We start from the raw sequence: 56,854 nt of genomic DNA, 5'->3' as shown, positions 1-56,854 counted from the left end.
TTGGTCAGCGCTTCATCGTGGCCCCACCCGGAGCCTCGATAAAGCGCCAATATGCGCGCACGGTGCTGATCACGGCGACCACACTAGCACAGCAGTCTTGCCGACAATCCGGGGCCTACGGGTGACCGCGGTCGATCAGTTCGCTCAGGACGATGATCGACTCGGATTTGTCCACCGGGCCGGCCGCCCGGATGCGTTCCAGTGCCTGTTCGAGGTGGCGCACATCGCGGGCCCGCACCCGCAGGATGGCGTCGGCCTGACCCGAGATGGTCGCGGCGCTCACGACCTCGGGGATCGGTTCCCACGACGCCTTGAGTTCGTCGGGCGATATGTTGCCGCGGCAGTACACCTGGACGTAGGCCTCGGTGGTCCATTGCATGGCGTGTGGGTCGACGATGGCGGTGAAACCCCGGATCACCCCGTCGGCGAGGAGACGGTCGACACGGCGCTTGACGGCCGGAGCCGACAGGCCCACCTCGTCACCGATCTGGGCATAGGTCGCGCGGGCGTCTCTGGTGAGGGAGGCGATCACCTTTTGATCGAGATCGTCGAGAGTGCGCAACGGATACCCACTTTCCCCATGCCGTGTGATGATTTACTGCACAGATGCGCAATTCACGGCGATTGTTTGCACCATTGGCCAACGATACGCTCGATTCATGACGCTGACGAGCGCGGGTATCGGCGCGCCTCCGGTACGCGAGGCGCGGCTGCGGACCTACGCGATGACCCCGCCCGTGCACTTCACCGTGTCGTACGCGATCAATCCGTGGATGGACACCTCGGTCCCGGTGGACACCGACCTCGCGCTCTCCCAGTGGCACACCCTCCGGTCGGTGTACGAATCTCTCGGCCACACCGTGCATCTGGTGGACCCGGCGCCCGGTCTGCCCGACATGGTCTACGCCGCCAACGGCGGTCTCAGCGTCGGCGACACCGTCGTCGCCGCGCGCTTCGCCTTCCCGGAGCGGGCCGCGGAGGGCGACCTGTACGCGAAGTGGTTCGCCCGCAACGGATTCGGCTCCGTCCACCGCACCACCGGCATCCAGGAGGGCGAGGGTGACTTCCTGGTCGTCGGCGCACGGATCCTCGCCGGCACCGGTTTCCGTACCCAGACTTCCGCACACGACGAGGTTGCCGCGATCACCGGCCGGCCGGTCATCACCCTCGAGCTCGTCGACCCGCGGTTCTATCACCTCGACACCGCATTGGGCGTCCTCGACGACGCCACGATCGCCTACTACCCCGCCGCGTTCTCGGCACGCTCACGCCGCCTGATCGACGAGCTGTTCCCCGACGCCATCATCGCCACCGACGCCGACGCGGCCGTACTCGGCCTCAACCTGGTCTCCGACGGACTGCACGTCGTGATGACCGATCGCGCACCGCATCTCGAGGCCGAGCTACGCGAGGCCGGGTTCCGGCCGGTGACCGTCGATCTCTCCGAGTTGCTGAAGGGCGGCGGCGGGGTCAAGTGCTGCACATTGGAATTGAGGAGGCACGACACCATGTCCGACACACTCGTCCCCCACGATGAGGCATCTCCCGCAGGTCTCACGCTCGCCGCCGAACCGCATGTGGCGCACAACTACTCGCCGATCCCGGTCACCGCTGCGACCGCCGAGGGGGCGTGGATCACCGATGTCGACGGCAAGCGTCACCTCGACTGTCTGGGCGCGTATTCGGCGGTCAACTTCGGCCACCGCCATCCGCGGATCGTCGCCGCGGCACTCGAGCAGATCGAACGGGTCACCCTCACCAGCCGCGCGTTCCGTTCGGATCGTCTCGAACCGTTCTGCGCCGCACTCGCGGAACTGTGCGGCAAGGAGATGGTGCTGCCGATGAACACCGGCGCCGAGGCTGTCGAGTCGGCGATCAAGGTCGCCCGAAAGTGGGGCTACGACGTCAAGGGTGTCCCAGACGGCCACGCGACGATCATCGTCGCCGGCGGCAATTTCCACGGCCGCACCACGACGATCATCTCGTTCAGCGACGACCCTGATGCTCGCGCCGGATTCGGTCCGTACACACCGGGTTTCGTCCGGGTCCCCTACGGCGATGTCGAGGCGATCGCCGCCGCGATCGACGAGCGGACGGTCGGTGTCCTGCTCGAACCCGTTCAGGGCGAGGCCGGGATCATCGTCCCACCCGGCGACTACCTCCCGCGGGTGCGCTCCCTGTGCACCGACAACGACGTCCTGTTCATCGCCGACGAGATCCAGTCGGGCCTCGGTCGCACGGGACGCACCTTCGCCGTCGAACACTGGGACGTCGAACCCGACGTCTACCTGCTCGGCAAGGCCCTCGGTGGCGGGATCGTGCCGGTCAGCGCGGTGGTCGCGGATCGTGATGTCCTCGGCGTCCTGCACCCCGGACAGCACGGCTCGACCTTCGGCGGCAACCCGCTTGCCGCGGCGATCGGCCACACCGTGGTCGACATGCTCGCCGACGGCACCTGGCAGGACCGCGCCACCAACCTCGGCGACCACCTGCACACGCGCCTGAGAGAATTCGTCGGCCGCGGCGTCGTCGCGACCCGAGGCCTCGGACTGTGGGCGGGTATCGATCTCGACCCGGCACTCGGCACCGGCAAGAATTTCTGCCTGCGCCTCGCCGAGCACGGCGTCCTGGCCAAGGACACGCACGGTTCGACGCTACGGCTCGCCCCGCCGCTCGTGATCACCGCACCGGAGATCGACTGGGCGATCGATCAATTCGCCGAAGTTCTGGACGAACTCCGGTCCCGGTCAGCGTGATACGCGGTCGCGGTTGAGCCACCACGTCGACGTCGACAGGACCGTGGCGAAGGCGCACCATGCCGGGTAGGCGGCGAGCGCGGCCCCCGCCTTCGGATTCACGGCCGCGGTCCGCCGTGTCAGGTCGGCACTGCTGACCGTGAGGACGGCCGATGCCACCGACGCGGTGCCCAGCGCCCCTCTACCGAAGTAGATCCAGCTCCATGCCCCGTTGAGTGCGAGATTGGCACCGAGCGCGGCGATGTACGCCTGCTTCTCGTCTGCGGCCGGCCACTCGCCCAGGCCGTCGATCGTGGTGGCGGAGGTGACCGCGATGTCGGCGTAGAGGGCGGTCCAGGCCACCGGGAACACCCAGGCCGGCGGGACGAAGGACGGCTTCTTCAGCCGCGGGTACCAGGTCTCGACCGCGGGTTTGGTCACCACGCTGCCGATGGCGCCGGCTGCGGCGGTGGCGAGCGAGGTCCCGATCAGAGTGGAGATGCGCATTCCCATCAATACCCGTTCCGGCGAATCCGACACCTGCGCTGTCGAGCTGTCCTCAGCCGATCTGGGCGGCCAGCTTCTCCTCGTCCGTGACCGGCAGCCCGCAGACCGTTCCCCGGCACACATAGGCGGCGTCGCGTCCGTCGACCGGACCGCGTGCGACGAGCAGCGGATGCGAATCCTGTTCGCCGGCAACGACGACCGCCCCGCCGGGGACGTGAGCCCAGGCCGCCCGGGTCAGGGAATGATCCGACGCGGGGCCTTCGGCCACGGCTACCTGGATCGGCCCGGCGACCCGCGCCGACATCACCGACATCCAGTGCCCGGCCGATCGCGGCAGCTTGGCGACGATCACCGACGCGCGGGACAGGCTGTGCTCCAGTAGTTCTGCGTAACCGACCGCCTTGGCCGAATCGGCGAGCATCGATGCGGTGAGCAGCGCCTCGGCCATGAGCGACGCCCCCGATGGGGTGGCCCCGTCGATCGGATCCCGGGGCCGGGCGATGAGCCCTTCGCCGGTGGCGTCGAACCAGGCGCCGGGCGCCTCCGGATCGGCGAAACGCTCGACCGCGGAGTCGAGCAACCCCAATCCAGCGCCCAGCCATCGGGTTTCACCGGTGACCTGGAACAGCGTCAAGAGGGCCGTGCTCAGCGCCGCGTGGTCGTCGAGCCCGCCGTCGGACTCCCCCACGTCTCCGCCGAGCGACGAACGTCGGAGCCGCCCACCGACCAGGTGGTTGGTCAGCAACTCGTCGGCGCATCGAATGGCCTCGTCGACGTAGCTGACGTCACCCAGCCCGGCACCGGCCTCGGCGAGGGCGGTGATGGTCATGGCGTTCCACACGGTGACGACCTTGTCGTCGCGGGCGGGTTGGACGCGCCTGTCCCGCGCCTCGAGGAGCGCGGCGCGTACGGTGTCGAAGCGCTCGCGGTCGTCCGGGTCGGCCGGCAGCTGCAGTGTCGAGCGACCGTGTTCGAAGGTGCCCTGCTCGGTCACGACGAACAGTTCGGCGGCCCAGCGCCCGGTCTCGGGTCCGAGCACCTCGGCGAGCTCCGCAGGCGTCCACACGTAGGTGGACCCCTCCACCTCGTCCGCATCGGCGTCGAGCGACGAGGCGAACCCGCCGGGCACCCGCAGGTCCCGCCGGATGAAGGCGATGGTCTCCTCGACGACGCGGCGCGCCAACGGATCTCCGGTCCGCCGGGCGAGATGCGCATAGGCCCGCAGCAGCTGCGCGTTGTCGTAGAGCATCTTCTCGAAGTGGGGTACCACCCAGCCGGCGTCGACCGAGTACCGGGCGAAACCGCCGGCGAGCTGGTCGTAGATCCCGCCCCGGCCCATCGCATGCATGGTCCGGCCGGCGGCCTCGATCGCAGCGGCATCGCCGGTGCGTTCGGTGTGCCGGATCAGCGCTTCGAGGAGGGCCGAGGGCGGGAACTTGGGTGCGCCGCCGAAACCGCCGAGCTCGGTGTCCTCCTCATCGAGGACGGTCCGGACGCCGTGTGCGAGGAGCCGGTCGTCGACGGCGACGGTCCCCTCCGGCAACGGAGAGGTGTTCGCCACGATGTGTTCGCGCACCTTCGCGGCGGTGTCGTCCAGGTCGGCGCGACGCTGCGTCCAGGCCTCTCTGACCGCGGTCAGAACTTGTCGAAAAGAAGGGATCTGACCGTGCGGCCGCGGCGGGTAGTAGGTGCCGGCGTAGAACGGGTCGCCGTCTGGCGTGAGGAAGCAGGTCATCGGCCAGCCGCCCTGCCCGGTCATCGCGACGGTGGCACTCATGTAGATGGCGTCGATGTCGGGACGTTCCTCCCGATCGACCTTGACGCAGACGAAGTCACGGTTCATCTGGGCTGCGGTGGCGTCGTCCTCGAAAGACTCGTGCGCCATCACGTGACACCAGTGGCAGGCCGCGTAGCCGACCGACAGCAGAACCGGCACATCGCGTTCGCGTGCCTGCTTCAGAGCGGCGTCGGACCACTCCTGCCAGTGGACGGGATTGTCGGCGTGCTGCCGGAGATATGGGCTCGTCGCCGAGCCCAGCATGTTCGACGGACCGTCAGGTGTCCGCCGGGCGTCGCTCATCGGTCCCGGTCGTGCTCGTCGCGTCCTGGATTCCGGGTGCGGCGTCGTCGGCGGTGGTGACCGGCCCCGACGGGTCGGTGCCCTCGTCGAACGCCTGATCGGCCTCGGGGTGCTCGGTGTCGAAGGACTCCGGCAGCTTCTTGAGCTGGCGACTCATCGACCAGATCAGGAATGCGGTCCCGACCAGCAGCAACAGGATCACCAGCAGTCCCAGCGGAGACGACTTGCCGAACTCCGGCCCCTGCGGCTCCTCGGCCGCGACAACCATCACGGTGTTGACGATGTCGATGTTCATCACGCCTCGATTCCGGTGAACAGATCGGTTTCGGGCAGGGCGGTCTTCACACGCGTCTTGGCCAGCTCGAACTCCTCGGTCGGCCAGAGTCGCTGCTGCCACTCCAACGGTACGGCGAAGAACATGCCGTTGGGATCGATTTGCGTCGCATGCGCGCGCAGCGCGTCGTCACGCTGCGGGAAGTACTTGGCGCACTCGACCTGCGTGGTGACACGACCCATGAGGTCGCCCCGGCTCGGGTCCCACTTGCTGAGCCACTCGGTGAACGGGCTCTCCTGACCGTGACGCTCGAACTCGTCGGAGAAGAGCTCCATCCGGTCCCGGATGAACCCGTGCGTGTAGTACAGCTTCGACACCGACCACGGCTCACCGGTTCCGGGGAACGCGTCGGGATCGCCGGACCGGTCGAAGGCCGCCACCGACACCTCGTGGCACCGGATGTGATCCGGATGCGGGTACCCGCCGTGCTCGTCGTAGGTGATCATCACGTGCGGACGGAACTCACGGACCAGACGGACGAGCGCCTCGGTCGCCTCGTCGAGAGGAACGGTCGCGAACGAACCCTCCGGCAGCGGCGGCAACGGGTCGCCCTCGGGGAGTCCGGAGTCGACGAAGCCCAGCCACGTCTGCTTCACGCCGAGCGCCTCGGCCGCACGGGCCATCTCCTCGCGGCGGACCTCCGTCATGCGTTCTTTGATGCCGGGACGGTCCATCGCCGGATTCAGGATGTCGCCGCGCTCGCCACCGGTCAGGGTGACGACGAGCACCTCGTTGCCTTCGGCCGCATACTTGGCGGTCGTGGCCGCACCCTTGCTCGACTCATCGTCGGGGTGCGCGTGGACCGCCATCAGACGGAACACACCCGGCTGCGGGTCGTCGGCGTGGGATTCGGTCACAGTTCCTCACCTTCGGATCGCTACTGGTCCCATGGTAGGTATTGACGCGTGAACAGTTCGGATGGGGGCGCCGCGGAGCGCCCTCGCAGCGGCCCGCGCGCGACCTACCCGGAGAATTCCGCGTCCGCTCAGACCCGTCGGCGCTGGTTCCTCGCCCTGTCGATACTCGTCGTCGTGGCCGGCGTCACCCTGGCGGCGGTCGGCTACAGCAAGTTCGGCACCGCCGACGTCTCGGGCGAGGCCACCGGTTACGAGATCCTCGACGACAACACCGTCGCCGTGCAGTTCACCGTCGACCGCTCCGACCCGAGCAAGCCCGCGGCCTGCGTGGTGCGCGGACGGTCGAAGGACGGCAGCGAGACCGGCCGGCGCGAGATCCTGATCCCGGCCGACTCCGCCGAACGGATCGGCGTCCGCACCGAGGTCACCACGTCCAAGCCGCCGGTCATCGGTGAGGTCTTCGGCTGCACCGTCGACGTGCCCGCCTACCTCCAGCCCGAGTCGTGAACACGCGGCAGCCCCAACCGGTCGACGCGGCAGCACCCCGCGCCGCGTTCGCCTCCATCGGCAGCCGCTATTTCCCGCTCCTCGTCGCACTGTTCGTCGGTGTGATGCTGATCAGCAACGTCACCGGCACCAAGGGTGTCGTGCTGTTCGACGACTGGCTCAACCTCGACCTGGGCCCCATCCACATGCAGGGTCTGGTCACCGACGGAGCCTTCTTCCTGTTCCCGCTCGCCTACGTCCTGGGCGACGTGATCAGCGAGGTCTACGGCTTCCGCGCGATGCGCCGCACGATCCTGGCCGGCTTCGCCGTGCTCATCCTCGCCTCGCTGTGCTTCTGGCTGACCATTCATCTACCCGCTGCAGATTTCTACGAGGGCCAGGAGGCTTTCGAAACCGTCGCCGGCGTCGTTCCGCAATTCCTGCTCGCCGGACTTGCCGGATATGTGGTGGGTGAATTCCTGAATTCATTCGTGCTGGTCAAAATGAAAGAGCGTGCCGGTGAGCGGCATCTGTGGGCGCGCCTTCTGGGGTCGACGGTCGTCGGCGAATTCGCGGATACTCTCGTCTTCTGTTCGATCGCGGCCACCGCGCTCGGAATCTCCACCTGGGGAGATTTCGTCAACTACACGATTGTCGGGTTTGTCTGGAAAACCCTGGTGGAGATCGTCATCATGCCGGTCACGTATTTCGTTGTGGGATGGTTGAAACGAGCCGAACCCACCTACCAGGAAGCACTCGACGCGGCAACGGCTGGATCAACTGATGTGCCATAGGTCTCATCGGCTGGTACGATGATCGGATACACGGCTCCGCGAGGGGTCGTGTTGCTGCATTTATAGCAGTCCATATGCCGCGCGGTGAAAGAGTCGCATCGCGGCGCGGACAACACGAAGGAGTGACCGATGACCGACACCCAGGTGACCTGGCTGACCCAAGAGTCGCACGACCGCCTCAAGAGCGAGCTCGACTCATTGATCGCCAACCGTCCGGTCATTGCTGCCGAGATCAATGAGCGACGCGAAGAAGGCGACCTCAAGGAGAACGGTGGCTACCACGCCGCCCGCGAAGAGCAGGGCCAGCAGGAGGCGCGCATCCGCCAGCTGCAGGAACTGCTGAACAACGCGAAGGTCGGCGAGGCGCCGACCCAGTCCGGCGTCGCCCTGCCCGGTTCCGTCGTCACCGTCTACTACGACGGCGACGAGAAGGACACCGAGACCTTCCTCATCGCGACCCGCGAAGAAGGCGCCTCGGGCGGCAAGCTCGAGACCTACTCCCCCAGCTCGCCCCTGGGCTCGGCCCTGATCGACGCCAAGGTCGGCGAGACCCGCGAGTATTCGGTGCCCAGCGGCGCGACCGTCAAGGTGACCCTCGTCAGTGCGGAGCCGTACCACGGCTGATCCCAGACCACGAAGCGAGCCCGGGACGACGGTCGTCCCGGGCTCGCTTCGTCTGATGAACCTCGTTTCGACGTGCAGACTTCGATCGACGTCTACAGGTCGGGACCGAGGTTCGCCGGTCCGAGGGTGCGGTCAGCCGAGGTTGACCTTCACCCCGCCGGAGAACATCGAATCGTGGAGCTCGATGCTGGCCGGCTTGGCGTCAACGGGCATGTCGTAGACGACCTTGACCTCGACAGTGTTACCCGGATTGATGTTGTCCCAGACGGGAATGTCGCTCCCGCCGAGGTAGATCTGCGCGGTGGTATCGGGCTCGAAGCTACGGCCCTCGGTGTCGACGAGCTTCTGGTTGGTGGGCGAGAAGTCCTTCGGCTCCTTGCTGGTGTTGTTCACCGTCATGATGACCACCACGAACTGCCCCTGGGCCTCCGCCGTGAGGAACTCGTTGTCGCCGACCGACGACAGACCCGACTCGACGTTGGTGACGACGAACTCGAACTTGCCGTCGCGCACCGGCGTGTTCAGGCCGGCAGCCTGCTCATCGGCCTTCTTGTCGCCGTTGTCGCCGTTGTCGCCGCCCGAGTCGGCCTGCTCGCCGGAGTTCGAGCTGCCCGACGACGCGGTTTTGTCGGATGAATCGTCTCCACCGCCGGACACGGCGGCGATGATCACGATCAGCGCCACCAGGATGCCGACGATCCACGGCCACTTCTTCTTCTTCGGCGGCTGGATCGGCGCCTGGTACGCCGGCGGTGCACCGTACGGACCGGGGGCTCCGTACTGGGGCTGCTGCCCGTAGGGCTGTCCGGGCTGAGGCTGTCCCGGGTAGGGCTGTCCGGGCTGAGGATTCTGGGGGTCGGTCATCGTGTTCCTTCTCGAATGCGGTCCCGGGAAGCGGGACGCTCAAATCTCATTCTGCACAACAGGTCTGACGCTTCCGACACGTCGTTCACTCAGTCGAATCGCGCCCAAGATCGCGACGATCACAGTCATTCCCGAGACATTTCGGTAACGACGGAGTCGTAGGGCCAGGTACTTCTGGCTAACTGTGGTCGGCCCCGTGCACGGCCTGTTCGTGGGTGAAACCCTCGAACTCCAGCTGCTCGATCAGGCCCTGTCGCGAGAACGGGGAGTACTCACGGTACTGACGGGCCTTGTCGGTGGCCTGTACAAACCAGTTCACCTCACCGTCGGCCTCGAGCTGATCGACGGCCGCGGACGCGTCGGAGTATGAGAATCCCTCGAACTCCAGCTGGTCGACCAGTCCCGACTTCGAGAAACTGGTGTACTCGAGGTATTCCCTCGCCTTCGCGACCGCGTTCGACTTCTCCGACACGAGCTTGATCGCGGGAGCCTGCACGCTCGGCGATGCCTGTGAGGAGACATTCGTGCCGAAGCCGGCCACGACCCCGATCATCATCACGAACGCCGCCAGGACGCCTGCCGCCCACGGCCATCTCTTCTTCTGGGGGTTGCTCATCGGTTTTCCTTCTCTGCTCACGGTTCTGGGAAGTGGAACCGCGTCTGAGAGCAAGGTGTCACGGGGGTACGACAAAAACGTTGGCGCACAGTGTCATCCGATCAGATGATTCCGGTCCGACCGGCAATCAGGTCGACTTCGTCCCGACGTGCAGACGTCGATCGAAGTCTGCACGTCGGGACCGAGGTTCGCCGGTCAGGCAGCGAGCGTGTCCAGCCACGGAGCGAGCACCCCGACCAACTCCCCGCGTTCGAGCGTCGCCCACGTCCAGCGGACGACCATGATTCCCTGCGCGCGTAGCGCATCCTCGCGTCTCTTCTCGCGAATCAGCGCATCGCGTGCGGTCTCTCCGAGACGCAACAACCGTCCGTACTTCTGCATACCGTCGAATTCGCCGACAAGCTTTCCCTCCCAATCGAAATCGGCACGCGCAGGTCCATCGCTCGTCTGAAACGTATGCTGCAGACGAGGAATCGGCAGCCCGGCCGCAACCATCTGTGCCCGACTCCATGATTCACCGACGCTCTCCGACGCGGCGTCGGCAAGCAAGAGTGCGCGTCGTGCAGTACCCACGCCCCGCCATCGATCCCGCAACTCGAGGATCGTCGTCATTGCTGCGCGGTCGGCTTTCAGTGCGAGTGCTCGGTCGAAGACGACCAGAGCTCGTTCGAAGTCGCCGGCCATCGCGACATCGACGGCGGTGCGCTCGAGGGTGGTGACCGGAACACCGTCGACGTCGGTGATGTCGTCGGGCGACAACGGGCCGGCGTGGACGATGCGGTGGCCACGCACGAATCCGCCGCGCACATGTGTCTTCGTGAGATGGACGAGCTCGCGCTCCGGATGGAGCTGCGACAGTCCGAGCACGGCTGCCGCCGAGTCATGACTGAGCGTCGACGTGTCTTGGTCGCGTGCAGAGGTCGCGACAGCGATCGACTTCAGGCGGTACAGCTCATCGTCGGCGGTGTCGGATTCCGGCACCGGCACCGCACATACGCCGGGAGCAAGCCGGACGAGTTCACCTCGCCAGACCGCACCTGCGACGACATCGTCGGATATGCCCAGCCTGAGGGTCGCCTCGCGTCGGATGAGTCCGTGCCGGTCGGTCGGGAAAACAGTCATATCTCTTGGACGCAGCACAGCCGCAATCGGTTCACTCGTATTCGCCGAGCGGCCGGTCCCATCGCGGAAGCGCCTGTGGGACCGACGGGTCGATGCTTCAATGGGCCCCATGGGACGTTCCTATTCGCTGGAGACCTTCGACCTCGACTTCTTCGACGACGCACCGGTGCGCCACGTGATCGACGTCCGGTTGCCGGTCACGCCGCAGCGCGCCTGGACGGAGTTCACCCGCCAGAACACCCTGGACTGGTGTCGCGCGATCAAGAAGATCGAGTTCACCTCTCCCCCGCCCTACGGTGCGGGCGCGACTCGGAAGGCGGTGCTCGGTCCCGGCTACGTGACGCTTGAAGAGGATTTCTTCCACTGGACCGAGGAACCCGAAGCGGGCAGGTTTCACAACGCCTTCCGGGTCAGGAGCGCCAATGTGCCGGGTATCCGACGATTCGGCGAGGCCACCCAGATCGACCCCGCCGACGTCGGCTGCCGCCTCCGGTGGACCTTCGCTCTCGAGCTGCCCACCGACTCCAAGATCGTCACCGCTTTCTCGGGTCCGGCGTCGTCGACCGTGTACAAGACCATCGAGGCAGACACACTCAAGTACTTCGCGAATCTGTTACCTGCTACCTAGACGCCGCTGCCAGGATCACGCAGCGGAGACGATTGAGGTGTGACGATCGATCGTCTCGACCCTCAGCGATGAGAACCGATCAACGTCGAGCTCACCGACGAGACCTGCCAAGAGCTGTACTGGCAACTGACTGCGCCGCAGCCTGGAATCAACGGATGTGAGCGGCAGGGTCACCGTTCCGGCGTCGACGACAGACAATCCGTTCAACCCACGCTCAACCGAACGCCGGAACGCTCGATGTCTCGTCAGAACGTGAATCACGAGGACGCCGAACTCGTCATCCAACTCGAGCTCATCGTATTCGTCATTCAAATCGTCCTAGTACTCACACATTTCGGCGTCCGTTGCCTCGCGCCGAAGCCAGAGGAGTCCATCGATGGAGACCTCGCGTTGTCGGAGCCCGAGATGGACGTCCCCAGCCTGATATCGACCGACGGACGATTCGAAGAGTGCAAGTCCACCTTGCTTGGCCCTGTTCCGCCCGAACATGAAGACCAGATCATCGAAGTCATAGCAGTCGAGTAGCCCTTCGACGACGTCCAGTGCGGAGTCGGTCACCCATGCGAGCGGCATCGATGCAACCTCACGCCGTGCGCGAAAGGAATTGAGAGTCAACGCATAGACCTCCTCCGAGGTCTTCCGTAGATGAGCCCACCGCTTGAGGTTCGCCAACAGTCGTCGACGGACAATCTCTTCAGATCCGCTTCGGTGACAGCGCTGACGCCCGACGACCAGAAGACTGCACAGGTGACCGCTCCGTCCACAAACTGACGGTCACACCTCCCGCAGAAACCCTGCCTCACTCAACGCGCGACGGACGTCGTGCTGATGGTCGGGGCCGCGGGTCTCGACGCTGACCGTCACCTGCACCTCGCCGAGGTAGAGGTCGTCGGCGACGCGTGAGTGCACGATGTCGATGACGCTGGCGCCGAGATCGCGGAGCAGCTCCAGGAGTGCGAGGAGCCCGCCCGGTCGGTCGGAGACGGTGGCGGTGAAGGTCAGGAACCGGCCGGCCGCGGTGAGGCCGTGGGTCGTGACGTGGCGCAGCAGCAAGGGGTCGATGTTGCCGCCGGACAACACGACACAGACTTTCCCCGACAGGTCGAGGGTGCCGCCGACCGCCGCGGCAACGCCTGCTGCACCGGCGGGTTCGACGACCATCTTCGCCCGTTCGAGCATCAGCAGCAGCGCAGTGCTGAGTTCTTCCTCGCTGACCGTGACGACCTCGTCGACGTACTCGGTGACGTGGGCAAACGGGACATCACCCGGCCGGGCCACGGCAATACCGTCGGCCATGGTGTTCATCGACCCCGCAGGTACCGGACGCGTCGCGGCGAGCGACGTCGGCCAGGCCGCGGCCTGTGCTGCCTGCACACCGATGACGCGGACATCCGGCCTCGACGCCTGTACCGCCGCGGCGACTCCGGCGAGCAGACCGCCGCCGCCGAGCGGTGCGATGATGGTGGTGACGTCGGGCATCTGCTCGAGAATCTCGACCCCGACCGTCGCCTGACCGGCGACGATGTCGAGGTGATCGAACGGATGGATCAGCACCGCACCGGTCTGATCGGCGTACCGCTGGGCTTCGACGAGGGAGTCGTCCACCGTCTCACCGGCCAGAACCACTTCGGCGCCATAGGCTTTCGTCGCCGCGATCTTCGGCAACGACGCGCCGGTCGGCATGTACACGCGTGCGGTGATCCCCAGCTCGGTCGCCGACCAGGCGACACCCTGCGCGTGGTTCCCGGCGCTCGCCGCGACGACGCCGCGGGCGCGCTCCTCGGCCGTCAGCCGAGAGATCCGCAGATAGGCACCCCGCGGCTTGAACGAGCCGGTCCGTTGCAGGTTCTCGCACTTGAGCCAGACGTCGGCCCCGCTCCGCTCGGAAAGCACACGGGACGCCACCATCGGCGTCCGCCGGACGACGCCGGACAGCTCGGTGGTCGCCTTCTCGATGTCAGCCGGGGTCAGCAGCATGGCGCTCAGCGCAGCGCGTTCTCCAGGTCACCCCAGGATGTCGTCGATGTCCTCGATACCGACCGACAGGCGGACCAGGTTGGCGGGGACCTCCAGCAGCGAACCGGCCGTCGACGCGTGGGTCATCGCGCCGGGGTGCTCGATCAGCGACTCGATGCCACCCAGCGACTCGGCGAGCGTGAACACCTCGGTGCGGGCGCAGAAAGCCTTGGCCTCTTCGATGCCGCCCTTGACCAGGACCGACACCATCCCGCCGTAGCGCTTCATCTGCTTCGCCGCGACCGCGTGGCCCGGGTGGTTCTCGAGTCCCGGGTACAGGACGGCCTCGATCTTGTCGTGCGAGTTCAGGAACTCGACGACCTTCTCGGCGTTGTCGCAGTGGCGGTCCATCCGGACGGCGAGCGTCTTGGTGCCGCGCATCGTCAGGTAGCCGTCGAACGGTCCGGGAACCGCGCCTGCGCCGTTCTGCAGGAACGCGAAGGCCTCGTCGAGTTCTTCACTGTCGGTGACCAGCGCACCGCCGACGACGTCGGAGTGACCGCCGAGGTACTTGGTGGTCGAGTGCAGTACGACGTCGGCACCCAGCGTCAGCGGCTGCTGAAGGTACGGCGAGGCAAAGGTGTTGTCCACCACGAGCTTCGCCCCGGCCTCGTGCGCGATGGAGGCGATCGTCTCGATGTCGCCGACGTTGAGCAGCGGGTTGGTGGGTGTCTCGGTCCAGACGAGCTTGGTCTCCGGACGGATGGCGTCACGGACGGCGGCGACATCGGACACCGGTGCCACCGAGTAGGTGATGCCCCACTGGGTGAACACCTTGTCGATGAGACGGAAGGTGCCGCCGTAGGCGTCGTTGGGGATCACCAGGTGATCGCCAGGGCGCAGCGTCGAACGCAGCAGGCAGTCGGTGGCGGCCATGCCGGACGCGAAGGCGCGGCCGTAGGTTCCGTGCTCGAGGGCGGCGAGGTTGGCCTCCAGCGCGCGTCGCGTCGGGTTGCCGGTGCGGGCGTACTCGAAGCCGTCGCGCAGTCCGCCGACGCCGTCCTGGGCGAAGGTCGAGCTGGCGTAGATCGGCACGTTCACCGCGCCGGTCTGAGGGTCCGGATCGTAGCCGGCGTGGATGGCGCGGGTCGAGAAACCTTGCCAGCGAACCGAATCCGCGGCGCTGCGTCGTTCACTCACAGTGTGGTGCTCCTATCCGACGATCGGGTGGCTCGAGACGAACGCGAGCAGGTCGTGGCGCGTGATGACGCCGATGGGCTTGCCGTCCTCGACGACCATCAGGGCATCGCTGTCGCCGAGCGCCTTGGTGGCGGCACTGACCGGCTCACCGGAACCGATGAGCGGGAACGGATCTCCCATGTGTGCCGAGACGGGATCGGCCAGGCTGGCGCGGCCCTCGAAGACGGCGCTGAGCAGATCGCGTTCGGTGACCGCGCCGGCGACCTCACCGGCCATGACCGGCGGTTCGGCACCGACGACCGGCATCTGCGACACCCCGTATTCACGGAGGATCTCGATGGCGTCGCGCAGCGTCTCCTGCGGGTGGGTGTGGACGAGGTCGGGCAGGGCGCCGGTCTTGCCGCGCAGCACGTCCCCGACCAGCGACTCCTTGGTGTTGGCGTCCAGCGGCGTGCGGAGGAAGCCGTAGCTGCTCATCCACTCGTCGTTGAAGATCTTCGCCATGTAGCCGCGTCCGCCGTCCGGGAGCAGGACGACGACGACGGCGTCCGGTCCCTCACGCTCGGCGACCTGGAGGGCGGCCACGACGGCCATGCCGCACGAACCGCCGACGAGAAGTCCTTCCTCGCGGGCGAGGCGGCGCGTCATGTCGAACGAGTCGGCGTCGGAAACGGCGATGATCTCGTCGGGGATGCTCGGGTCGTAGGCGGCCGGCCAGAAGTCCTCACCGACACCCTCGACGAGGTACGGGCGCCCGGTCCCGCCGGAGTACACCGACCCCTCGGGGTCGACGCCGACGACCTTCACCGCGCCGTTGGAGACCTCCTTGAGGTAACGCCCGGTGCCGGTGATGGTGCCACCGGTTCCGACGCCGGCCACGAAGTGGGTGACCTTGCCGTCGGTGTCCGCCCAGATCTCCGGGCCGGTGGTCTCGTAGTGGCTCTGCGGGCCGGCGGGGTTCGCGTACTGGTTGGGCTTCCACCCACCCTCGATCTCGCGCACCAGGCGATCAGAAACGCTGTAGTAGCTGTCCGGGTGCTCCGGCGGCACGGCGGTCGGGCAGACGACGACCTCGGCACCGTAGGCACGCAGCACGTTGCGCTTGTCCTCGCCCACCTTGTCGGGGCAGACGAACACGCATTTGTACCCGCGCTGCTGCGCGACGAGCGCGAGGCCGACACCGGTGTTGCCGGACGTCGGCTCGATGATGGTGCCGCCGGGCTTCAGTTCGCCGGAGGCCTCCGCGGCGTCGATCATCCGGACCGCGATGCGGTCCTTGCTGCTCCCGCCGGGATTGAGGTATTCCACCTTGGCCGCGACCAGCCCGGATCCGGGCGTGGTGACAGAGTTCAGCTTGACCAGAGGGGTGTTGCCCACCAGGTCCACAACGTGATTGGCGATGCGCATGTCTCCATGGTCCCAGAACCGCCGTCGTCCCCGTCACTCGGCCGTCGTCAACCCGCGGGTCCCTCTGCCGGCCTGCCGTTCCCTCTAGACTGGCGGCCGTGTCCGGTTTGAGTCGCAGGGTCGGTACCGACGGTCGATTCTGGGGTCGGGTCGCCCGCGACGTCGGGGCCACGGCGGCAGCCACCGCGGCTGGAGCAGGCGCCGGCTGGGCGGTGTGGAACTACCTCAACGGCCAGGCCGCGACCGCCCGCACGGTGATCCCCCACCGCACCGACAACGCACCCGAAGGCGACGGCGTCTACCACCCGGACGGGCGGGTGACGCGCTACACCCGCGACACCCCGATCGACCTGTTCCTGACCGTCTTCGGCGATTCCACCGCAGCCGGGCTCGGCGTCGACACCGCCGACGAGACACCCGGCGTCCAGGTGGCGCGGCGCGTCGCGGCCGAGACCGGCAGGACGGTCCGCTACGCCAACAAGGCCATCGTCGGTGCGACGTCGAAGGGCCTTGCCGCCCAGATCGACGCGATGTTCATCGCGCGCGAACGACCGGACGTCGCGATCATCCTGATCGGCGCGAACGATGTGACCTCCCGCAACGGCATCCGCGCGTCAGCCCGTCGGCTCGGCGACGCCGTGCGCCTGCTCGTCGGCGGCGGCGCGAAGGTCGTCGTCGGCACCTGTCCCGACTTCGGGGTGATCACGGCCATCCCCCAACCGTTGCGAACCGTGTTGCGGCAGTGGGGCCTTCGACTCGCCGCCTTGCAGCGCTCGGCGGTCCGCGCCGCAGGTGGACACCCGGTTCCGCTCGCCGATCTGATGGCCAAGGAATTTCGGGCCCAACACGATTTCATGCTGTCGCCGGATCAATACCACCCGTCGGCGGCGGGGTATGCGCTCGCCGCCGACATCCTGCTGCCGCCGGTCCTCGACGCCATCGGCGAATGGGGCTCGGCCCCGCTGCCCGAGCCCCCGGAGGAATCGCCCGCGGTGGAGCAGACGCGAGTGGCCACCGGGCTCCGCCGCCTGCTCAAGCAGGTGTGATCTCCCACCCCAATGCGACCAAGCATCTGCTTGGTTGGGTAGCGTGAGCGCATGGCTGAAGCAGTTATCGTATCCACCGCCCGCTCCCCGATCGGCCGCGCCGCCAAGGGATCCCTCAAAGACGTCCGTCCCGACGAACTGTCCCGTCAGATGGTCGAAGCGGCCCTCGCGAAGGTGCCCGAACTCGACCCGGCCGACATCGAGGACATCCACTGGGGCATCGGCCAGCCCGGCGGACAGGGCGGTTACAACATCGCCCGCGTGATCGCCGTCGAACTCGGTTACGATCACGTCCCCGGCGTGACGGTCAACCGCTACTGCTCGTCTTCGCTGCAGACCACCCGCATGGCGCTGCACGCCATCAAGGCGGGAGAGGCCGACGTCATCATCTCCGGCGGCGTCGAGAGCGTGTCGAGCTTCGGCGTCTCCGGCGGTGCCGACGGCGCCCCGAACTCCAAGAACCCGCTGTTCGACGACGCGATGGCGCGCACCGAACTCTCCGCCGCCGGCGACGCCGGAATCTGGCACGACCCCCGCCAGGACGGACTCATCCCGGACGTCTACATCGCGATGGGCCAGACCGCCGAGAACGTCGCCACCTTCACCGGCATCTCGCGTGAGGACCAGGACCGCTGGGGCGTCCTCAGCCAGAACCGTGCGGAGGAGGCCATCAAGTCCGGCTTCTTCGAGCGCGAGATCGACCCGGTCACCCTGCCCGACGGTACGCAGGTCACGACCGACGACGGCCCGCGCGCGGGTACGACGTACGAGAAGATCTCGCAGCTGAAGCCCGTCTTCCGCCCCGACGGCACCATCACCGCCGGTAACGCCTGCCCGCTCAACGACGGCGCCGCCGCACTGGTCATCATGAGCGACACCAAGGCCAAGGAGCTGGGCCTGACCCCGCTCGCCCGGGTCGTCGCCACCGCCGCCACCGGCCTGTCGCCCGAGATCATGGGCCTGGGCCCGATCGAGGCGATCCGCAAGGTGCTCAAGATCTCCGGGATGTCGCTGTCCGACATCGACCTCGTGGAGATCAACGAGGCCTTCGCCGTCCAGGTGCTCGGCTCGGCGAACGAGCTCGGCATCGACCACGACAAACTGAACGTGTCGGGCGGCGCCATCGCCCTCGGCCACCCGTTCGGTATGACCGGCGCGCGGATCACCACGACCCTGCTCAACAACCTCCGCACCCACGACAAGACCTTCGGCATCGAGTCGATGTGTGTCGGCGGCGGTCAGGGTATGGCCATGGTGCTCGAGCGCCTCAGCTGACGCGAGCCTCGACTCCTTCTTCGACGCCCCTCGCCGCGTTCGGTCCCAGGATCGCAACGCTGCGGGGGGTTGTTCGTCGGTAGATCGCCCACGCGATGACCGTGACGCCCACGATGTAGATCTCGGCCGGGATCGCCCACGCGTTGTTGGTCGCGTGGTTGTCGTGGAGGTAGTACTGCGAGATGTGGCCGGCGAGGTCGCCGCCGTAGCTGATGGCCAGCGCCCAGACCGCGGCGTCGAGCCATCCGCCGCGGTTGCGGACCCGGAAGGTCAGCACGCACAGCAGCCCGATCGCGATGTCGTTCCAGCCGAGTTCCCACTGGAACATGCCGGGAACGTAGTCGGGTCCGATGTCCTTGGCGAGTTCCGCAGCGTTGGGGCCGACATGGCCGACGCCGGCGAGGACGCCGAAGACGCCGCCGGGCACGAGAATCCACAGCAGCACCAGTTCTGCCACGCGGCCGGTGGTGCGTCTCCGCGCCGACCGGTCCACCAGTATGTGCACGATCGCGCCGACGACCATCAGCGCCAACTGAAACAGGAACCAGACCATGCTCGATGGTCGGCATGTTTCCGGTTCGCCGAGGTGCGCTTGACGACGATTTCCCCCGCTCAGATGACAGCGAACCCCGCACTCGAGAGTGCGGGGTTCGCCGTGGCGTCCGGTGCGGCCGTCGCCGCGTCGGGAACTAGTCCGAGTTGAAGTAGCTCAGCAGACGCAGGATCTCGACGTACAGCCAGACCAGGGTGACGGTCAGACCGAGGGCGACGCCCCAGGCGGCGCGGTCGGGTGCGCCGGCGCGGATCAGGCGATCCGCCGAGTCGAAGTCGAGCAGGAAGCTGAACGCCGCCAGCGCGATGCAGACCAGCGAGAAGATGATCGCGATCGGGCCGCCGTCGCGCAGGATCCCGGCCTCACCGGTGAACAGGCCGATGACCAGGTTGCCCAGCATCAGCACGAGCACGCCGATCATGCCGGCGAACAGCATGCGGGTGAAGCGCGGCGTGACGCGGATGGCGCCGATCTTGTAGACGAACAGCATGCCGAAGAACACGCCGAACGTACCGAGGACCGCCTGCCCGATCAGGGCTCCGGCCGAGATGTCACCGCCGACGACCAGGTTCGCGAAGACGAACGAGATCGAACCGACGAACAGACCCTCGAATGCCGCGTAGGCGAGCACGATGGCCGGGTTGTCCTGCTTGCGACCGAAGGTCGCCACCAGGACGAGGACGAGGCCGCCGATCGCGCCGACCATCATCAGCGGCAGCGCGAGGCTCGTCTGAGCGGCCTCGGTGGCTCGGCTGGCGATGCCGAAGTAGGTCGCGATCGCGACAACCGTGAGGACACCCAGGGTGATCGCGGTCTTGGTGACCACGTCGTCGATCGTGAGCTGGCGGGTGGCCGACGGTGCCTGCGGGCTGTACGGATCCGTGGCCTGACCGTACTTGTTCATCGAGACGCCGGCGCCGGCCATGCCGGCCCCGAATCCCGCGTACCCGGATTGATTGTCGCGGACCACGCCGCGCATCACCGGATTGCTGCTCTCTCGCACGAAGCGCTCCTTAATCGGTACGGATGTATACCGTGTCAACGTCGGGTCATTCCTGTGAGTTCCCTGACGGGATCACAAGACGACCGTGTCGAATGCGACTTTACCGGCCCTTGACCATTCTGTCGTTCACGACCGCTCTCCGTCCTGCCGGGAACGGAGCGTCATCAGCCAGGACCGAGCGGTTTCGGAGTCCCGAGTTCCTGCGTTCACGGTCATCACCGCACGTCCCAGGCACACGGCCTTCAACATCGACTCGGCCCGCTCGAACTGGTCTCCCCAGCCCAGGCCGGGCTTGGCGAGCATCAGCGAGGCGATGCCATGCGCGGCGGCCCAGAGTTCGAGGACGACGTCATTCACCTCGTCGCGGTCGAACATGCCCTCGTCGGCGAGCTCGGTCACCGTGTCCACGAACCGCGTGTAGGCGCTGGCGGTCAGCACCTGGTCGACCTTGGAGGGATGTGCGGCGTCGGCGGGCTTCCCGAAGGCGACTCGGTAGAGCACCGGGGTCGCGACGGCGAATCGGATGTAGGCGAGCCCGAGTTGCAGCGCACGGTCCAACGGGTCGGTGATGTCCTCGGTGGCGGCGTCGAGCTGGGCGTCGAGTCGCTCGAAGTACCGGGCGCACACGGCGTCGAGCAGCGCGCCCTTGTCGGCGAAGTGCAGGTAGATCGACGGCGGGGTCACCCCGACGCGAGTAGCGACCGCCCGGATCGACATGGCGGTGTCGTCTCCGTGCTCGACCAGGAGTTCACCCGCGGCCTCGATGATCTCCTCGGCGAGGATCTCACCTGCCCCGCGAGGCGACCTCGCCCGTCTGCGTGTCGTCACTGTTCTCCTGCGCTCGATCCTTCTCCTGAGTCCGGTGCCGACGTGGTGGGTCGTCCCCCGGAGGGTCTTCGGCAGCTTCCTCGGACAACCCGAAGCGGTCGTGGAGCTTCCGCAGCGGGGGCGGCGCCCACCAGTTGGCGCGTCCGACGAGGCGCATGAACGCCGGCACCAGGAACATCCTGACCAGGGTCGCGTCCATCACCACGGCCAGCGCCAGCCCCACTCCGAACATACGCATGAACGACACCTGGGAGGCCGCGATCGCGGCGAAGACGATGCTCATCAACAGCGCCGCCGCGGTGATCACCCGGCCGGTACGCGCGAGGCCCAATGCGACCGCGTGGTCGTTCGCCTCGCGGGTGCGGTCGGATTTCAGCCATTCCTCTCGCACGCGTCCGAGCAGGAACATCTCGTAGTCCATGGCCAGACCGAACGCCACGCAGAACAGCAGGACGGGCACGGTCGCGTTGAGTGTTCCGGTCGCCGTCGTGCCCAGGCCGTCGAGGTGACCCTCCTGGAAGAACCAGACCATCGCGCCGAAGGTCGCCGACAACGACAGGATGTTGAGCGCCAGTGCCTTCAGTGGGAGGACGACGCTACCGGTGAAGAGGAACAGCAGGACGAATGTGGCGACGGCGATGATGGCCAGCACCCAGGGCGTGTGGGCGAAGATCGAACTGACGGTGTCGTCGGTGGTCGCCGCCAGACCGGTGAACAGGGTGTCCGTTCCCTCGGGTGCGGGCACCGCACGCAACGCGTCGAGCTGAGCCATGCCCGCATCGCTCGTCGGGTCGCGATCGGTGGACACGTTGACGACGTGCACGTCGCCGCGGCTCTCGTCGGGACTGCCGGGCGCGAGCAGCTCGCCGCGGACGAAGGTCCCCGCCGACGAGCCGGCCGAGTTGACGTCGTCGACCTGCGACAGCGCCCTCGTGTACGCGGCGAGCGATTCCGGCCCCGCCGGCCCCTGCACGACGATGGTGATGGCCGAGGAGAGGTCGTCCTCGTAGTCGTCGCGGATCTCCTGCTGGATGGCGTGCGAACTGGCGGACTCCGGGAGCACGCGGTCGTCGGGGAAGCCCATCCGGAGTGAGAGGAACGGTGCGCCGAGGACCAGCAGGAAGATGGTGACCACCGCGGCGACCGGCAATGCATGGCGCAGGACCCACTGGACAAGGCGGTACCACCTGGTGTCCTCCGGCTCGCGCGGCTGCGGTGGCGGCAGATGCAACAGCCGACGCACGGGTTTGCGTGCGTCGAGAGCGTCGATCCGATCCCCGAGGACCATCAGCACGGCCGGGGTGATGATGAGCGCGGAGAACGCCGCCACGGCCACGACTCCCAGGCCGGCGAAGGCGAAGGAACGCAGGAAGTACTGCGGGAACAACACCAGCGCACTGAGCGAGAGCGCCACGGTCACGGCCGAGAACGCCACGGTCCGACCGGCGGTCGCGAGAGTACGGACGATCGCGTCAGGACGTTCGAGCCCCCGGTCGACCTCCTCCCGGTAGCGCGTGAGCAGCAGCAACGTGTAGTCGATGGCCAACGCGAGACCCAGTGCGGTGGTCAGGTTCAGCGCGAACACCGAGACGTCGGTGACCGATCCGATCGCCCGCAGCAGCGCGAACGTCAGGATGATCGAGATGATCCCGATGCCGACGGGCAGGGCCGCCGCGATCAGTCCGCCGAACACGAAGATCAGCACGATGAAGGTGATGGGGATGGCGATCGCCTCGGCCATCAACAGGTCGGACGAGGTCTGCTCGTTGACCTGGGAGTAGACGAGCGCCTGGCCGCCGACCCGGATGGAGATCCCGTCGCGTTCCCCGGTGAACTCCTGTTCGATCTGCGCGGCCCGGGCGGGGGCCAGGTCCTCGCCGCCCTCGAGGGCGGCGATGATCAGTGTCGACGTCCGGTCGCGGCTGACCAGCGCGGAGTCGAGGGCCGGGTCGGCCCAGACCGACAGGATCTGGTCTTGCACATGCTCGTTCGCATCGAGTTCACGGATGATGTTGTCGGCCAGGGCTTTCGCGGTCGGGTCGCGCGAGATGTCCACGCCGTCGGGACCGTCGAGTTTGAGGACGACCTGGATTCCGCCGCGGTTGAACGTCTCGGCGAGCACCTTGTCGGCTCTCGCGGATTCGGCATTCGGAGCGCTGTAGCCACCGGCCAGGAGATGTTCGGCGGCGGTCGCACCGTACGCGCCGCACACCACGATCAGCACGAAGGCGCCGAGCAGCACCCTCCTCGGCATCGCGATGATCAGCCGTGTCGATCGAACCACCGTGCGTTCCCCTCGCCTCGGTCGACTTACGGCGTTAAGTTATCAGCAGTAAGTTAGCGGGTCAACGGTGTTTTCCCGGCGTGAACTTCCATCCCGAGCCCGCGACGCACGGTGCGGAGCTCGCGTTCGATGACGGCGGACTCCGAGCCGAGCAGCCCGGTCGTACGGATGATCTCCCGCAAACGGATCGCCGGGCGCGCGACGTCGACGAGGTGATGCAGCGGCGAACGACGTAAGCCCATCCGCCGCGCAACCGAGCGTTCCACCCACCGCGTCGAGATGGCGGAGAACGACGATCGGAGAACGGGACCGGTCACCGCATCGAGCGCGGAGACCAGGACCGAGGGCACCGGGATCGGCGCGGCACCGTGTACGACGCCGGGCAGGTCGTAGCCCTCGTGCAGCAACGCCTTGATGAGCACCTTCGACGAGTCGTCGGGCTGGAGTTCGAATTCGGCGGCCACCCGGAACAGGTCGGCTGCCTCGGCGTGGCTGGCCGGGAGCAGGTCGTCGTCGACGCCGATGACCCAACCGATCCACCGCCACAGATGCGTGATCGCCTCGCGTTCGGCGCTGCTGTAGTGGATACCGAAGTCACGTGCGACCAGCAGCGGCAGTGCGAGGAAACCGCAGGAGATGGTCATGACCGAATACGTCTGGTTGATCGGTACGCCCCACTCGGCTTCATCCCAGCCCGGCGCACCCTCGTCATGTGGGTGGCGGAGGACATCTCGGATGTAGGCGTGCAGCAACCGAATGCGCAGTGTCGCAACCCAACCCGGGTTCCCTGGAAGCATCGCGCCCGGTGTGGTGGCCTCGGCGACCCAGCGCGCGGTCGACTGCACCCGATCGCGGGTCCCCAACCCGAGGCGCCCGGTCGCGACCAACGGCCGGACAAAGCCCTGCGCCTTGTATCCGTAGATCAGCGATTGGTAGAGCGTCGACGACTGAAGCGTGCCGAATCGCCACCACGCACGGGCCCCCGACGCCGCGAATGCCGCGTCGAACCAGGTCGGCGGGGCGCTCGTCACCTGCAGCAGGCGACGCATCGACGCCGGCATCTCGATCCGGTCGGGATCACCCGCCTCCGCATCCGCATGGGACTCCAGCAGATCGACGAGTGTCGAGAACGACATGCCTCGTTCGCGGGCCTCGACGACCACCGCGTCGGCAAGCGGATCGCCCTGCAACAGGCCGACCTCCAGACGGTCGACGAGTTCGGGATGCCGCGTTCGGACAGCCTCCCAGTTCCGTGCGCCGGTCACCGCTGCCGCGTCCATGTCTCCGATGATCACCCGCTCAGGTGAGCGGGTCAAGGAAGGACGGGTCGAGGAACAAGCAGGTCACGGAGCCTGACTATGCTCACTCCGAAGCCCCCATAGCCCAATTGGCAGAGGCAGCCGACTTAAAATCGGCACAGTGTCGGTTCGAGTCCGACTGGGGGCACCGGGTTGTCGAACTCAGCGCGAGATGCCGAGGTCCTCCGGCAGCGCGTCGGCGATCAGGCGAGCCATGGCCTCATTCCCCTTGAGATTCTGGTGGAATCCGAGGTAGATGCTGGTCGGCACGAAGCCCTCGAACCACTTGTCCCCGGAGCACGCGTCATGCCCGACGACGCGGTTCTGGATGTCGACGAAGACGGCGCCGTGGCGTCCGGACACCTTCTCCAGAATCGTGTTGTACCGGGCCAGGAAGCTGTTCCGGATGAACCTGATGTCGGCGTCGCTCGCCGGGTTGGCCGGATAGCACCCGCGGTCGCCGAAGTACCCGCCCTGGCCGATCACGGCGATGACCGCCTTGGGCGCCCGCTTCCGGACGGCCCGGAGCGACGAGTCGACCGAGGCCTCGAGCGCGCGCAGCCCGTCGTGGATCCCGGTGACGTAGAACGGGTTGGTCCGGCAGCGCGAGTCCATGCCCTGGATCGGCGCGATACACCAGCGCGAGAGGTTGCCCCAGTTGGCGTCGTTGGCGCCGATCGAGATCGTGATCAGGTCCGTGTCGGGACGCACCGCCTCGATCTGCGGCGGATGGAATCCGTCGAAGCGCAGCTGCGGCGCCGTGGTGATGTTCTCCCCGCGGGCGCCGACACAGGCCACCGTGCGGAACGACGTCGCACCGATGGTCTTCGCGAGCAGGTTCGGGTAGGCCGTCTCCGACCGTGAGCATCCCTGGAACTGGGTGAGCGTGGTCGGGCTGGCCGCCCGCGAATCACCCAGGGCGACGTAGCTGAGCGACCTCCGCTCCCCGGCCGACGGAGCGGCGAGCGCCGGAGCGGCACCGAGCCCCACGACGACGGACATGGCAATCGCAGCAGTAACCACACGGGTCACGATGATGCGTGCAGCAGATGACCGGGAAGATCGCATGGTCGAATTCAACCAGTAGCCTCGGCTCCCGGCTCGATGTCATTCGTTCCGACGACGCACCGGCCGATAGACGAATCGGCCCACCTGTGCATACGCCATCCGTTCGCTAAGTCGTGAACTCAGCCTGCGTGCCCCGTTGAACACGTGGGCGTCCTTGCCGACCACCGCGCGCACCCGGCCGGCGAGCGCGGCGTCAATGATCAGGCGTGCAGCCTTTTCCGGGGCCATCGCGAAGTTCTTCGCCAGGGCTTCGGGGGTGCCGAGGGCCTTGGAGGTGTTGCGGACGAGGTCGGTCCAGATGGTTCCGGGGAGGACCGTGGTGGCGGTGACCTTCGATTTCTTTCCCCGCAGATCCTGTGCGAGGCCGTATCCGAAGAACGCAACCGCCGCCTTGCTGGCTCCGTAGAACGCCGCGCCGGGGAACGGTGCGAGCCCGGACAGGCTCGACGTGATGAGGACCAGCCCACCGTCGGGACGCTGTTCGAGATGCGGCAGGAAGGCCCGGGTGAGCCACACGGTGCCGTAATAGTTGACACGCATGAGCAGGTCGATGCGGTCGTCGTCGACCTCGGCGATGGGTTGGGTGTCCTGCGGGATTCCGGCGATGTTGAACAGCCCGTCGACCTGCTCGACGTCAGCGAGCACGACCTCCGGAAACCGTTGCACCGCTTCGCGATCACCGATGTCCAGCTTGTGCCCGTGGAACCGGGAGTCCCCCACCAGCCGTCCGGTCTCCGCGAGACCGACCTCGTTGATGTCCGCGCCGACCACCGTCGCACCGCGGGAGATCAGTTCCAGTGCGACGCACCGGCCGATACCGTTGCCCGCACCGGTCACCACGAAGACCTTGCCCGACAGATCCTTGCCATCGACGTCCACGCATCCTCCTCGACCGAGCCGATGCGGGAACCCTAGCAAGCGCTTGGTTGCCCTGTCTGCCCGGTAGTTCGTACGTAAGCCCGGGTCAGCGGCGGGGTGATGAGGCCGTGGTGATGTACTCGGGGGCATGTCCACCCGGGTCCTGGCCGTCGACTCCTCAGCCGCCGACGCTGTAGCCGCCGATTCCTCGGCCGCGCTGCTCACCCTCGGCATCTCGCTCTACTCGATCGCGATTCTCGTGTGCCTCGGCGTCGCGATCAACGCTGCACGGTTCCGTCGCCGTCGGCTTGCGATCACCATGGCGTGGGTGGTCGGCGTCCTCACGGTGGCCGGCGTGATCATCGCGATCCTCAGCAGCGTGCACGGAGGTTAGCCCGAACGCCGCCCCGGCGGCCTGATCGAGCGTGAGCCCCGCCACTTCCGGCATCCGAGTGAGAGAACACACTCAATTTTGCACGCGTCTGCAAGTTTGCATGTCTCTGCAAGTTCCCTACCGTGGAGGAGTGCACCCGTCAGGACTCCGTGAGGCGAAGAAGGCCGCAACGCGCAAGGCGCTCGCCCGTGCCGTGCTCCGCCTGTCGACGCGCGACGGGATCGACCACGTGACCATCGACGCAGTCGCCGCGGAGGCGAACGTCTCGGTCCGCACCTTCCACAACTACTTCGGCGGCAAAGAAGACGCACTCCTCCACCTTGTGGACCTCCTACTGGATTCGGTCATCGAGCGGTTTGAAGCCCGGCCGGCCGAGGAGAGCTCCTGGTGTTCGGTCCGGACCGCGGTGATCGAGACCGCCACCTCACTCGACGTCGGCGAGCCGGCCGAGATCGTTGCACTGCTGAGGCTTCTCGACACCGACCCGGCGCTGACCGCCCGATCCCGCGACATGGACCTCGACCAGACGGTCGAAGCCCGGCTCACGCAGCTCTACGCCGGCCGCGGCCAGCGGACCGATGCGATGTATCCCCACCTGGTCGTCCACACCGCCATCACCGCCGCGCGAGTCGCCCTCGAGTTCTTCGTGGCTCGCGGCCGACCCGACCTGCCCACCGTGCTCGAGTCCGCCTTCGACCAGATGTCGGCCGGTCTGGAGCATCCCGTTCCGCTCATGAATCACCCAGCCGACGCATCCCACAAGGAGCCCTGACGTGGCAACACACCTGTACCGACTCGGACGCTGGACTTACGAGAATCGCCTCAAGACGATCGCGATCTGGGTTCTCGTCCTCATCGGACTGGGTGTCGGCGCAACACTGCTGGCCAAACCCACGTCCGAATCGTTCTCCATCCCGGGCATCCCATCGGAGAAGGCGCAGGACCTGATGGTCGAGCGCTTCCCCGGCGAACCCTCGTTCGGCTCGGACGTCGGCGTCACCTATGTGGTTCGCGCACCCCAGGGATCGACGCTCACCGAGCCCCGGTACCAGCAGGCGATCGACGACATGGTCGCCGACCTCAAGAACGTCGACGGGGTGGCGAGTCCCGACTCGATCGTCAATCCGTTCGTCTCCTACGGCACCGAACAGTCTCCCGGCCGACTCCGGGAACTGTCCCAGGCCTTCCAGAAGCAGACCTTCGGCAAGAGTGCCGCCGAGGCGGCGGCCGATGCCCAGGCGACCTCACCCATCAACTCCTCGGCCACCGTCGCGCAGTTCGGTACGTCCTTCGCCGTGGAGACATCGTCGGACATCACCGAGAAGACCCGCGAGCAGATGGACGCCGTCGCCGAGGACGGGCGAGCCGCTGGACTCACCGTCGAGATGAAGGGCACTGCCACACAGCAATTCGAGCTCGGTATCACCTCCGAACTCATCGGGATCGGGGTCGGCGCACTGATCCTGATCCTCACCTTCGCCTCACTCGTCGCGTGGGGCATGCCGATCATCACCGCGATCGTGGGCGTGGCGATCGGCATGCTCGGCATCCAGATGGGCACGCACTTCTTCGATCTGAGCAAAGAGACACCGATCCTCGCCACGATGATCGGACTCGCCGTCGGTATCGACTACGCCCTGTTCATCGTGTCGCGGTATCGCCACGAGGTCCATCGATCGTCGAACCGAGCCGACGCGGCCGGGCGGGCCGTCGGCACCGCAGGCTCGGCTGTCGTGTTCGCGGGTAGCACCGTCGTGATCGCGCTCGCGGCGCTGGCGATCGTCAACATCCCGTTCCTCACCGCGATGGGTGTCGCGGCGGCGGCCACCGTGATCGTCGCGGTGCTGGTGGCCCTGACCTTGCTACCCGCGATCCTCGGCCTGTTCGGTGGCAAGGCCTTCGGCGGGCGACTCCCCCGCCTCAACGCGCCCGATGTGGAACCGCACGAGACCGAGCGCGTGCACAACGGTCAGCGCTGGGTCCAGCGCATCGTCGCCCATCCGCGTGCCGTCACCGCTGCGATCGTCGGCATCCTCGTCGTACTCGCTGTCCCGATGACCGGCCTCAAGCTGGCTCTGCCCAACGACGGGACCGCCGAGCCGTCGACGACACAGCGACAGGCGTACGACATGGTCGCCGACGGCTACGGGCCCGGATTCAACGGTCCGCTCGTCGTCGTCGCCGATGGGCGCGGTATCGAGGACACGGGTGACCGGCTCCGCACGTTCGACACCCTCGTCGACGACTTCGCCCAGATCGAAGGGGTGAAGATCGCGCAGATCGGCGCCGGCGGACTGAACGAGGCCCGCGACACCGCGAAGATCACCATCATCCCCTCGACCGCCCCGTCGGACGAGGCCACCCCGCAACTCGTCCAGACCCTGCGGGACATGGAGCCTCGCGTCGCCGCGGCGACCGGTATCTCCTACGGCGTAACCGGTCAGACCGCGATCGAGCTCGACATCTCCGACCGGTTGTCCGACTCGCTCATCCCCTACCTGCTGGTCGTGGTGGGACTGGCGTTCATCCTGTTGATCATCGTGTTCCGGTCGGTCCTGGTGCCCCTGACCGCAGCGCTCGGATTCCTGCTCAGCGTTGCCGCCACTTTCGGTGTCACGGTTGCGCTGTTCACCGACGGAGCTCTGGGCATCGTCGGGAATCCCCAGCCGGTGGTGTCATTCCTGCCGATCATGCTGGTGGGCATCGTGTTCGGACTCGCGATGGACTACCAGGTGTTCCTCGTGACGCGGATGCGGGAGGCCTACGTCCACGGCGCCGATGCGAAGACCGCCGTCGTCGAGGGCTACCGGCACAGCGCTCGCGTGGTGGCCGCCGCGGCGGCGATCATGATCTCCGTGTTCGCAGCGTTCATGTTGCAGGATATGGCCTTCATCATGGTGATGGGCTTCGCGCTGGCCGCGGCGGTGTTCTTCGACGCCTTCGTCGTCCGCATGACACTCATGCCCGCGGTGCTCACGGTGCTCGGCGACAAGGCATGGTGGCTGCCGCGCTGGCTCGACCGCATCCTGCCCGACGTCGACATCGAAGGCGAGAAACTCCGGCTCGACGACTCGGGCCCGTCCATCGACACCGCCCCGGATGCGGAGGTCCGCACCGGGCGGTGACGCCGACGGCGTCGGTCAGGCGACCTCGAACTCGCCCAGTTTCGACCACTCGTCCCCGTCAATGGTGGTGTTGATGATGTCCGGGGTCCGCTGCAGGTACTTGGGCAGCTCCTGCTGCGCCTGCTTGAAATGCGGTGAGGTCACGTGCGCCTCGGCGGCGTCGTCATCGAATGCCTCGACCAGCACGTAGGTGTGCGGGTCGTCCAGCGAACGCGACCAGTCGAACCACTTGTTGCCCGGTTCGGCGCGCGTCGCCTCGGTGAACTCGCGCGACAGCTCCGGCCATTCGTCCGCATACTCGGGCTTGATGGGCCATTTCACGACGATGAGAATCATGCCTCGACCTTAGTCCCCGAACCTCGGGACGAACCGTCGCAAAATGCGACTGGGACGGCTGTCCCAAAATGTCCCGCCCGGCGACCTCTTCCGGCTACCGGAATCGCGAGACCTCCGCCGCCTCAAGGCATAGAGTGTGAAATCGACAACAAATGTCCTCACATCAGTGCGACAACGGAGGCGATATGCCGGACATCACCAAGTTCTACATCGACGGCCAGTGGGTGGAACCCGCCGAGCTCAACGTCATCGACGTGATCAACCCGGCCACGGAGAAGGCCGCCGGCCAGGTCGCGATCGGAAGCGCTGCCGATGTCGACGCCGCCGTGGAAGCCGCCCGTCGCGCCTTCGAGACCTGGGGCCAGACCACCGTCGACGAGCGACTCGAGGTCATCAACCGGATCATCGCCGAGTACCAGAACCGCATGGGCGACCTCGCCGCCGCGGTCACCGAGGAGATGGGCTCCCCCGTCGGCCTCACCAACGCCGCGCAGGTTCCGATCGGCCTCGGCCACCTGATGACCGCTGCCGCCCAACTGCCCGGCTTCTCCTTCAGCGAGGACCGCGGCGGACACCGCATCGTCAAGGAGCCGATCGGCGTCTGCGGTTTCATCACGCCGTGGAACTGGCCGCTGAACCAGGTCATGTGCAAGGTCGCCCCGGCACTGGCAACCGGCTGCACCATGGTGCTCAAGCCCTCCGAGGTGGCACCGTTCTCTGCCGCCATCGTGGCCGAGATCTTCGACGCCGCAGGCGTTCCCGCCGGCGTGTTCAACCTCGTCAACGGTGACGGACCGGGCGTCGGCGCCGCGCTGGCCGCCCACCCCGACATCGACATGATCTCGTTCACCGGCTCCACCCGTGCGGGCATCGAGGTCGCCAAGACCGCGGCCCCGTCGGTCAAGCGCGTCGCCCAGGAACTCGGCGGCAAGAGCCCGAACATCATCCTCGACGACGAGGACTTCGCGAAGAACGTCGCCGGCGGCATCGCGGCGATGATGATGAACTCCGGCCAGTCGTGCAACGCCCCGAGCCGCATGCTCGTGCCGTCCTCCCGTCTCGACGAGGTCGCCGAGATCGCCAAGTCGGTCGAGCCGAACATCACCGTGGGCGATCCGACGACCGATGTGCAGCTCGGCCCGGTGGTCTCCGAGGCACAGTTCGAGAAAATCCAGGGCCTCATCGAGCGTGCGATCGCCGACGGCGCCACCCCGGTCATCGGCGGCGCGGGACGTCCGGAAGGCCTCGAGACCGGCTACTACGTGAAGCCGACGGTGTTCACCAACGTCACCAACGACATGGAGATCGCCCGCACCGAGGTTTTCGGTCCGGTCCTCGTCGTCATCGCCTACGACTCGATCGACGAGGCGATCAAGATCGGCAACGACACCGAATACGGCCTCGCCGGTTACGTCTCCGGCAAGGACATCGACGAGGTCCGCCGCATCGGTTCGCGCATCCGCGCGGGCTCGATCGGTCTCAACGGTGCCACGGTCGACCCGGTCGCACCGTTCGGTGGCTACAAGAAGAGCGGCAACGGCCGCGAATGGGGCGACTACGCCTTCGACGAGTTCCTCGAGGTCAAGTCGCTGCTCGGCTACGGCGCCTGACGCCACACCCTCTCAGGTCCGGCGGGCACATCCACATGTGCCCGCCGGTTTCTGTCTGTCGGTGCCGCGTCCGTCGGCGCTCAGACCGGGTCCTCGGCACGGAAGTCGTTGCGCTCCACGACCCAGGACACCGCCATCCCGGCGACGAGCCCCCAGAAGGCCGAACCGATGTTCAGGACCGTCAGGTCCGACACCGAGACCAGGAAGGTCACCAGCGCGCCCATGGTGAACCGAGAGCCGAACGCCCCGCGGAACGCTCCCTGCAGCGCACCGAGGAGCGCCAGACCGCCGACCGTCGCGATGAACGCGGCCGGCATCGCCTGCATGAGCGTGACGAACACCGGCGCGAACACACCGATCACGATCGCGAGAACCCCGAAGGTCAGTGCCGCGATGTACTGACGGTCGCGACGGCCGCCCGCCACCAGCAAGGCGTTGGTGGGGCCGGTCAGGCACGACGAGATGGCCCCGACGGACGCCGCGAGTGCCGACCACAACCCGCTCGCCACGGTGATCACGTTGACCGGCGGACGGTGTCCGGCGCCGCGCAGCACCGCGACCCCCTGTCCGTTCTGTACGACGATCACGGTGATGGCCAGCGGCACCACCAGTTCCATCGCCGCCCGGACGGTGAACTCCGGGACCGTGAAGACCGGCACCGCCACGATCGACGACGCCGGAGTGTCGATGTGAAAGGACCCGGTCGCGGCGACCGCGATGGCACCCACCACGAACGCGCCGATGATCGGCGGCACCCGCCGGCTCACCGTCTGATGGCACTGGAGCGCGAAGAAGGCCACGACGATCGGTACCGCGACCCAGGGGTCGGCCCCGACCGCGCCCACGACGTCGAGGCCGAACTGCAGGAACACACCGGCGACCATGCCCATCACGATGGGCATCGGTATCGCCGACATCGCCTGTCGAACACGCCCGGTCAGACCCACCAGGACGATCAGCAGGCCGGTCAGGAGAAACGCACCGACGACCTCTGCCCACCTCAGGTGCGCCAAAGCCGAACCGACGAGCACCGTGCCGGGGATCGTCCACGCGAATCCCAGCGGCATCTGATACACCCAGCTGGCAACCACCGTCAGGACGCCGTTGAGCACGAAGACCCCGAAGATCCACGACGACAGCTGCGCCGTGGTGAGATCGCCGGCCGCACCCGCCGCGAGGATCACCGCCACCGGTCCCGACGCGGCGAAGATCAGTCCGATCAGGCCGTTCGCCAGATAGGTCCCGCCGGCATCGCGCAGCATCGACGACGGACTCGGCCGGGTACCGGTGGGCCGCTCGAAGCCGGTTGCGTACATGTGGGCGAGGCTAGCTGCGTATCCGGCGAGAACAAGGACACAGATTCCCGGGATTGATCGCGTGTGTTTATCGCACGACGCCCACGCGTCGCAGGCGCCGTGAGTACGATCGGCCTTCATGCTGATCCCCACCCACCCCGACTCGACCACCGTCCTCGACGTCGAGGTGACCGGCACCGGCGAGCCGCTTCTGCTCATCGCGGGCATGTCCGCACACCGGGAGATGTGGACCGCCGAACTCCTCGACCGACTGACCCCGCATTTCCAAGTCGCCGTCTACGACCATCGCGGCATCGGCGGGAGCAGCCGCGCGGAGGGTTCGTTCACCATCGCCGACCTCGCCGACGACGCGCGTGGTGTCCTCGACGGCCTCGGCTGGGACACCGCGCACGTCCTGGGCACGTCGATGGGCGGCATGATCGCGCAGGAGCTGACCCTCGGCCACGCCGACCGTGCGCGCAGCCTGGTCCTCGGCTGTACCACCGCGGGCGGTCCGGGCGCGATCGGCACCTCAGGCGCGCTGCGCCTGGTCGAGGCCATCGCCTCCCGCGACGCCGCGCGCGTCGCCCGCACCGCGTTCGAGGTCAACCTGTCCCCCGAATTCTGTTCCGAGGACGGCGCATTCGAGAAGTTCACGAAGTTCTCCACGCTGCGCAAGGTGCCGTCGGCGGTGGTCGCCGCCCAGGCAGCGGCCTGTGCGGGCCACGACACCCGCGATCGGCTGGCCGCCATCGACGTCCCCACGACCGTCATCCACGGCGACGTCGACGACGTCATCGACGTCGCCGAGGGCGAACGGCTCGCCGCGGCCATCCCCGACGCCTCCCTCGAAAGGTGGGCCGGCGTCGGGCACATGTTTTGGTGGGAACGCCCCGAGCAGACGGCCGAGGTCGCCATCCGAACAGCGAAGGCAGCAGGCTGAACAGAGCCGGCGTAACGCCGGTCGGGTCGTCGAACGACATTCTTGACATCGGCACCGACGCGATCTTCGGGTGGCCACGTATGTCAGGAGCTCTATGTCGCACTCATCCCAGGCCAGCCCTTCCGAGGCCCCCGGTTCCGAGGCCCCCAGCCCGAAGCCCCGTCGTCTCTCGCCGCGCCGGCGGGTGTTGACCGGTATCTCGGTCGTCGCCATCCTCACGCTCGGCCTGTTCGGGGCGAGCACGTTGTTCGACTCGTCGAACACCGCCAGCGCCCTGCGCGGGCATCCGGAGAAGTTGCGCCCGGGCTGCACCTGGGACTCCTCCGGATACTTCGTGCAGAACTGCAAGGTGTGGTCGGAATCCCAGCAACGTCACGTGATCGTCCAGATCCGCGCCTCCAGCGGCAGCGACAGCGGCGTCTACCTGCTCGACGGCATGCGCGCCAGCGAGACCCGCTCGGCGTGGACCACCGACGTCCAGGCCGCCCGTGTCTACGACGCCAAGGCCGACACCACGCTGGTCATGCCGGTCGGCGGCGCGTCGTCGTTCTACACCGACTGGGACGGTGGCGCAGGCAGCAACAACACCATCATCAAGCAGGAGACCTTCCTGACCTCCGAGCTCCCCGCGTACCTGGAGGAGCAATTCGGCGTCGCCCGCAACAACAACGCGATCGTCGGATTGTCGATGTCGGGCGGCCCCGCGGTGACGCTCGCCGAGCGGCACCCCGAGCAGTTCAAGGTCGTCCAGGCGATGTCGGGTTACTACCAGACCGACAACCCGATCGGCGCCCTCGGCGTCTTCGCGACGCAGAGCCTGGTGTCGAACTACGTCAGCGGAATCGTCAACATGTGGGGCAAGCCGGGCGGCACCCGCTGGACCGACAACGACCCGTCGAAGAACGTCGGCAAGCTCGCGGAGAACGGTCAGGTGCTGGTCATCTCGTCGGGCAACGGTTTCCTCACCCCGTCCGAGCTGGCGAAGCTCGCCCCGCAGGATCAGATCTCGGCGATCGCGCTGGAGATCCTGTCGGCGGTGTCGACCGTGCTGATGCAGCTGCAGGCCAAGCAGTCCGGCGCGTCGGTGATCTCGCTGCCCAACTACGGCGGCCACACCTGGGAGAACTGGGGTCGTGCTCTCGGCGACGGCAAGGGCCACGTCCTCGAGGCGCTGCGCAACAACCCGCCGGTCACCGCGAAGACGACGGTCGTGTCGGCATCGGGCAGCCCTGATCCCGAGGCCCCCGCGAAGGTCACGATGGCCGTGAAACAGGCCGCCGCGGCCTCCCCCGCCCTCGACGCCACTGTGCTGGCCGCGCTGGAGTCGACCGACGCCTCCTCCCCGTCGTCGGAGACCTCGTCGTCGGAATCGGCTGGCCCGTCCGACGCCTCGGAGTCGGCTGCGCCGTCGAGCGATGACGTGTCGGCATCCGCACCCGCCGCACCCGAGTCGGCAGCGGCCGAATCCGCCGCCCCTGCAGAGCAATCCGCCGCGACGACGACGGACCCCTCCGCACCGGAGCCCGCGCCGTCGGCTCCGCCGGTCTCGGAGCAGCCCGCGTCGTCGACGACGACCACGGCACCGGTTCGGTAAGCCCGCTCCGTTGAGGGAATCAGCAATAGGTATCGCTGAGCGATACCTATTGCTGGTCCATCTGTCGGCCCTCGTCGCCACCGCGCACAGCGGATAGGTTTACGAGGTGAACTCCGCCGATCTGGCCGACCTCGTCGGCACCGACACCATCGCCGTGGTTATCGCCTCCGGGCTGATCCTGGTCTGGGGTCTGGCACTGGGTGTGTGGAAGTACCACGGGATCCGCACGTCGCCCGAACACACCGCGCACGTCTACGTCGACATCGCTCATCGTGCCGCGCTGATGTACTCGTTCGCGACCCTCGTCCTCGCGGCCCTCGTCGAGTTGAGTGCGTTTGGTCCTGTGGTCAACCTGGTGGCCGCCGCGGTGCCGATCGTGTTCTTCGTCGCCGCGATCGCCGCGTACTGCATCCACGGCGCACTGCGCGACACCACGAATCAGTTCGAGAAACCGATGCCGGGGACGTACCTGTTCATGCTCGCGCTGATCGTCGGCGAGATCGGCGGAGTGCTGGTGTTGCTCGCCGGCGTCGTAGTGCGCGTGGCCTGAGCACTCCCTCACGACAGTGGGCACCTGGGTCGGCGGCGGAATACCACCACAGACCCAGGTGCCCTTTTGACCACAGACAATCGGTGGACGCGTCAGGGAGCGTCGACGGCCCCCACGAGAACCTGACCTTCGTCGGTCTCCACCGCCTGGTCGTCGGCGGTTTCCTCTCCTGACCGGTCCGCCTTGCCCGCACGTCGCGATGCCCAGACGAGACAGACCACTGCCGCGGCCGCCCACGCACCCATGACCGCGAGACTGCTACCGACACCGGCGCCATCGAAGTAGATGACGTCACGGATCGCACCGAGTCCCTGCGCTGTGGGCAGAATCGCGTGCAGCACCCCGTAGAACGACGGCGCCAAGTCGAGCTGGACTGCGATACCGCTCGCGGCCACTCCGGGAATGATGAACACGAAGAGCGTGATGAGGAGCTGCGCGGGACCGATGAGCTTGAACCCGGCCAGCGTGATCAGGCCGATCGTGATCCCGAGTGCGGTGAGCATGCCGAACGCGGACAGCGCGCTGCCGTCGAAGATGTCGAACACCGTCCAGCCCCACAGCACCTGGATGGCCGCGCTGATCACGGCCACCGCGACCACGACGAGCGCCTGAACCCGGGTTCGCAGGCCGCCACCGAAGACACCGACGATCACCGCAGCGAGGAACCCGCCGACAGCGGCACCGATGCCGAGGTAGAGCGAACTCGCACCGACCGAGTCCTCGGCGGGCAGCGGTGCGACGTCGGTGATCGTTGCCGTGTGCCCACCCGACTCGACCACGCCGGTGAGCAGCGACTCGACCGCCGCAGCGGCCTGCATGCCCGCGGCGGAGGCGACGTAGACGTCGCCGCGCATCGGGTCCACCGCGCCACGAAGTTCGAGATCTTCGAGCTGCTGACGGGCCACGCCGGCATCGGGCACGACGACGACATCGAGCGCGTCGCCGGCTGCGGCCTCGAGACCGGCGACCGTCTCCGTCACGGGCGCACCGGAGCCGATCACCGCTATCGGCATGGAACGCGGTGCCGGGCTGTGGAAGAGCCCGACGAACACGAGAGGCATGACGATCGCGAACAACAGCGGCAGGGTCATCACACCTGCGGTCAACCGCCGGGTGAAGAGGCGCCGCTCGGCCGGCTCCGTGGGGACGGCGATCGGGAGGACTTCCTCCCCGCCCTTCCCCGGCCGCTTCAGCGTCGCCAGCGTGAACATCCCGATCGCGGCCACGGTCCAGATCGCCAGCGTGGTCAGGTCCGCCGCGATTCCCGCGCCGTCGAAGTAGATGATCCGCCGGAGGGCATCCAGACCAGACGAGGTCGTCAGGAAGTGTTGCAGCGATCCGAAGAACCCGGGCACCATGTCGGCCGGAACCCCGGCACCAGAGGCGGGTATCCCGAGGATGATGAACAGGATGACCGACACGACGGTCATCTCGGAACCGATCAGCCGGAGGCCTCCCAGATGGATCAACCCGGTCACGGCTGACAGCACTGTGAGCATCGCGCCCACCGCGAGCAGGTTGGTGCTCAACGCACCGTAGACGCCGTAGGCGATCCACGTCCCGATCACCGCGGTGATCACGCTCATCCCACCCAGGATCGCGAGATGGCGTCCCAGTCCGAGACCGGGCAGCACCATACCGAGCATCGTCGCGGTGGTGAAGCCGGCCAAGATCGCGGCGAGGCCGATGAAGAGGAACGACACCCCGACCCGGTCCTGCTCGGGCAGCGGAGCCACATCGGTGACGCTGAGTGTCTGACCGCTCTGACCGGCGACTTCGGTGAAGACGGCGGTCACCGCCTGTGCCGCTGCTGCGCCTCCCGCCGAAGCGATGAAGAGGTCGCCGGTCTCCGGGTCGTATGCCGCACGACTGTCGAGATCGGCCAGCGCGCGCTTCGCCGTCTCCGTGTCGGCGACCACCGCTGCGTCGAACCGGCCCTCGGTGCTGACACCGACTCCGGTCGCGAGCTTCTGGGCTCGGTCGCCGGTGCCCACGATCTGCACCACCATGTTGGTCGGTTCTGGCTCGTGGAAGGCGGCGAGATAGGCCGCGGGCATCGCGAGGGCCATGAAAATCGGAAATGCCAGAGCCGCCAGAAGTTTCGGCCAGCTCGTCGCGCCGCCGGGTGGTCCAGATGACATGATGAAAGGCTCCTCCACGAGAACGTTGTCTTACAGTTGTAAGAAACCTTACAGATGTAAAATAGCGATCGGCAAAGTTGAAATGAGTGACGATGACGACAGTCGGTCGAACCAGCCCGGATGCACGCTCGGTACGCAGTCGGACTGCGCTACTCGACGCCGCTCGTGGCCTCGTCCTCGAGCAGGGGTCGGGGGCAATCACGATCTCGGCCATCTGCCAGCGCGCACAGGTCAGCCGGCCGACCTTCTACCAGCACTACTCATCACCTGATGAACTCCTGGCGGACATGGTCCGATCGCGGTTCGACGAGATCCTCGCCTCGGTCCCTGAATCCGACCGAGACGACACACCTGCGGTCATCAGACGCGTTCTCGCCGACATCGGCGCGCAGCCCCGGGCCTTCGCGGGCCTTCTCGGTGACCGGGCGACGTGGGGTCAGGTCCGCTCGGCCTTCGAAGAGTGGTTGACCGAGCACCTCGCCGAAGCCCACCCGGATGCACGCCCCAGTGACCTCGACTTCGCCGCGGGAGGCACCGTCAGGTTGGTCGCAATCGCACTCGCCGCGGGCAACGAGTCCCAGTTGGATCAGACCGCAGACGACGTATGGCGACTCGTGCAGGCCGTGCTCGACCTGCCGTAGCGAGCAGCGGTCCCACACCGGGCAGTTTCCACCGGCAGAACCAACATCACTTCACACGAGTGTGGGCGACAAGCCAGCTCACGACCTCGCCGAGGACCACGTCCTGCTCGGGTTCGTTGAAGATCTCGTGGAACAGGTCGTCGTAGATGACCAGCGTCTTGTCCTCCGAACCCGCGAGCCGCTCGACGAGTTCGCTGCCCTTCGGGTCGGTGAGGGCGTCGGCGCCGCCGTGCATCACGAGCACCGGCAACTGCAGTGAGGGCAGGCGCTCCGGGAACGACTGCATCGTGGCGATCATCGCCCCGCCCAGCCCGGCCGGGATCTTTCCGCGCGAGACGAGCGGATCGGCGTCGTAGTCCGCGACGACGGCCGGGTCACGGGAGATGCTCGACGAACTCAACGCTGTGGTCGGCAACCCCGGCGCGATCCGCCCGAGCACCGGCGCGACCTTCACCGCCAGCGGAGACAGGTCATCCCCGGGCAGCACCGCCGCGCCCGAGAGGATGAGACCGTCGAGCTTCTCCTGATGGTCGAGTGCATAGTCGAGCGCGATACAGCCGCCCATGCTGTGCCCGATGAGGAACGTCGGGAGCGCATCGTCGGAGACGTGGGCGATGACGGTGTCGAGGTCGCCGGTGAACTCGCCGAAACGACGCAGGCGCATCCGCTTTCCGCCGGAACGCCCGTGCCCGATGTGGTCGGGGATCGCCACCAGATAACCCGCGTCGACGAGGCGCTGGGCCACGTGGCCGTACCGTCGGCCGTGCTCGGCGAGCCCGTGGGCGATCACCACGACGCCGCGCGGATCGCGCTCGGGCCGGTGCACGTCGTAGACGATGTTCTGGCCGTGCGGTCCGCGGAAACTGTGCTCTTGCGGTGTCATTCCCTGCTCTCTCGTTTCCTGCTCTGGCGCCCTGCTCACACGAACGCGGATCAGTGGAGGCCCAATCGCGCCGCGACCGACTTACCCGCGGACTCGAGCACTCCGAGCGGACGAAGCGCGGCCTCGCCGATCCCCACCAGCACCTCGACCCGGGCGACGACCCGCTCGAGACGCGCCACGACATCGGACATCCGGCCGACGGTGGTATCCACCTTGTCGAGTGTTCCCGACATCCGCACGAGAGTCGCATCCAGCTTCTCGATCGTCGCGTCGAGATTCCCCATCGTCGGGCCGAGGCCCTCCAGGGTCTCGCCCATATCGGCGAGAATCCCCTCCAGCTGCTCGACCGTCACGTCGGCATTGAATGCGGCCTGGGCCAGCTTCTTGATGCGTTGACGCTCGGGCGGCTTCGATGACGAGGTGTCGACCATGGGCTGGATTATCGCCCACCGGTCGCCCACCGGGAGAGCGAACGCGTGAGGAATAGTCCGGCGCCCTCGACGGTTGAGGCACACAGAGTTGCTCAAATTTGAGCGACTAACGAACGAAGGAGCACCTCATGCCTGCCGTCTCCGCCGACACCTTGACTCTGGCGCGCCTGTCCTCGCCCGGGGTCGACGCCATCGAACGACCCGTCCGCTCGGTCACGCGCGGACCGCGCGGATACGAAGGAGAAGGGTTCCCGGTGGTGCGCGCCTTCGCCGGCGTCTCCGCCGCCGACCTCGATCCCTTCATCCACATGGACCAGATGGGCGAGGTCGACTACGAACCCGGCGAACCGCGGGGCACCTCCTGGCACCCGCATCGCGGCTTCGAGACCGTGACCTACATGATCGACGGCCGGTTCGCCCACCAGGACTCCGCCGGGGGCGGCGGCCTCATCGAAGACGGTGCGACGCAATGGATGACGGCCGGGTCCGGCATCCTCCACATCGAGACCCCACCGGCCGAGCTGGTCGAGTCGGGCGGGCTGTTCCACGGCATCCAGCTGTGGGTGAACCTGCCCGCCAAGGACAAGTTCCTCCCACCCAACTACCAGAATCTCGAGGGCGGTCAGGTGGGCCTGGTGACCTCCCCGGACGCCGGGTCGCTGATCCGGATCATCGCCGGCGAGATCGACGGCCACCGCGGGCCGGGATCGACGCACACACCTATCACCCTGGCCCACGCCACGGTGCAACCGGGTGCGGGGGTGTCGATTCCGTGGAATCCCGAGTTCAACGCGCTGGTCTACGTGCTGTCCGGGCGTGGGCGGGTCGGCGCGGAGGGTCGCCCGATCGAACAGGGATCGCTCGCGGTCCTCGGTAAGGGCGACCGGATCACCGTGGCCGCCGACGGTTCGCAGGACAGCAACCGTCCCGCGCTGGAGGTCCTGCTGCTCGGCGGCCGGCCGATCCGCGAGCGTGTGTTCCAGTACGGTCCGTTCGTCATGAACACCAAGCAGCAACTCGTCGAGGCGATCGAGGACTATCAAGCCGGCCGACTCGGTGTCATCCCGCCGGATGCGCTGATGCCGCACACCGTTCGCTGATTTATGCCCCGACACTCCCCCGCCGGGTCCGACGATCTGCAGGCCGCGTGGCGCGTCTTCATCGAGACCGCCGCGCGGCTGCAGACCATGCTCGACGACGACCTACGTGCCACCGCCGGGATGAGTCTCGCCGACTACAGCATGCTGCTCATCCTGCACGAGAGCGAGGGCGGCCGACTGCGGATGCGAGACCTGTCGCACCGCATGGTGTTCTCCACGTCGCGTCTGTCCTACCAGGTCGACGCGATGGTCAAACGCGGTTGGCTGCAGCGCGAACGCGCCGCCGAGGACCGGCGTGGTAGCTACGCGGTCCTCACCGACGCCGGGCGTGCCGCTTTCCGCGAAGCCGCCCACGACCACGGTCGGTGCGTCGACGACCTGTTCTTCACCGCACTCCGCCCCTCGGACGGACGCGAACTGCGCGCGGTGATGGAAAGACTCGCCGCGCATCTCGACGCCACCCACCCGAGAAACCAGGAAAGCTGATGCCACTCAACATCATCCGCGCCGCCGAGCGCCATCACTGGCGCAACGAGTGGCTCGAGTCCTGGCAGTCCTTCCCGGCGACGGGCAACTTCGACCTCGCCGCGAACGCCCACGGAGTCCTGCTCGTGCACAACGACGATCGGGTCGACGCGGGCGAGGGACTCGACCGCCATCAGCACCGTGACGCCGAGATCGTCACGTGGGTCCTCGACGGAGCACTGCGCCACCGCGATTCCACGGGCAACAACGGCATCCTGAAACCCGGCGTGGTACAACGCATGACGGCCGGCCGCGGGATCGCCCACAGCGAGGGCAACGCGACCGGACGCCTCGACGGCACCGACCTGCGTGTGGTCCAGATGTGGGTAGCGCCGGACGAGGCGGGCCTGGAACCCGGGTACACCGAGGCCGACGTCACCGACGCACTGGCGAACGGCGAACTCGTGGTCGTCGTCTCCGGACTGTCCCGCCACGCGACGACGGCACCGGTGACTATCAACAACTCCGCCGCCGCCCTGCATGTGGCGCGAATGCCCGCCGGCAAGACGGTGACGCTGCCCGCCGCACCCTACGGTCACCTGTACGTCGCACGAGGGAGCGTTGACGTCGACGGTCACACCCTCGGCGAGGGTGATGCCGTGCGCACGAGAAGGGCCGGCGAGATCTCGCTGAACAGCCCCGGCGGAGCCGAGATCCTGTTCTGGGAGATGCACGCCGGCATCGCCTGAGCCCGCTGCCGGGTCAACCGCCGAGCTGCGGTGCCACCTTCGACGCGACGAGGTCGAGGTGGTCGAGGTCGTCGAGATCCAGTGTCTGGAGATACATCCGGGTGATACCGAGTTCGCGATAGCTCTCGATCTTTGCCGCGACCTCGTCCGGTGTGCCCGCGGCGCCGTTCTCACGCAGTTCGTCCGGCTCCCGGCCGATCGCCTCGGCGCGACTGCGGAACTCGGCTTCGGTGCTGCCGCAACACAAGACGAGTGCTCCCGAGTATGTCATGGTCTCGGGGCGACGCCCCGCCGCGGCGCAGGCTGCCCGCACGTTGCCGATCAGCTCGCCGGCGACGTCGACGGGCTGGAACACCACGTTGAACTCGTCGGCGAACCGCGCCGCCAACGCCGGGGTGCGCTTCTTGCCGCTGCCACCGACGATGATCGGCGGGCGCGGGGTCTGCACCGGCTTCGGGAGTGCCGGCGAGTTGGTGAGCCGGAAATGCTCACCGCGGTAGTCGAACTGACTACCCTCGGGCGTACCCCACAGCCCGGTGATGATCTCGAAGCTCTCCTCCAGACGATCGAACCGTTCCTTGATCGACGGGAACGGGATGCCGTAGGCCTCGTGTTCGGGCTCGTACCAGCCGGCGCCGAGCCCGAGTTCGATTCGGCCGCCGCTCATCTGGTCGACGTTGGCGACCGCGATCGCGAACGGGCCCGGAAGACGGAAGGTGGCCGACGAGACCAGCGTGCCCAGACGGATGCGCGAGGTCTCGCGCGCGAGACCTGCCAGCGTGATCCACGCGTCGGACGGGCCCGGCAACCCGTCGCCACCCATGCCGCTGTAGTGGTCGGAGCGGAAGAAGGCGTCGTAACCGAGATCCTCGGTCGCCTTCGCCACGGCGAGCAGCTGGTCGTAGGTCGCACCTTGCTGGGGTTCGGTGAAGATTCGCAATTGCACGGTTTCAACTTACGCGCAGTGGGCACTCACCTCGTGCGGGACGAGTTCCCCGGCCGCCCATCCGGCCCCGCGGCGAATCCGAATCGCATGTGCACGACACCCAACCCGGTACTCGACGAGTACTCGACAAAGGAGTCCGAAAATGAAGACAGTTGCGCGTACAGCCCTCGGTTTCGTCGTCGCGGCGGCAGGTGCCACCGCAGTATCGCTCGCCGCCGCCCCGTCGGCGGGTGCGGCACCGTCGGTGTGTCCGGCCCTGCCCGGTCAGAGCTCCTCCACGACATCCTGTAGCGCCGAGTCCGGCCCCAACGGTCTCGCACTCGCCATCACCGACAACGGCGGTAAGGCCAGCTCCATCGCGAACAACTTCGCCGGCCCCGCAGCCATCGCCCTGGGCCCCGGTGCCACCGTCACCATGACCGGTGAGCGCGGTGGTCTGGCCATCGGTATCGCCGGACCCGGCGCCGAGGTCGTCGTCGACGGCAAGAACGGCCCGACCTGCAAGGGCGGCCCCGCATTCGCCGGTGACTTCCAGACCTTCAAGGGCTGCAGGTCCTGATCCTTCGCGCCTGACGGGTGCGAACGGGGCGACCGGCCTGGAGCCCTAGGGTCGGCCTGCCTCTCCATCCGGTACGGCGTGTCAGCCGAACAGCCCGCGCAGATATGCGGCCTGTCCGACGTGTTGCGCGTCGTCGTCGACGACGCTGACCAACCGGACGCCGAGCGTCACCGGCGGATCCCAGTTGGTGTCGACGATCCGGTCCAGATCCGAATCGGTCAGCGCCGCAATGTAGTCCACGCTGACAGCGTGCGTGGCGTCGTAATAGTCGCGGAGCAGGCCCGCATCGTCGACGACGACCCGGGCCACCTCATCGGTCGAATGACCATAGCCGGTGTCGGCCGGCGAGAACGGCAGATCGAATCGCTCGGCCCAGCCGGCGCTCACCCACACCTCGTCGGCGCCGGCGACGTCGGCGACCTGCGCATCCTGAACGCGTGTCAGATGCCAGACCAACCAGGCGATCGTGTTGGCGCCCGGCGCCGGGGCCCGGTTCAAGACCTCGGGTTCCAGGCCGCTGAGCACTGCGTGAACATTCTCGGAGACGCGACCGAGACCGTCGATTAGCACATCTGTGGCACGCATGCGGCAATTTTAGTTCGCCGTGCGCGCAAAGATGGCGGGTCCGCACATCCGTCAGCATCATTCTTCCGGTGTCTGAACAGAACCAGCCTGCCGTGACCCCCGACAACGGCACGCGCTCCACCCGCAAGATCCGCTTCAACGCGTTCGACATGAATTGCGTTGCGCACCAGTCCCCCGGCCTGTGGCGCCATCCGAGCGACCGGTCGTGGAACTACAACACCATCGACTACTGGGTCGATCTCGCCCGCCTGTTGGAGACCGGCGGCTTCGACGGCCTGTTCATCGCCGACGTCCTCGGGACTTACGACGTCCTGTCCGGCACCGACGATGCTGCGATCCGACAGGGCGCCCAGATCCCCGTCAACGACCCGCTGCTGCTGGTCTCGGCGATGGCACACGCGACCAAGAACCTCGGCTTCGGCGTCACCACCGCAACCGGTTTCGAGCACCCCTACCCGTTCGCGCGCCGCATGTCGACGCTCGACCACCTGACCCGTGGTCGCGTCGGGTGGAACGTCGTGACCGGTTACCTGCCGTCGGGTGCACGCAACATGGGCGACGACGACCAGCTCGCACACGACGACCGCTACGACCACGCCGACGAGTACCTGACCGTGCTCTACAAGCTCTGGGAGGGTTCGTGGGAACGCGACGCCGTGCGTCGCGACCGTGAGGCGGGCATCTTCGCCGACCCGGCCAAGGTGCACCACATCGGACACGAGGGCAAGCACTTCAAGGTCCCGGGCATCCATCTGTCCGAACCGTCGCCGCAGGGCTCCCCGGTCATCTACCAGGCCGGCGCGTCGCCGCGCGGACGCCGGTTCGCGGCGGAGAACGCCGAGGCCATCTTCGTCGCCGCTCCCACCAAGGCCATCCTGCGCGACGTCGTGAGCAAGATCCGCGAGGAACTCGTCCTCGCCGGGCGAGACCCCTACGACGCCAAGATCTACACACTGCTCACCATCATCACCGACTCGACGCCCGAGGCCGCGCGCGCGAAAGCCGCCGAGTACCAGTCCTATGCGAGCGAAGAGGGCGCGCTGGTGTTCATGTCCGGTTGGATGGGCATCGACCTCGCGAGCTACAACATCGACGAGCCGATCGGCAACGTGGAGAGCAACGCCATCCAGTCGGCGGTCGCCGCGTTCCAACAGGCCTCGGAGAGCGGCGAGGAGTGGCGCGTCCGCGACATCGCGGCCTGGGGCGGCATCGGCGGTATGGGCCCCGTCCTGATCGGCTCGGGCGACGAGGTCGCCGAGCAGCTGCAGGACTGGGTGGCCGAGACCGACGTCGACGGCTTCAACGTCGCCTACGCCGTCACCCCGGGTTCCTTCGAGGACATCGTCACCCACGTGATCCCCGCTCTCGAGCGCCGCGGCGTCTACGACCGCGGGTACGTCCCGGGCACGTTGCGCCACAAGCTTTTCGGCCGTGGCGACCACCTGCCCGAGAACCACCGCGGTTCGACCTACCGGGTCGGCGGCGTGAACTCGACGGTCGACGACTCGATCCGTGAGCGCAACCGCCTCGCCGCCGCCGGAACGAAGTGATCGGGGCCGCACGATGATCGAAGTCGTTGGGCTCACCAAGGTTTTCGGGGTCGGTTCGCCGAACCCGGCCACTGTTCTCGACGAAGTGGAGTTCACCGTCGACTCCGGCGAGATCTTCGCCGTCGTCGGCCCGTCCGGCGCGGGCAAGAGCACGCTCGCGCGCTGCCTCAACCTCCTGGAGCGCCCCACGTCGGGCAAGGTCGTCGTCAACGGTGAGGACCTCACCGCCCTCGGCACCTCCGGACTGCGCGAAGCGCGGCGTCGGATCGGCACGGTCTTCCAGTCCGCGAGCCTCCTCTCGCGGCGGACCGCCGCCCAGAACGTCGCCCTGCCGCTGGAATACCTGGGGTGCGACGAAGGCATCCACGAAGTCACGGGTCGCCGACCTGCTCGACCTGGTCGGCCTGGCCGACAAGGCCGACCTGTACCCCCATCAGCTCTCGGGCGGGCAGCGTCAGCGTGTGGGCATCGCACGTGCTCTGGCGCTGAAGCCGTCGGTGCTGCTGTCGGACGAGGCCACCTCCGGACTCGACCCGGCCGCCACCGACACCTTCCTCCGGCTGCTGACCGAGGTTCGGGACGAGTTGGGCCTCGCGGTCGTCTTCATCACGCATGAGATGGACACCATCGTGCGGGTCGCCGACACCGTCGGCCGACTCGACCACGGCCGGATCGTCGAACACGGACGCCTCGAAGAGCTCGTGCTGGACCCGGATTCCGTTCTCGGACGTGCACTTCGGCCCCGTGGCCCCAGTGCGTCCGCGTCCGGCGACCAGACCGCGGTCAACGTCGTCTACAACTCGACGACCGTGCCGGCCGACTGGCTCACCCGTATCGGCGGAAGCCTGGGCATCCCGATCTCGGTCCTCGGAGCCAACGTCCAGACCATCGACGGCACCGCCTTCGGCGATCTCACCGTCTCCGTCCCGACCGGCCATGCGTCCGCATTCGTCGGTGCGGCGAGCGAGCTCGGACTCGCCGCGCGCGTCGGGGAGGCACCCGCACCGGACACCGATCCCGTCGGCGGTATCGAGAACCAGGCCGACAACGACGCGCTCGAGAAAAAGAAGGCGGGGGTGGCAGCATGAGCACGATCAACCTGGCCGCCATCACCGTGCCGCTCGACGAGATTCCCGATCTGCTGTGGCCGGCGTTCATCGACACAGTCCTCATGGTCAGCATCGTGATGGTCGTCGTCCTCGTCGTCGGCGTCCCGCTCGGTGCGCTGGTCCACAATCTGGCTCCCGGTGGACTTTTCGAGAACCGGGCGCTGCACACGCCGCTGTCGTGGATCATCAGCATCGGCCGATCGTTGCCGTTCCTGGTCCTGATGACGGCGATCATCCCGTTCACCCGCCTCGTCACCGGCACCAACATCGGCATCGCCGCGGCGGTGGTCCCGATGTCGATCGCCGGTATCGCCTTCTTCACCCGCATCGTGGAGAACTCGCTGCGGTCGGTGCCTGCGTCGACCATCGACGTCGCCCGGGCCTCGGGCGGCTCGAACGCCCAGATCATCTGGAAGGCACAGGTTCCCGAAGCACTGCCGAGCATCGTGGGCGGCCTGACCATCAACACCATAGCGATGATCGAGTACTCGACCATCGCCGGCACGATCGGCGCCGGCGGCCTCGGCTACGTGGCGGTCACCTACGGCTACCAGCGCTTCGACCAGGGCGTCATGGTCGCCACGATCATCGTGCTGGTGATCACCGTGGCGCTCATTCAGCTGGCGGGCGACGCACTCGCACGCAGCCTCAACCCGGCGACCTCCAAGCGCGTCAACCACTGACCCCAGGTCTTTCCGGGTCACCGCACGTACACCCCTCGCATCACCCTCACCACACACTTGAAAGGTCCAACCATGTCTCAAGACACCGGTTCCGCCACCGGCGTGTCGGGCACATCGTCCGAAACACCGCCTCCCGCAGGCAATTCCGACATCGAGATCTCCCAGCGGCGGCGCTGGCCGCTGATCGCCGGCGCCCTGGTCGTCGTCGCCGTACTGGCCGGTGTGCTCGGGTGGCGCTTCCTCGGATCGGATGAGGCCTCCCCCAACGAGACCCCCGGCGCGACGCTGACCGTGGTCACCGCCGAGGGCAACGCCGCCGAGCAGGCCCTCGTCGAGTTCATCGCCGAGAAGGTCGCACCGAAATACGACATCAAGGTCGCGTTCAGGGGCCTCGCCGACTCGACGACCCTGAACCGCGCGGTCAGCGACGGAGAGGTTGCCGGCACCATCTACCAGCACAAGCTGTGGTTGTCGCAGGTCCTCGAGGCCAATCCCGACTTCAAGGAAGTCGCCGCCACCCCGGTCTTTCGTTGGGGCTTCGGTATCTGGTCGGACAAGTACAAGACCCCCCAGGACCTCCCGCAGAACGCAAAGGTCTCGCTCTACTCCGATCCCGCGAACGAGGCCCAGGGGCTCTGGCTGCTGGAGCGCGCCGGCCTGATCACCCTCAAGCCCGGCATCGACAAGTGGAAGGCGACCCAGAAGGACATCGCCACCAACCCGCGCAACCTGCAGTTCGTGCTGCTCGACTTCGCCGCACAGTCCCGGTCGCTGGCCGACCTCGACGCCACCGTCGGTTACACCGAGTACTACCTGGCCGCGAACATCCCGATCGAGAAGCAGATCTACGCTCCCCCGGCCCCCGACGAGTTCGCCGGACAGCTGACCATCGGCACCGAGTGGGAGAACACCGACAACATCAAGAACCTCGTCGCCGCGTTCAAAGATCCCGCCGTGCAGGAATTCCTGGCCACCGATCCGCAGGTGAAGAACATCCTCCTGCCGCTGTAGGTCACGATCTGTGACGGGTTTCCCCGCACCGCCGCCGGGCGCCCGGGTCGCATACCGCGATCCGGGCGCTTGCGCATAGGCTCACCGGCGTGGAGCGCAAACATCACGGTCACCCGCACTCGCTGACCGACATCTCCCACATGCTGTCCCCGTTCGCCCGGTGGCTGGTCACCGGGACACTGGCGGTCACCGCGGTGGCCGTGACCATCGGCATGATCGTCCTGTGGCCGTCGGATTCCGAACATCCGGTGCCCACCCAGTTCCGGTCGGCCGACGGCGGGTCGATCCAGACGGTCAATGGCGAGGTCGTCGACCAGTTCCGCGCCAACTGCCTGAACCCGGCGGCGGGCTCGGTCCTCGAGACCGCCGACATCCCCGTCAACCCGGTCGCCGGCGGTCCCTGCATCCTCAATGCGGTGCGCTTCGACTCCGGCGAGGTCGAGGGCCGGTACACCGTGCTGGAGATCCCGACGAAGCGCGCGCAGTCCGGCGCCGAACCGGGTCCCGAGGGCGCGCCCGTACCGGGTTCTCTCGACGAACCCCAGGCCGGTCAGCCCACGCTGCACGTCGGCGACGCGATCCGACTGTCCACGGTCCCCGGCCCGGAGGGCAACCGGTACACGTTCTTCGACTTCCAGCGCGGCACCGCCACGATCATCTGGGCGATCCTGTTCATCGCGGCGATCGTCCTGGTCGCCGCGTGGCGTGGGTTCCGGTCGATCATCGGTCTCGCCTTCGCCTTCATCGTCCTCGGCGGGTTCACCCTGCCCGCCATCCTCGACGGTTCCTCCCCGGTCGCGGTCGCCGTGGTGTCGTCGGCGGTGATCCTGTTCGTCGTGCTCTACCTCGCTCACGGCGTCAGCCTCCGCACGAGTTCGGCCCTGCTGGGCACGCTGACCTCGCTGCTGATGGCAGGCCTGCTGAGCTGGCTCGCCATCGAGACGATGAACCTGACCGGACTGTCCGGCGACCAGACCACCAACCTGCAGGTCTATTCAGGCAACATCTCGGTCAGCGGCCTCCTGCTGGCCGGGTTCATCATCGGAACCCTCGGTGTCCTCAACGACGTCACCATCACGCAGGCGTCGGCGGCCTTCGAGTTGGCCGCCGCCGGTGAACCCACCCGACTCGCGACGTTCAAGGCCGCGATGCGCGTCGGCCGCGACCACATCGCGAGCACCGTCTACACGCTGGTCTTCGCCTACGCCGGCAGCGCCCTGCCACTGATGCTGCTCTTCTCGGTGGCCCAGCAGCCGCTCGGCGGTCTGCTCACCACCGACGTGGTGGCCGTCGAGCTGGCCCGATCCTTCGTCGGCGGCATCGCCATCGCCCTCTCGGTGCCGCTGACAACCGCGATCGCCGCAGCCCTGTGCCGGCCGGCGGGCACACCGGCAGCCGCACCCGCGCACGCGTCGAGCTGAACGCTCCGACCGCTCAGCACCGTCCCTTGGGCAGCTCGGTCAGGTTCTTGCCGAGCCAGTTGCCCAATCGAGTGAGCATCTTGGTGCCGTCGGTGAACGATCCGCTGCGCGGGATCGCCGCCATCGACACCGCGACCTGACCATCGACCGTGCTGATGACGCCGAGTTGGCGCACCAGGTGGGCGCCGGACTTCGACGTGGCCGGTCCCCAGCCGCCCTTGACCGCGGTCACCGCGCCCTGGTTCCGTCCGACCTTGGCGATACCCCACTGCTGATTCGGGGCGACGTCGCTCATCAGGCGGATGATGTTCTCGCTGCCGGGCAGACACGGCAGGTGCGCGCCGAACAGCGCCTGATCACGCAGGGCCCACGAGGTGTATCCCGGGAACGACGCAGGGGTGTCCACCTCCGACGAGACGTGCGTCCGGGTGTCGTGCCCTTCGCGAAGCACAGCGGTCACGGCGTCGACGGACGCGTGACCGCCACCGAGTACACCCCATAGCTCACCTGCGGCGTCGTTGTCGGAGAAGGTGATCGCCTTGTCCTCCATCATCGCGACGGCCGGACCGCGCTTGCGTTGGGCCGCCAGCGAGACCGGCACCTTCATCGTCGACCACGCCCGCCCCGCCTTGAGCGATCCGAACGAGATGACCTGGTCGCCCCCGATCGGCGCGATCGCGACGCCGAGCTGTCCGGGGAGCGACTTCTTCATCGACTTCTGGAGTGCGGCGTAGCTCTTGGCCAGCTTCTTCTCCACGGGCTCCGGTGGGGTGAACCAGGATGCGAACGGTTCCGGCAGCGGCGGCAGCGCTGGCAGCGGGACCGCGTTCGCGCTCCCCGCTCCGACGACAACGGACATCATCAACGCACCGATGACGAGCGCGCACCGAGTCACAACATTCACAATATTCTCCTGAGTCACTTTAGAAACAGAAGAATACTGCGACCATTGGACGGTTGACCAGCTCGTATACCCAATCGGGACCTTGTAGCGACCGGGAACCGTCGTCAGGTGTCGCAGCGGCCGCGCGGCAGCCGGGTCATGTTGGCGTCGAGCCAGCCGGCCATGGCATTCAAGGCCGCGATTCCGGCCGTCATCGATCCGCCGACCGCGCTCATCGCCACGGCGGTGCGCTGCCCGTCGCGATAGGTGAACAGACCGATCTGCCGGACGAGGTATCCCTCCGACATCCCCGGCCCCCAGCCGCCCTTCACGGCGGTGGCCGTCGGCGCCGACATGACCTCGACACCCCATCGCTGGTTCGCGGCGACCTCCCCCATGAGGGCGACCACCGACCGGGCGCCGTCGAGACACGGGAGGTTCGCGGTGAAGGCCGCGGCGTCGGGCAGCGCCCAGATCGTCTGCCCGAAGATCGTGTATCCCGGTCGACGTGGCGTTGCCGGGACGACCGTGGTGGTGTCACCACCGTCCCGCAGAACAGCTGTGACTGCATCGGCTGCGGCCTGACCTCCGCCCAGCGAGGACCACAGCGCCTCCGCGGAGCCGTTGTCGGAGTTGATGATCGCCGCAGAGGCGGCGGGGATCGGCCCGTTCTGGCGTTCGGCGGCGACCGCGAGTGGCACCTTGATCGTCGACCATGCGACCCGAGGTGTGGTGTCCCCGAGGGTCAGAGCGGGGACCGCATCGCCACCTACCGGCGCGACCGCGATGCCGACGGTCAGCCCGGTCGACGACGCGACCTTCCGGAAGCTCGCGGCGAGCGCGCCGTACGACGCAGAACCCGACGGCGCCCCGACGGAGGTCGACGGTGTCTGCGGCACCGACGGTGTAGAGGTCACGGTCACGGTGACCGGACTGATCGGAGCCGGATCGGCGGGGGTCGTGCACCCGGCGGCCACGGCCACGACACAACCGAGGGCCATCGCCACGAACTTCATCCGCTGTGAAGTCGTCATCAGTAGATGTGCACCACCGCGTCGTTCCCGCCGCGGCACGTGACGATCGCACCCTCGGGGACGCAGCTCATCGAATACGACTGACCGGTGACCGGACTCGCCGCGGTCACCACCCGCGGGGACCGGTCCTGTCCCGCGAGGAAGTACGCGTCCCGGACCGCGAAGGCGAACGGGCAGCTGGTCACCGACGTCCCCACTCCGACCGTCCCGTCGCACGGCGCGGACCCAGGCGGTGGCGCCGCCGGGGCACGGGGCCCCTGGGGTGCGTTCTCGACGGTCGGCGGGGCGACCGTCTCGGTGACCGTCGGGGTGGTCGGGTCGACGGCTTGCTCCGAACTGTCGCCACCCGAGCCCGCGAGCAGGATTCCCACGACGACGGCGATGCCCACGAGGACGATCGCGATCAGCCCGAGCAGGATCGGTATCGCGGTCGAACGCCGCTGCCCGGGTTGCGGATAGGGCGGATATCCGGGCGGCGGTCCGTACGCGGCCGGATACTGCGCCGCCGGGTACTGCTGGGGCCCTGAATACTGTTGAGGCCCTGAGTAGTACGACCCAGCGGCGATCTGCTGCGACTCCCCGAAGGTCTGCGGACCGGACATCTGCCGGGTTCCGGGGGCGTTCTCGGGGCCGGTCGTCTGGCGGACCTGCGTCGGTTCGTGGGCCGATTCGACGGGTGCGATGACGGTGTGGGGTGCCTTGATGATGCTGGTCGCCGGGTCTGCCGGCGTCTTCTCGAGCGAGACACCGGCCAGCGCCGCGCGGGCGGCCGCGGCCAGTTCCCGCGCCGACCGGAAACGCTCGGACGGTTCGGCGGAGAGACCTTTGCGGATCACCGCGTCCATCGCCGCGGGGACGTCGGCGTTGACCGAACTCGGCGCGGGCGGGGGCGACAGCACCGCGGCCTTGATCGCGGCACTCACGGTCTTCGCCGGGTGGGGCACCTGGCCGGTGAGGCACTCGAACAGCACACAGGTGAGGCCGTAGATGTCGGTCCCGGGCCCCGGGGATGCCGCGTCGAACAGCTCGGGTGCCATGTACGCGATCGAGCCGACGGCGGTACCGGTCTGCGTCAGGTGGGTGTCGTCGGCGCCGTAGGCGATGCCGAAGTCGACGAGATAGGCGAAGTCGTTCGCGTCGACGAGGACGTTCTCCGGTTTGACGTCCCGGTGTGTCAGCCCGTCGGCGTGCGCGGCGTCGAGCGCTGCCGCCACTTGCTCGACGATCGAGACCGCGCGCGCCGGTTCGAGTCTCGTCTCACGGGTGAGCAGTGCACGGAGGTCTTCACCGTTGACCAGGCGCATGTCGATGAAGAGCACGCCGTCGATCTCGCCCCAGTCGTGGATGGGGATGACATGCGGTTCGCCGAGACGTGCGGCGGCATGCGACTCCCGGCGGAATCGCTCCTGGTACATGGCGTCGTCGGCGAGACCCGGATTGAGCAGCTTTACCGCGACGACGCGTTCCTTGGTGGTGTCGTAGGCGCGATAGACCTCACCCATGCCGCCCCGGCCGAGCAACGCGTCGAGACGATATGGCCCGAACTGCGTACCCACCCGGCTTCCTGTCATGACCAGCAGCATAAGCTGCCCGACTTACACTTCTCTGTCGCCTGGTCGATCGCATCTGTCACCCGGACGATTCGGAGGCCGTCGGAGCCGGTGACTACCCTGATCACCATGCCCTCGCTGACCAAAGGCCAGAACGGCCCGCTGCCGACCTCCCAGATCGTCGTCACCGTCGACCTCGCGACCGCCGCGGACGTATCGGCTCTACTGGTGACCGACCGCGGCGTCGTGCGCAGTGACAACGACTTCGTCTTCTACAACCAGCCCACCGGCCCTGGCGTCTCGCTGCAACAGTCGCCCAACGGCCCGGCGCGCCTGCACATCTCGACCAATCAGATCCCGGAAGAGATCGACGCCGTCCGGGCCGTCATCACGCTCGACGACACGAACTCGACCTTCGGCCGGTTCGCACCGCCGATCGCGCGGCTCACCGATGCAGGGGGCCGCGAACTCTACGACTACACCGTCACCGGCCTCACCTCCGAGTCGGTTGTCATCGCCCTCGAGATCTACCGCCGCAATTTGGACTGGAAGGTGCGCGCCGTCGGGCAGGGTTATGCCGGCGGCTTCGCCGACCTCGTCCGCGACCACGGTGTGAGCGTCGACGAGGAGCCCACTCCGGTTCCCGTCCAGGCCGCGCCGACCTACTCGCCGCCGGTCACTCCCCCACCTGCGCCGACTCCCCCACCTGCACCGACTCCCCCGCCGGCCCCGCCACGCGCACCGGAGATCAGCCTGAGCAAGGATCGTCCGGTCAGCCTGACGAAGGGTCAGAAGGTCACGCTCCGCAAGGAGGGCGGCGTCAAGCTCACCAACATCCGAATGGGCCTCGGCTGGGACCCGGTGACCCGCCGGTTCGGCCGGTCGAGCGCCATCGACCTCGACGCGTCGGTGCTGATGTTCTCCGGAGGCCGGTGCGTCGACACGGTCTACTACGGGCACCTCACGAGCGACGACCGGTCGATCATGCACTCCGGCGACAACCTCACGGGTGCGGGCGAAGGCGACGATGAGGTCATCAACGTTGCGCTGCAATCGGTTTCGGCCTCCGTCGACGCGCTGATGTTCATTGTGACGTCGTACCGCGGGCAGACCTTCGAGGAGATCGACAACGCCTTCTGCCGGCTCGTCGACAACACGACCTCGGCCGAGCTGGCGCGCTACACCCTCAAGGGCGGCATGCCGTTCACTGCCGTCGCGATGGCCGTGATCAGCCGCGAGGGCGGCGAATGGAAGCTGCGCGCCATCGGTGACGGCTTCAACGCCAAGACCCCCAAGAAGGCGCTACCCCACGTGGGCAGGTACCTGTAGAACGCGCATCGCGTTGCGTTCGGCCCCGAAGACGGGAGCGAACGCAACGCGATTGCCTTACAGGCGGATTCAGATCACACCGTGCAGCGGCGGGTCCTCTCCGCGGAGAAGCCAGCGACCGATGTGCTGGTACTTCCACCGGACGGGGTCGTGCAGGGTGTGGGTCCGGGCATCGCGCCAGTAGCGGTCGAGCCTGGTTCCTGCTGCGGCGCTGCGGGTTCCGCTGACCTCGAACAGCGCCGACGCCACCGGCGTCGCGACCCGGTCGGCCACGGCCTTCGCCCGCGCCACCGCGATCGACGCCTCGGCGACAAGTTCCCGACGCGGCGCACCGGCCGAACCGGCCACCGCCTCGTCGACCTTCCGACCGGCCGCGGCGAGCATCGCCTCGGCAGTCGCGACGTCGACCTCGAGTTCACCGAAACGCTGGACCACCAGCGGATCGTCGACGGCACGGTCGACGCCCGCCTCGAACCACGGACGGGCCTTGGTGCGCACGAACTCGACTGCCTCGGTCAGCGCACCGCGAGCGATACCGACGTCGATCGCGACGTGCAGCAGCTGTGCGTACGCACCGTAGGCGGTGGGTGCCGACGTCGCCGACGCGCGGGCCACGAGGTCGGCCGCGGTCACCTCGACACCGGAGAACCGGACGGTTCCCGAGCCGGTGGTCCGCTGCCCCACGGCATCCCAGTCGTCCACGATCTCGACACCCGTCGAGTCCGCCGGGAGGAACGCCACATACTCGCCCGGTGCGAGGTCGCCGGCGGGCGCATCCAGCTTCGCCAGGACGGCAAGAGTGTGCGCGAACAGCGAACCCGTGCAGTAGAACTTCTCACCGTCGAGGACGAACCGGCCGGGGTCGCCGTCGACCGGGGTCAGCCGGGTCGAGATGTCGGCGATGGTCTTGCCACCGCGCTCCGACTGGGCGTTGGCCACTCGGCCACCGGCCAGGACGTCGGTGAAGATTCTCTCCTGCAACGCTTCTCCCGCGGAGAGGCGTACCAGGTTGAGGTAGACGAAGTGGCTGTGCGGGATCTGCGCGATGCTCGGATCGGCGGCGGCGAGGACCGAGACGACCTCGGCCAGCACGCTCGGCGCGACGTCGAGTCCACCGAACCGTGCAGGCACCGTCAGAGCGAGGAGACCCGACTTCGACAGGCGGTCGATCTCGGCGTACGGCAACCGACGGTCGCGGTCACGCTCGGCGGCGTCGGTCGTGAACGTCGCGGCCAGTCCCCGTGCCACGGACAGTGCTTCGGCGGTCGACCCGATCCGGTTCGCCGAATCGGGTCGGACCTGACTGACAGCTGTCACAGCACTGCTGCGGGAGTCTGCGATGCCTCGAGTTCGCGCACGAGCGGGAGCACCTTCTCGCCGAAGTACTCGATCTCCTCCTGAAAGTGCAGGAAGCCACCGAGGATGAGGTCGACACCGAGGCGCTTGTAGGCCACGATGCGCTCGGCGATCTGCTCCGGGGTTCCGATCAGCTGCGTCTTGAAGCCGTCGTTGTA

Annotated in this window: 55 protein-coding genes, 1 tRNA gene and 2 pseudogenes (1 of these 58 running past the window's edge); 26 read left to right on the top strand and 32 right to left on the bottom strand. The window is 67.4% G+C overall.

All coding sequences use genetic code 11. From position 1 onward, the window contains the following. Positions 1–115 precede the first annotated feature (115 nt). Positions 116–562 (bottom strand): Lrp/AsnC family transcriptional regulator, encoded by a 447-nt coding sequence (locus RVF83_RS13590; protein WP_005195723.1) that lies wholly within the window; start codon positions 560–562, stop codon positions 116–118. A 97-nt stretch (positions 563–659) separates the two neighbouring features. Between RVF83_RS13590 and rocD the strand changes: the two genes are divergently transcribed. Next, positions 660–2,756, top strand: coding sequence for an ornithine--oxo-acid transaminase (rocD, locus tag RVF83_RS13585; RefSeq protein WP_005195722.1), 2,097 nt, complete (start codon positions 660–662; stop codon positions 2,754–2,756). Here rocD and RVF83_RS13580 read toward each other — a convergent pair. Genes RVF83_RS13580 through mca form a run of 4 tightly spaced genes read right to left on the bottom strand, consistent with a single transcriptional unit; the run spans position 2,748 to position 6,513 of the window. Next, a complete protein-coding gene (locus RVF83_RS13580) occupies positions 2,748–3,242 on the bottom strand; it encodes a TspO/MBR family protein (protein WP_005195721.1) in 495 nt (164 codons plus the stop codon). The two genes, rocD and RVF83_RS13580, sit on opposite strands and share 9 nt — an antisense overlap. A 52-nt stretch (positions 3,243–3,294) precedes the next feature. Further along, complete coding sequence (locus RVF83_RS13575) at positions 3,295–5,283, bottom strand: thioredoxin domain-containing protein (protein WP_005195713.1); 1,989 nt, start codon at positions 5,281–5,283, stop codon at positions 3,295–3,297. Between the two features lie 13 nt (positions 5,284–5,296). Beyond that, positions 5,297–5,617, bottom strand: coding sequence for a hypothetical protein (locus RVF83_RS13570; protein ID WP_005195712.1), 321 nt, complete (start codon positions 5,615–5,617; stop codon positions 5,297–5,299). Continuing rightward, the gene (mca, locus tag RVF83_RS13565; RefSeq protein WP_005195711.1) at positions 5,617–6,513 is read right to left on the bottom strand and encodes a mycothiol conjugate amidase Mca; all 897 of its coding nucleotides are present in this window, start codon (positions 6,511–6,513) and stop codon (positions 5,617–5,619) included. Before mca ends, RVF83_RS13570 begins: the two co-directional genes overlap by 1 nt. Before the next feature lie 48 nt (positions 6,514–6,561). On the opposite strand from mca, the gene RVF83_RS13560 reads away from it, so the two are divergent. The 3 genes from RVF83_RS13560 to greA all read left to right on the top strand — a co-directional run bounded on the left by RVF83_RS13560 (position 6,562) and on the right by greA (position 8,417). After that, positions 6,562–7,020 carry a DUF4307 domain-containing protein gene (locus RVF83_RS13560; protein WP_005195709.1) on the top strand — a complete coding sequence of 153 codons (459 nt, stop codon included), beginning with the start codon at positions 6,562–6,564 and terminating at the stop codon, positions 7,018–7,020. Further along, positions 7,017–7,793 carry a queuosine precursor transporter gene (locus tag RVF83_RS13555; protein ID WP_005195707.1) on the top strand — a complete coding sequence of 259 codons (777 nt, stop codon included), beginning with the start codon at positions 7,017–7,019 and terminating at the stop codon, positions 7,791–7,793. Before RVF83_RS13560 ends, RVF83_RS13555 begins: the two co-directional genes overlap by 4 nt. Before the next feature lie 129 nt (positions 7,794–7,922). Next, positions 7,923–8,417: a transcription elongation factor GreA gene (greA, locus tag RVF83_RS13550; RefSeq protein ID WP_005195705.1), complete on the top strand. Its 495-nt coding sequence runs from the start codon at positions 7,923–7,925 to the stop codon at positions 8,415–8,417. 132 nt (positions 8,418–8,549) lie between these two features. Here the strand turns inward: greA and RVF83_RS13545 are convergent, their stop codons facing one another. The 3 genes from RVF83_RS13545 to RVF83_RS13535 form a co-directional block, all read right to left on the bottom strand. Further along, on the bottom strand, positions 8,550–9,281 hold the full coding sequence (locus tag RVF83_RS13545; RefSeq protein ID WP_005195703.1) for a DUF4352 domain-containing protein: 732 nt from the start codon (positions 9,279–9,281) through the stop codon (positions 8,550–8,552). Between the two features lie 178 nt (positions 9,282–9,459). Beyond that, the gene (locus tag RVF83_RS13540) at positions 9,460–9,897 is read right to left on the bottom strand and encodes an Ltp family lipoprotein (protein ID WP_005195701.1); all 438 of its coding nucleotides are present in this window, start codon (positions 9,895–9,897) and stop codon (positions 9,460–9,462) included. A gap of 195 nt (positions 9,898–10,092) precedes the next feature. Next, positions 10,093–11,019: a type IV toxin-antitoxin system AbiEi family antitoxin gene (locus RVF83_RS13535; protein ID WP_005195698.1), complete on the bottom strand. Its 927-nt coding sequence runs from the start codon at positions 11,017–11,019 to the stop codon at positions 10,093–10,095. A gap of 109 nt (positions 11,020–11,128) precedes the next feature. On the opposite strand from RVF83_RS13535, the gene RVF83_RS13530 reads away from it, so the two are divergent. Continuing rightward, a complete protein-coding gene (locus RVF83_RS13530; protein WP_039880046.1) occupies positions 11,129–11,647 on the top strand; it encodes a hypothetical protein in 519 nt (172 codons plus the stop codon). A gap of 15 nt (positions 11,648–11,662) precedes the next feature. Here the strand turns inward: RVF83_RS13530 and RVF83_RS13525 are convergent, their stop codons facing one another. The 5 genes and pseudogenes from RVF83_RS13525 to RVF83_RS13505 all read right to left on the bottom strand — a co-directional run bounded on the left by RVF83_RS13525 (position 11,663) and on the right by RVF83_RS13505 (position 16,210). Beyond that, a complete protein-coding gene (locus RVF83_RS13525) occupies positions 11,663–11,959 on the bottom strand; it encodes a hypothetical protein (RefSeq protein WP_039880045.1) in 297 nt (98 codons plus the stop codon). 6 nt (positions 11,960–11,965) lie between these two features. Then, positions 11,966–12,220 (bottom strand): hypothetical protein, encoded by a 255-nt coding sequence (locus RVF83_RS13520; protein ID WP_157226821.1) that lies wholly within the window; start codon positions 12,218–12,220, stop codon positions 11,966–11,968. Positions 12,221–12,421: 201 nt separating this feature from the next. Then, on the bottom strand, positions 12,422–13,624 hold the full coding sequence (gene ilvA / locus RVF83_RS13515) for a threonine ammonia-lyase (protein ID WP_005195688.1): 1,203 nt from the start codon (positions 13,622–13,624) through the stop codon (positions 12,422–12,424). Positions 13,625–13,629: 5 nt separating this feature from the next. Further along, a pseudogene (locus RVF83_RS13510) lies at positions 13,630–14,803 on the bottom strand (cystathionine gamma-synthase). Between the two features lie 12 nt (positions 14,804–14,815). Further along, entirely contained in the window at positions 14,816–16,210 is a 1,395-nt protein-coding gene (locus tag RVF83_RS13505) for a cystathionine beta-synthase (protein WP_005195686.1), read from the bottom strand. Positions 16,211–16,308: 98 nt separating this feature from the next. On the opposite strand from RVF83_RS13505, the gene RVF83_RS13500 reads away from it, so the two are divergent. Both RVF83_RS13500 and RVF83_RS13495 read left to right on the top strand, forming a co-directional pair. Continuing rightward, on the top strand, positions 16,309–17,256 hold the full coding sequence (locus RVF83_RS13500) for an SGNH/GDSL hydrolase family protein (RefSeq protein ID WP_174351874.1): 948 nt from the start codon (positions 16,309–16,311) through the stop codon (positions 17,254–17,256). Positions 17,257–17,307: 51 nt separating this feature from the next. Beyond that, positions 17,308–18,531, top strand: a complete 1,224-nt coding sequence (locus RVF83_RS13495) for an acetyl-CoA C-acetyltransferase (RefSeq protein WP_005195684.1) — start codon at positions 17,308–17,310, stop codon at positions 18,529–18,531. Here RVF83_RS13495 and RVF83_RS13490 read toward each other — a convergent pair. The 5 genes from RVF83_RS13490 to RVF83_RS13470 all read right to left on the bottom strand — a co-directional run bounded on the left by RVF83_RS13490 (position 18,524) and on the right by RVF83_RS13470 (position 24,479). Beyond that, positions 18,524–19,084, bottom strand: a complete 561-nt coding sequence (locus RVF83_RS13490; protein ID WP_005195682.1) for a DUF6790 family protein — start codon at positions 19,082–19,084, stop codon at positions 18,524–18,526. The genes RVF83_RS13495 and RVF83_RS13490 overlap by 8 nt on opposite strands. Positions 19,085–19,220: 136 nt before the next feature. Further along, positions 19,221–20,087 carry a Bax inhibitor-1/YccA family protein gene (locus tag RVF83_RS13485; protein ID WP_005195680.1) on the bottom strand — a complete coding sequence of 289 codons (867 nt, stop codon included), beginning with the start codon at positions 20,085–20,087 and terminating at the stop codon, positions 19,221–19,223. A 126-nt stretch (positions 20,088–20,213) separates the two neighbouring features. After that, positions 20,214–20,915 carry a TetR/AcrR family transcriptional regulator gene (locus RVF83_RS13480; protein ID WP_005195679.1) on the bottom strand — a complete coding sequence of 234 codons (702 nt, stop codon included), beginning with the start codon at positions 20,913–20,915 and terminating at the stop codon, positions 20,214–20,216. Beyond that, complete coding sequence (locus RVF83_RS13475) at positions 20,872–23,199, bottom strand: MMPL family transporter (RefSeq protein ID WP_005195677.1); 2,328 nt, start codon at positions 23,197–23,199, stop codon at positions 20,872–20,874. The genes RVF83_RS13480 and RVF83_RS13475 overlap by 44 nt, the downstream gene beginning before the upstream one ends. A gap of 53 nt (positions 23,200–23,252) precedes the next feature. After that, entirely contained in the window at positions 23,253–24,479 is a 1,227-nt protein-coding gene (locus RVF83_RS13470; protein ID WP_005195675.1) for an oxygenase MpaB family protein, read from the bottom strand. 92 nt (positions 24,480–24,571) lie between these two features. On the opposite strand from RVF83_RS13470, the gene RVF83_RS13465 reads away from it, so the two are divergent. After that, a tRNA-Leu gene (locus tag RVF83_RS13465) sits at positions 24,572–24,645 on the top strand. A gap of 14 nt (positions 24,646–24,659) precedes the next feature. On the opposite strand, the gene RVF83_RS13460 is transcribed toward RVF83_RS13465, so the two are convergent. Beyond that, positions 24,660–25,520 (bottom strand): SGNH/GDSL hydrolase family protein, encoded by an 861-nt coding sequence (locus RVF83_RS13460; RefSeq protein WP_255220639.1) that lies wholly within the window; start codon positions 25,518–25,520, stop codon positions 24,660–24,662. A gap of 84 nt (positions 25,521–25,604) precedes the next feature. Next, positions 25,605–26,444, bottom strand: a complete 840-nt coding sequence (locus tag RVF83_RS13455; RefSeq protein WP_005195665.1) for an SDR family NAD(P)-dependent oxidoreductase — start codon at positions 26,442–26,444, stop codon at positions 25,605–25,607. A 127-nt stretch (positions 26,445–26,571) separates the two neighbouring features. On the opposite strand from RVF83_RS13455, the gene RVF83_RS13450 reads away from it, so the two are divergent. The 3 genes from RVF83_RS13450 (at position 26,572) to RVF83_RS13440 (ending at position 29,942) form a co-directional block, all read left to right on the top strand. Then, positions 26,572–26,817, top strand: coding sequence for a hypothetical protein (locus RVF83_RS13450; RefSeq protein WP_005195663.1), 246 nt, complete (start codon positions 26,572–26,574; stop codon positions 26,815–26,817). A 130-nt stretch (positions 26,818–26,947) separates the two neighbouring features. Then, positions 26,948–27,589 carry a TetR/AcrR family transcriptional regulator gene (locus tag RVF83_RS13445; RefSeq protein WP_039880043.1) on the top strand — a complete coding sequence of 214 codons (642 nt, stop codon included), beginning with the start codon at positions 26,948–26,950 and terminating at the stop codon, positions 27,587–27,589. A 1-nt stretch (position 27,590) separates the two neighbouring features. Beyond that, positions 27,591–29,942, top strand: coding sequence for an MMPL family transporter (locus RVF83_RS13440; RefSeq protein WP_005195658.1), 2,352 nt, complete (start codon positions 27,591–27,593; stop codon positions 29,940–29,942). A 15-nt stretch (positions 29,943–29,957) separates the two neighbouring features. Here the strand turns inward: RVF83_RS13440 and RVF83_RS13435 are convergent, their stop codons facing one another. After that, a complete protein-coding gene (locus RVF83_RS13435; protein ID WP_005195656.1) occupies positions 29,958–30,278 on the bottom strand; it encodes a putative quinol monooxygenase in 321 nt (106 codons plus the stop codon). Positions 30,279–30,463: 185 nt separating this feature from the next. Here RVF83_RS13435 and RVF83_RS13430 point away from each other — a divergent pair, with 185 nt between their 5' ends. Next, a complete protein-coding gene (locus RVF83_RS13430; RefSeq protein WP_005195654.1) occupies positions 30,464–31,888 on the top strand; it encodes an aldehyde dehydrogenase family protein in 1,425 nt (474 codons plus the stop codon). Between the two features lie 80 nt (positions 31,889–31,968). Here the strand turns inward: RVF83_RS13430 and RVF83_RS13425 are convergent, their stop codons facing one another. Continuing rightward, a complete protein-coding gene (locus RVF83_RS13425) occupies positions 31,969–33,204 on the bottom strand; it encodes a benzoate/H(+) symporter BenE family transporter (protein ID WP_005195651.1) in 1,236 nt (411 codons plus the stop codon). Positions 33,205–33,322: 118 nt separating this feature from the next. On the opposite strand from RVF83_RS13425, the gene RVF83_RS13420 reads away from it, so the two are divergent. The 3 genes from RVF83_RS13420 to RVF83_RS13410 all read left to right on the top strand — a co-directional run bounded on the left by RVF83_RS13420 (position 33,323) and on the right by RVF83_RS13410 (position 36,270). Beyond that, positions 33,323–34,126, top strand: a complete 804-nt coding sequence (locus RVF83_RS13420) for an alpha/beta fold hydrolase (RefSeq protein ID WP_005195650.1) — start codon at positions 33,323–33,325, stop codon at positions 34,124–34,126. Positions 34,127–34,220: 94 nt separating this feature from the next. Beyond that, on the top strand, positions 34,221–35,720 hold the full coding sequence (locus RVF83_RS13415; protein ID WP_005195648.1) for an alpha/beta hydrolase: 1,500 nt from the start codon (positions 34,221–34,223) through the stop codon (positions 35,718–35,720). A gap of 106 nt (positions 35,721–35,826) precedes the next feature. Next, a complete protein-coding gene (locus RVF83_RS13410; RefSeq protein WP_005195644.1) occupies positions 35,827–36,270 on the top strand; it encodes a hypothetical protein in 444 nt (147 codons plus the stop codon). 92 nt (positions 36,271–36,362) lie between these two features. Here the strand turns inward: RVF83_RS13410 and RVF83_RS13405 are convergent, their stop codons facing one another. Beyond that, positions 36,363–38,411 carry a hypothetical protein gene (locus tag RVF83_RS13405; protein ID WP_157226820.1) on the bottom strand — a complete coding sequence of 683 codons (2,049 nt, stop codon included), beginning with the start codon at positions 38,409–38,411 and terminating at the stop codon, positions 36,363–36,365. A 92-nt stretch (positions 38,412–38,503) separates the two neighbouring features. On the opposite strand from RVF83_RS13405, the gene RVF83_RS13400 reads away from it, so the two are divergent. Continuing rightward, a complete protein-coding gene (locus tag RVF83_RS13400; RefSeq protein ID WP_005195630.1) occupies positions 38,504–39,052 on the top strand; it encodes a TetR/AcrR family transcriptional regulator in 549 nt (182 codons plus the stop codon). A gap of 46 nt (positions 39,053–39,098) precedes the next feature. Here the strand turns inward: RVF83_RS13400 and RVF83_RS13395 are convergent, their stop codons facing one another. Both RVF83_RS13395 and RVF83_RS13390 read right to left on the bottom strand, forming a co-directional pair. Beyond that, positions 39,099–39,935 carry an alpha/beta hydrolase gene (locus RVF83_RS13395; RefSeq protein ID WP_005195628.1) on the bottom strand — a complete coding sequence of 279 codons (837 nt, stop codon included), beginning with the start codon at positions 39,933–39,935 and terminating at the stop codon, positions 39,099–39,101. A gap of 50 nt (positions 39,936–39,985) precedes the next feature. Continuing rightward, positions 39,986–40,366, bottom strand: a complete 381-nt coding sequence (locus RVF83_RS13390; protein WP_005195626.1) for a hypothetical protein — start codon at positions 40,364–40,366, stop codon at positions 39,986–39,988. A gap of 128 nt (positions 40,367–40,494) precedes the next feature. Between RVF83_RS13390 and RVF83_RS13385 the strand changes: the two genes are divergently transcribed. Genes RVF83_RS13385 through RVF83_RS13375 form a run of 3 tightly spaced genes read left to right on the top strand, consistent with a single transcriptional unit; the run spans position 40,495 to position 42,680 of the window. Further along, on the top strand, positions 40,495–41,466 hold the full coding sequence (locus RVF83_RS13385) for a pirin family protein (RefSeq protein WP_005195624.1): 972 nt from the start codon (positions 40,495–40,497) through the stop codon (positions 41,464–41,466). A gap of 3 nt (positions 41,467–41,469) precedes the next feature. Continuing rightward, positions 41,470–41,952, top strand: a complete 483-nt coding sequence (locus RVF83_RS13380) for a MarR family winged helix-turn-helix transcriptional regulator (protein ID WP_005195621.1) — start codon at positions 41,470–41,472, stop codon at positions 41,950–41,952. Further along, a complete protein-coding gene (locus tag RVF83_RS13375) occupies positions 41,952–42,680 on the top strand; it encodes a pirin family protein (protein WP_005195615.1) in 729 nt (242 codons plus the stop codon). The genes RVF83_RS13380 and RVF83_RS13375 overlap by 1 nt, the downstream gene beginning before the upstream one ends. Before the next feature lie 13 nt (positions 42,681–42,693). Here RVF83_RS13375 and RVF83_RS13370 read toward each other — a convergent pair whose 3' ends face one another. After that, on the bottom strand, positions 42,694–43,626 hold the full coding sequence (locus RVF83_RS13370; protein ID WP_005195613.1) for an LLM class F420-dependent oxidoreductase: 933 nt from the start codon (positions 43,624–43,626) through the stop codon (positions 42,694–42,696). Positions 43,627–43,768: 142 nt separating this feature from the next. On the opposite strand from RVF83_RS13370, the gene RVF83_RS13365 reads away from it, so the two are divergent. Then, positions 43,769–44,185, top strand: coding sequence for a DUF6764 family protein (locus tag RVF83_RS13365; RefSeq protein ID WP_005195611.1), 417 nt, complete (start codon positions 43,769–43,771; stop codon positions 44,183–44,185). An 81-nt stretch (positions 44,186–44,266) separates the two neighbouring features. Here RVF83_RS13365 and RVF83_RS13360 read toward each other — a convergent pair whose 3' ends face one another. Next, a complete protein-coding gene (locus RVF83_RS13360) occupies positions 44,267–44,770 on the bottom strand; it encodes a mycothiol transferase (protein WP_005195610.1) in 504 nt (167 codons plus the stop codon). 149 nt (positions 44,771–44,919) lie between these two features. On the opposite strand from RVF83_RS13360, the gene RVF83_RS13355 reads away from it, so the two are divergent. From RVF83_RS13355 to RVF83_RS13335, 5 genes and pseudogenes are all read left to right on the top strand, one after another. Then, positions 44,920–46,320, top strand: coding sequence for an LLM class flavin-dependent oxidoreductase (locus tag RVF83_RS13355; RefSeq protein ID WP_210735506.1), 1,401 nt, complete (start codon positions 44,920–44,922; stop codon positions 46,318–46,320). Positions 46,321–46,405: 85 nt separating this feature from the next. Then, positions 46,406–47,408: pseudogene (locus RVF83_RS13350) on the top strand (methionine ABC transporter ATP-binding protein). Then, a complete protein-coding gene (locus RVF83_RS13345) occupies positions 47,405–48,112 on the top strand; it encodes a methionine ABC transporter permease (protein ID WP_005195605.1) in 708 nt (235 codons plus the stop codon). The pseudogene RVF83_RS13350 and the gene RVF83_RS13345 overlap by 4 nt, the downstream one beginning before the upstream one ends. Positions 48,113–48,184: 72 nt before the next feature. Continuing rightward, positions 48,185–49,123: a MetQ/NlpA family ABC transporter substrate-binding protein gene (locus tag RVF83_RS13340; protein ID WP_005195604.1), complete on the top strand. Its 939-nt coding sequence runs from the start codon at positions 48,185–48,187 to the stop codon at positions 49,121–49,123. Between the two features lie 89 nt (positions 49,124–49,212). Further along, a complete protein-coding gene (locus RVF83_RS13335) occupies positions 49,213–50,544 on the top strand; it encodes a YibE/F family protein (RefSeq protein ID WP_005195603.1) in 1,332 nt (443 codons plus the stop codon). 13 nt (positions 50,545–50,557) lie between these two features. On the opposite strand, the gene RVF83_RS13330 is transcribed toward RVF83_RS13335, so the two are convergent. The 3 genes from RVF83_RS13330 to RVF83_RS13320 form a co-directional block, all read right to left on the bottom strand. Continuing rightward, entirely contained in the window at positions 50,558–51,403 is an 846-nt protein-coding gene (locus tag RVF83_RS13330) for a hypothetical protein (RefSeq protein WP_039880082.1), read from the bottom strand. 149 nt (positions 51,404–51,552) lie between these two features. After that, positions 51,553–52,461: a hypothetical protein gene (locus tag RVF83_RS13325; protein ID WP_005195601.1), complete on the bottom strand. Its 909-nt coding sequence runs from the start codon at positions 52,459–52,461 to the stop codon at positions 51,553–51,555. Next, positions 52,461–54,044, bottom strand: coding sequence for a serine/threonine-protein kinase (locus RVF83_RS13320; protein WP_005195600.1), 1,584 nt, complete (start codon positions 54,042–54,044; stop codon positions 52,461–52,463). Before RVF83_RS13320 ends, RVF83_RS13325 begins: the two co-directional genes overlap by 1 nt. Positions 54,045–54,140: 96 nt before the next feature. Here RVF83_RS13320 and RVF83_RS13315 point away from each other — a divergent pair, with 96 nt between their 5' ends. Beyond that, entirely contained in the window at positions 54,141–55,340 is a 1,200-nt protein-coding gene (locus RVF83_RS13315) for a TerD family protein (RefSeq protein WP_005195599.1), read from the top strand. 69 nt (positions 55,341–55,409) lie between these two features. Here RVF83_RS13315 and RVF83_RS13310 read toward each other — a convergent pair whose 3' ends face one another. Then, the gene (locus RVF83_RS13310) at positions 55,410–56,657 is read right to left on the bottom strand and encodes an SfnB family sulfur acquisition oxidoreductase (RefSeq protein ID WP_005195598.1); all 1,248 of its coding nucleotides are present in this window, start codon (positions 56,655–56,657) and stop codon (positions 55,410–55,412) included. Continuing rightward, positions 56,654–56,854: the 3' portion of a dimethylsulfone monooxygenase SfnG gene (sfnG, locus tag RVF83_RS13305; RefSeq protein ID WP_005195597.1), read on the bottom strand. The gene runs 912 nt beyond the window's last position; 201 of the gene's 1,113 nt are visible here — the last part of the coding sequence; the start codon falls outside the window, past its right edge; its stop codon occupies positions 56,654–56,656. Before sfnG ends, RVF83_RS13310 begins: the two co-directional genes overlap by 4 nt.

The organism is Gordonia rubripertincta (genome assembly GCF_038024875.1).
Taxonomy (GTDB): Bacteria; Actinomycetota; Actinomycetes; order Mycobacteriales; family Mycobacteriaceae; genus Gordonia; species Gordonia rubripertincta.
This window is presented reverse-complemented; position numbering and strand designations above follow the sequence as displayed.

Coding starts and splice junctions, on each gene's coding strand:
- RVF83_RS13495 (WP_005195684.1), top strand. CDS start 17,308: ATGGCTGAAGCAGTTATCGTATCCACCGCCCGCTCCCCGATCGGCCGC.
- RVF83_RS13425 (WP_005195651.1), bottom strand. CDS start 33,204: ATGTACGCAACCGGCTTCGAGCGGCCCACCGGTACCCGGCCGAGTCCG.
- RVF83_RS13395 (WP_005195628.1), bottom strand. CDS start 39,935: ATGACACCGCAAGAGCACAGTTTCCGCGGACCGCACGGCCAGAACATC.
- RVF83_RS13575 (WP_005195713.1), bottom strand. CDS start 5,283: ATGCTGGGCTCGGCGACGAGCCCATATCTCCGGCAGCACGCCGACAAT.
- RVF83_RS13375 (WP_005195615.1), top strand. CDS start 41,952: ATGCCACTCAACATCATCCGCGCCGCCGAGCGCCATCACTGGCGCAAC.
- rocD (WP_005195722.1), top strand. CDS start 660: ATGACGCTGACGAGCGCGGGTATCGGCGCGCCTCCGGTACGCGAGGCG.
- RVF83_RS13435 (WP_005195656.1), bottom strand. CDS start 30,278: ATGATTCTCATCGTCGTGAAATGGCCCATCAAGCCCGAGTATGCGGAC.
- RVF83_RS13400 (WP_005195630.1), top strand. CDS start 38,504: ATGACGACAGTCGGTCGAACCAGCCCGGATGCACGCTCGGTACGCAGT.
- RVF83_RS13570 (WP_005195712.1), bottom strand. CDS start 5,617: ATGAACATCGACATCGTCAACACCGTGATGGTTGTCGCGGCCGAGGAG.
- RVF83_RS13545 (WP_005195703.1), bottom strand. CDS start 9,281: ATGACCGACCCCCAGAATCCTCAGCCCGGACAGCCCTACCCGGGACAG.
- RVF83_RS13385 (WP_005195624.1), top strand. CDS start 40,495: ATGCCTGCCGTCTCCGCCGACACCTTGACTCTGGCGCGCCTGTCCTCG.
- RVF83_RS13355 (WP_210735506.1), top strand. CDS start 44,920: ATGAATTGCGTTGCGCACCAGTCCCCCGGCCTGTGGCGCCATCCGAGC.
- RVF83_RS13340 (WP_005195604.1), top strand. CDS start 48,185: ATGTCTCAAGACACCGGTTCCGCCACCGGCGTGTCGGGCACATCGTCC.
- RVF83_RS13540 (WP_005195701.1), bottom strand. CDS start 9,897: ATGAGCAACCCCCAGAAGAAGAGATGGCCGTGGGCGGCAGGCGTCCTG.
- RVF83_RS13535 (WP_005195698.1), bottom strand. CDS start 11,019: ATGACTGTTTTCCCGACCGACCGGCACGGACTCATCCGACGCGAGGCG.
- RVF83_RS13320 (WP_005195600.1), bottom strand. CDS start 54,044: ATGCTGCTGGTCATGACAGGAAGCCGGGTGGGTACGCAGTTCGGGCCA.
- RVF83_RS13360 (WP_005195610.1), bottom strand. CDS start 44,770: ATGCGTGCCACAGATGTGCTAATCGACGGTCTCGGTCGCGTCTCCGAG.
- RVF83_RS13325 (WP_005195601.1), bottom strand. CDS start 52,461: ATGACGACTTCACAGCGGATGAAGTTCGTGGCGATGGCCCTCGGTTGT.
- RVF83_RS13345 (WP_005195605.1), top strand. CDS start 47,405: ATGAGCACGATCAACCTGGCCGCCATCACCGTGCCGCTCGACGAGATT.
- RVF83_RS13315 (WP_005195599.1), top strand. CDS start 54,141: ATGCCCTCGCTGACCAAAGGCCAGAACGGCCCGCTGCCGACCTCCCAG.
- RVF83_RS13520 (WP_157226821.1), bottom strand. CDS start 12,220: ATGCCGCTCGCATGGGTGACCGACTCCGCACTGGACGTCGTCGAAGGG.
- greA (WP_005195705.1), top strand. CDS start 7,923: ATGACCGACACCCAGGTGACCTGGCTGACCCAAGAGTCGCACGACCGC.
- RVF83_RS13415 (WP_005195648.1), top strand. CDS start 34,221: ATGTCGCACTCATCCCAGGCCAGCCCTTCCGAGGCCCCCGGTTCCGAG.
- RVF83_RS13405 (WP_157226820.1), bottom strand. CDS start 38,411: ATGTCATCTGGACCACCCGGCGGCGCGACGAGCTGGCCGAAACTTCTG.
- RVF83_RS13380 (WP_005195621.1), top strand. CDS start 41,470: ATGCCCCGACACTCCCCCGCCGGGTCCGACGATCTGCAGGCCGCGTGG.
- RVF83_RS13430 (WP_005195654.1), top strand. CDS start 30,464: ATGCCGGACATCACCAAGTTCTACATCGACGGCCAGTGGGTGGAACCC.
- RVF83_RS13505 (WP_005195686.1), bottom strand. CDS start 16,210: ATGCGCATCGCCAATCACGTTGTGGACCTGGTGGGCAACACCCCTCTG.
- RVF83_RS13530 (WP_039880046.1), top strand. CDS start 11,129: ATGGGACGTTCCTATTCGCTGGAGACCTTCGACCTCGACTTCTTCGAC.
- RVF83_RS13365 (WP_005195611.1), top strand. CDS start 43,769: ATGAAGACAGTTGCGCGTACAGCCCTCGGTTTCGTCGTCGCGGCGGCA.
- RVF83_RS13450 (WP_005195663.1), top strand. CDS start 26,572: ATGTCCACCCGGGTCCTGGCCGTCGACTCCTCAGCCGCCGACGCTGTA.
- RVF83_RS13490 (WP_005195682.1), bottom strand. CDS start 19,084: ATGGTCTGGTTCCTGTTTCAGTTGGCGCTGATGGTCGTCGGCGCGATC.
- RVF83_RS13330 (WP_039880082.1), bottom strand. CDS start 51,403: ATGTCCGTTGTCGTCGGAGCGGGGAGCGCGAACGCGGTCCCGCTGCCA.
- ilvA (WP_005195688.1), bottom strand. CDS start 13,624: ATGCTGCTGACCCCGGCTGACATCGAGAAGGCGACCACCGAGCTGTCC.
- RVF83_RS13390 (WP_005195626.1), bottom strand. CDS start 40,366: ATGGTCGACACCTCGTCATCGAAGCCGCCCGAGCGTCAACGCATCAAG.
- RVF83_RS13470 (WP_005195675.1), bottom strand. CDS start 24,479: ATGGACGCGGCAGCGGTGACCGGCGCACGGAACTGGGAGGCTGTCCGA.
- RVF83_RS13420 (WP_005195650.1), top strand. CDS start 33,323: ATGCTGATCCCCACCCACCCCGACTCGACCACCGTCCTCGACGTCGAG.
- RVF83_RS13580 (WP_005195721.1), bottom strand. CDS start 3,242: ATGCGCATCTCCACTCTGATCGGGACCTCGCTCGCCACCGCCGCAGCC.